Annotated in this window: 21 protein-coding genes (1 of these 21 running past the window's edge); 8 read left to right on the top strand and 13 right to left on the bottom strand. The window is 62.0% G+C overall.

All coding sequences use genetic code 11. The features are described from left to right. The 8 genes from ACQ4MY_RS26900 to ACQ4MY_RS26865 all read right to left on the bottom strand — a co-directional run. Positions 1–830: the start of a transporter substrate-binding domain-containing protein gene (locus ACQ4MY_RS26900; RefSeq protein WP_440097028.1), read on the bottom strand. It extends 2,389 nt beyond the left edge of the window; only the first 830 of its 3,219 coding nucleotides appear in the window; its start codon is at positions 828–830; its stop codon lies off the left edge, out of view. A 9-nt stretch (positions 831–839) separates the two neighbouring features. Beyond that, positions 840–1,466 (bottom strand): response regulator, encoded by a 627-nt coding sequence (locus ACQ4MY_RS26895; protein WP_440097027.1) that lies wholly within the window; start codon positions 1,464–1,466, stop codon positions 840–842. Between the two features lie 134 nt (positions 1,467–1,600). Next, positions 1,601–2,041 carry a chemotaxis protein CheY gene (locus ACQ4MY_RS26890; protein ID WP_440097026.1) on the bottom strand — a complete coding sequence of 147 codons (441 nt, stop codon included), beginning with the start codon at positions 2,039–2,041 and terminating at the stop codon, positions 1,601–1,603. 178 nt (positions 2,042–2,219) lie between these two features. Beyond that, positions 2,220–2,609 (bottom strand): hypothetical protein, encoded by a 390-nt coding sequence (locus tag ACQ4MY_RS26885; protein ID WP_008084041.1) that lies wholly within the window; start codon positions 2,607–2,609, stop codon positions 2,220–2,222. Positions 2,610–2,819: 210 nt separating this feature from the next. After that, on the bottom strand, positions 2,820–3,536 hold the full coding sequence (locus tag ACQ4MY_RS26880) for an MgtC/SapB family protein (protein WP_008084043.1): 717 nt from the start codon (positions 3,534–3,536) through the stop codon (positions 2,820–2,822). Positions 3,537–3,687: 151 nt separating this feature from the next. Beyond that, positions 3,688–6,387 carry a magnesium-translocating P-type ATPase gene (gene mgtA, locus ACQ4MY_RS26875; protein WP_440097025.1) on the bottom strand — a complete coding sequence of 900 codons (2,700 nt, stop codon included), beginning with the start codon at positions 6,385–6,387 and terminating at the stop codon, positions 3,688–3,690. 588 nt (positions 6,388–6,975) lie between these two features. Further along, positions 6,976–8,310 carry a lysine N(6)-hydroxylase/L-ornithine N(5)-oxygenase family protein gene (locus tag ACQ4MY_RS26870; RefSeq protein WP_440097024.1) on the bottom strand — a complete coding sequence of 445 codons (1,335 nt, stop codon included), beginning with the start codon at positions 8,308–8,310 and terminating at the stop codon, positions 6,976–6,978. Between the two features lie 134 nt (positions 8,311–8,444). Beyond that, entirely contained in the window at positions 8,445–8,927 is a 483-nt protein-coding gene (locus ACQ4MY_RS26865; protein ID WP_129391655.1) for a sigma-70 family RNA polymerase sigma factor, read from the bottom strand. A gap of 324 nt (positions 8,928–9,251) precedes the next feature. On the opposite strand from ACQ4MY_RS26865, the gene ACQ4MY_RS26860 reads away from it, so the two are divergent. Genes ACQ4MY_RS26860 through ACQ4MY_RS26850 form a run of 3 tightly spaced genes read left to right on the top strand, consistent with a single transcriptional unit; the run spans position 9,252 to position 13,803 of the window. Continuing rightward, positions 9,252–10,427 (top strand): efflux RND transporter periplasmic adaptor subunit, encoded by a 1,176-nt coding sequence (locus ACQ4MY_RS26860; RefSeq protein WP_440097022.1) that lies wholly within the window; start codon positions 9,252–9,254, stop codon positions 10,425–10,427. Next, positions 10,428–12,401, top strand: coding sequence for a MacB family efflux pump subunit (locus ACQ4MY_RS26855; protein ID WP_440097021.1), 1,974 nt, complete (start codon positions 10,428–10,430; stop codon positions 12,399–12,401). A 7-nt stretch (positions 12,402–12,408) separates the two neighbouring features. After that, positions 12,409–13,803 carry an efflux transporter outer membrane subunit gene (locus ACQ4MY_RS26850; protein WP_440097020.1) on the top strand — a complete coding sequence of 465 codons (1,395 nt, stop codon included), beginning with the start codon at positions 12,409–12,411 and terminating at the stop codon, positions 13,801–13,803. Between the two features lie 139 nt (positions 13,804–13,942). On the opposite strand, the gene pvdP is transcribed toward ACQ4MY_RS26850, so the two are convergent. Continuing rightward, positions 13,943–15,571 carry a pyoverdine maturation tyrosinase PvdP gene (pvdP, locus tag ACQ4MY_RS26845; RefSeq protein ID WP_440097019.1) on the bottom strand — a complete coding sequence of 543 codons (1,629 nt, stop codon included), beginning with the start codon at positions 15,569–15,571 and terminating at the stop codon, positions 13,943–13,945. A 252-nt stretch (positions 15,572–15,823) separates the two neighbouring features. On the opposite strand from pvdP, the gene pvdM reads away from it, so the two are divergent. The 5 genes from pvdM (at position 15,824) to ACQ4MY_RS26820 (ending at position 24,285) form a co-directional block, all read left to right on the top strand. Then, complete coding sequence (gene pvdM / locus ACQ4MY_RS26840) at positions 15,824–17,173, top strand: pyoverdine-tailoring dipeptidase-like protein PvdM (protein WP_400771090.1); 1,350 nt, start codon at positions 15,824–15,826, stop codon at positions 17,171–17,173. A 34-nt stretch (positions 17,174–17,207) separates the two neighbouring features. Then, positions 17,208–18,500 carry a pyoverdine-tailoring periplasmic protein PvdN gene (gene pvdN / locus ACQ4MY_RS26835; RefSeq protein WP_440097018.1) on the top strand — a complete coding sequence of 431 codons (1,293 nt, stop codon included), beginning with the start codon at positions 17,208–17,210 and terminating at the stop codon, positions 18,498–18,500. A 39-nt stretch (positions 18,501–18,539) separates the two neighbouring features. Next, positions 18,540–19,442 carry a dihydropyoverdine dehydrogenase gene (pvdO, locus tag ACQ4MY_RS26830; protein ID WP_440097017.1) on the top strand — a complete coding sequence of 301 codons (903 nt, stop codon included), beginning with the start codon at positions 18,540–18,542 and terminating at the stop codon, positions 19,440–19,442. A gap of 629 nt (positions 19,443–20,071) precedes the next feature. Continuing rightward, positions 20,072–21,721, top strand: a complete 1,650-nt coding sequence (locus tag ACQ4MY_RS26825) for a cyclic peptide export ABC transporter (RefSeq protein WP_129391632.1) — start codon at positions 20,072–20,074, stop codon at positions 21,719–21,721. Positions 21,722–21,873: 152 nt separating this feature from the next. Continuing rightward, positions 21,874–24,285, top strand: a complete 2,412-nt coding sequence (locus ACQ4MY_RS26820) for a TonB-dependent siderophore receptor (protein ID WP_440097016.1) — start codon at positions 21,874–21,876, stop codon at positions 24,283–24,285. A 477-nt stretch (positions 24,286–24,762) separates the two neighbouring features. Here the strand turns inward: ACQ4MY_RS26820 and ACQ4MY_RS26815 are convergent, their stop codons facing one another. Genes ACQ4MY_RS26815 through ACQ4MY_RS26800 form a run of 4 tightly spaced genes read right to left on the bottom strand, consistent with a single transcriptional unit; the run spans position 24,763 to position 57,014 of the window. After that, complete coding sequence (locus ACQ4MY_RS26815) at positions 24,763–25,722, bottom strand: alpha/beta hydrolase fold domain-containing protein (RefSeq protein ID WP_440097015.1); 960 nt, start codon at positions 25,720–25,722, stop codon at positions 24,763–24,765. A gap of 56 nt (positions 25,723–25,778) precedes the next feature. Beyond that, on the bottom strand, positions 25,779–34,907 hold the full coding sequence (locus tag ACQ4MY_RS26810) for an amino acid adenylation domain-containing protein (protein WP_440097014.1): 9,129 nt from the start codon (positions 34,905–34,907) through the stop codon (positions 25,779–25,781). After that, positions 34,908–41,429 (bottom strand): amino acid adenylation domain-containing protein, encoded by a 6,522-nt coding sequence (locus tag ACQ4MY_RS26805; protein WP_440097056.1) that lies wholly within the window; start codon positions 41,427–41,429, stop codon positions 34,908–34,910. It lies immediately after the preceding gene. A 21-nt stretch (positions 41,430–41,450) separates the two neighbouring features. Beyond that, on the bottom strand, positions 41,451–57,014 hold the full coding sequence (locus ACQ4MY_RS26800) for a non-ribosomal peptide synthetase (protein ID WP_440097012.1): 15,564 nt from the start codon (positions 57,012–57,014) through the stop codon (positions 41,451–41,453). Between the last annotated feature and the right edge of the window lie 657 nt (positions 57,015–57,671).

Genomic DNA, 57,671 nt, shown 5'->3' with positions numbered 1-57,671 from the left:
ATCTCGGCCCGGCCGGCACTCCAGCGCTGCTCGATGAGCTGGCGTTGGTCCATCGGGATGCTGGCCAAGGCTTTGTCGATGATCCGTTTCAAGCGCCCATCGGTACGGCGCAAGGCAAACCCGAACGGATTGGCATCAAGCCCTGAAGGGCCGACCAGTTGCACATCGTTACGGTAGTTGGTGTTGATCAGGTAATTGGCGCTGATGAAGTCGCCCAGGTAGACATCATCCACCCCGAACGCCACGGCCCCGAGTGCATCCATGGCCGAGTGGTAGCGTTGAATATTGCTTTCGGGATAGAAGGCCTGCACCACCGACAGAGGCAAATAATCTTCGGCCATCGCCAGGCGCTTGCCGGCCAGATCGGACAGCGCCTGCTCACCGATGCGGGCCACCAACACCGGCTGGTCTTCGGCGTAGGCGCGGGACAGCATCAGTTCAGGGTCGGCGAGTTCAAAGTTGTTCGAGGTGCCGAGTACGTCAATCTCGCCACGTTTGAGCGCAGCAATCGCCGCCGTTCGGTCGGCGTAACGCCGCACCTCGATCCTGACATTCAGCAGTTGCGCGAGCAGATCAGCGTAATCGGCGCTGAGGCCTTCCAGTTGATGCTGGTTACGTGTCAGTTCAAAAGGCGGGTAATCCGGCCCGGAGACTCCCATGTACAGCACCGGATGTTTGCGCAACCAGTAGCGATCGGTGCCGTCCAGCCGCAGTTGGACATTTTCCAGGCGGGTGCGGGTGAGAATCTCCAGCGATTTTGGTACAGCATCAGCCCAGGCCGTCAGCACGCTCGCCGACAACAGCATGAGACACCAGCGCCACCAGCCCATGCCGACCTCTCAGATCAAGTGATTGCGTCTGGCGAAATCACGCAGATGAACCGCCGAATTGACCCCCAGTTTGGCCATCAGGCGCGATTTATAGGTACTGACGGTCTTGTGACTGAGGTGCATGTCTTCGGCAATGGTTTTGTTCGGCTTGCCGGAAGCCAGTTGCACAAAGATATTCAGCTCTCGGTTGGATAGCTGGTCGATCAGTTGCGTTTCTGAGCCTTGCAGTGTGTTCGAGGCATTCGCGTTGTCGGACAGTGCGGTGAAGTAGGTGTAACCGGACATCAGCGCCTGAATGGCTTTGTGCAATTGCTGCAAATGATTGGTCTTGGGCACGAAAGCCATGGCGCCGGCGCGCAGGCAACGTTCCTGGTAGAACGTGGCTTCGTACGAAGTGAAGATCAGAATCAGGCAGGTCAGGTCATTGGCTCTGATGCGCTCCATGACATCGAGTCCGTCGAGCATCGGCAGATTCAGATCCAGCACGACCAGTGTTGGCTGATGCTCGCGCAGCAGTTGCACCACTTCGTTGCCGCTGGATGCCTCATGAATGACTTTGAAACCTTCCGCTTGCAGCACGATTCTGACCGCGGCGCGCACCACCGGATGATCGTCGACGATCAGCGCTGACTTCATGAACACTCCCTGTGAAAAGCATGACGATGACGATCTGATCCGTTGGTGTCGGATAGTGGGGTTACGCAGAGACTGTTGCACGGGCATCAAAGCGAATCTACCTGTCAGGTCTGACAGTTGTGGCTTGCGTGAATCTATGCTTGAGCGCGCCGCGACGGCACTGATTCCGCTGCCCAGGCCCGCTGCGCTGTCGCGGTGTGAGCGTCGACCGCTGCCATCAGCGCTTTGATTGTCTGCAGGCCAGGCAATGCGGCGTGAGTGATTTGCAGGTTTTCCTGGGCAAACCCCGGATCGGCCTGCAATGGCGCCGAAGGTTCGTTGTAGATCAGGGCGTGGCGAACGTGCGGGTTATCAAGGAAGAAGGCCAAAAGATCCAGCGAACCGGCGGCCAGTTCGGCATTGATGACCACCACGTCGAACGGTTCGCAGCCGTACTCGACGAGGGTCAATAACTCGAGAAGATTCTGTACCGGTGCAACCCGGTAGTAGCCGAGGCCATTGAACACACGTTCGATTTTCATCCGGTGAAAATGCTGCGAGTCGGCAATCAGGATGCGCAGGGTTTTATTGATCATGGTCGATCTCCCGGTAGTAGCAGTTTCTGGGTGCGGCAAGACTACGCAACGCTCGCGGATCTTTATGTAGGACGTTTCTGAAGAAACCGGTCATTCATCCGGGGCCAGAACACGCAACGGCGGGACAGGCATTGTCATTGACTTGCTGATTGCGGAACTGCAACACGAAGGAAAACGCCTAGACATCCAACTGCTCCAGAAGGGAACCCAGCGATGAGCGATCCGCCGTCCGGATCAGATTCAACTGGCGTCGTTGACTCGCATAGATCGTCTCAGCGTGCGGCTGCCCGCGCCGCGCATCGTGGATCACACCATGACGAATCTGCGCGTTGCTCTGGAAAAAACGTATCGGATCAACCCCCACGGCGGCCAGCAACTCACCATTGATGATCAGCAAATCAAACTGATCGAACGGCTCGTACGAGTACTGGGTCACGCTGAGCAGTTCCCGGAAGGAACACACTGCCGTGAGCGCTCGATAACCGAGTTCGTTCAGCGATTTACCGATTCTGTCTTGCAGAGACGGTTGCTCTTCGGCAATCAGGATTCGCCAACACTTGTAGGACATTTTCTTTCACGGCTATGGGAAAAGTTACGGTGCATCACACTAAGCAAAAGCAAGCGCGAGTCATGTAGGACGATTCTGATAAACAGACAGAAAGGTCTCAAAACCCCAAAAGAAAAAAACCACGCCGGACAACCCGACGTGGCTTTTTGATGGACCCGCGACGGCGTTAACCCAAGGTCTCGCCGAACGTTTGCTCTGCTTTGCGCAGGCTTATTCCGTGGTACTCGGACTCCAGAACGCCTGCACCACCAACGCCGAAGTGGAAATGCGCGCGACCAATGCATCCAGTTCATCACCGTCGACCGAGGTGGTGGCCAGTGTCGCTTCAATCTCGATTTCATCCGCGCCAAACGCATGCACATCGACATCGCTGGCCGGGTAGTTGCTGCGTTCCAGTTCGGCTTCCAGCAGAGCGAACACCGCTTTCTGCTGCGAGCGTCGAGCGATGACGTAGACGATGTTGGTGACCTCCGCCGAAACCACGTCCAATGGCTGGCGGTTGATGTTGTTGACGATCGGCCGCAGCAAGGTATTGGCGGCGAGAATGAACAGCGTGCCGAGTACCGCTTCGGCGAGCAGGTCGGCGCCGGCACAGGCGCCGACCGCAGCAGACGTCCACAGGGTCGCGGCGGTGTTGAGGCCGCGCACATTGCCCTCTTCGCGCATGATCACCCCGGCGCCGAGAAAACCGATGCCGGAGACCACGTAGGCAACCACGCGCACCGCGCCTTCTGCACCGGCGAGACGGTTGGCCATGTCGACGAAAATCGCTGCGCCGACCGCCACCAGCACGTTGGTGCGCAGGCCGGCGGTGCGTTGCCGGTATTGGCGCTCGAAACCGATCAGGCCACCGAGGATGAAGGCGGCGCTGAGGCTGACAAGGGTGTCGAGCAGCGAATCGAGGTTGAGGTTGTTGATGGCTTGCATCGTCATCTCCCTGAAAAAACACAAACCCCCTTGTGGGGCCTGCTTGAAACGAGCCCCTGTAGGAGCTGCCGAAGGCTGCGATCTTTTGCTGTTGCCTTTTAAAAACAAGATCAAAAGATCGCAGCCTGCGGCAGCTCCTACAGGGGCAGCATTATTGCCAGCCGAAGCGGCGGATGTAGAAGCCTTTCACCGCCTGGGTCAGCGCCATGTACGCCAGCAGGATCACCGGCAGGAACACGAAGTACAGCGACGGCAGCGCCTGCAATTTGAAGTAGTGCGCCAGCGGCCCCATCGGCAGGAAAATGCCGACCGCCATGATGATCCCGGTCATCACCAGCAGCGGCATCGCTGCGCGGCTTTGCAGGAATGGAATCTTCGGCGTGCGGATCATGTGCACGATCAGCGTCTGGGTCAGCAACCCGACCACGAACCAGCCGGACTGGAACAGGGTCTGGTGATCCGGTGTGTTGGCATCGAAGACGTACCACATCAAGGCGAACGTGGTGATGTCAAAGATCGAACTGATCGGGCCGAAGAACAGCATGAAGCGCCCGACGTCGCCCGGTTGCCAGCGTTGTGGTTTTTTCAGCATTTCCTCGTCGACGTTATCGAACGGAATGGCGATCTGCGAAATGTCGTAGAGCAGGTTCTGCACCAGCAAATGCATCGGCAGCATTGGCAGGAACGGAATAAACGCGCTCGCCACCAGCACCGAGAACACGTTGCCGAAGTTGGAGCTGGCGGTCATCTTGATGTACTTGAGCATGTTGGCGAAGGTGCGCCGCCCTTCGAGCACGCCCTCCTCCAGCACCATCAGGCTCTTTTCCAGAAGAATGATGTCAGCCGCTTCCTTGGCGATATCCACTGCGCTGTCCACCGAAATACCAATGTCGGCGGTGCGCAGTGCTGGCGCATCGTTGATGCCGTCGCCCATGAACCCGACGACGTGGCCATTGCCTTTGAGGATGCGCACGATGCGCTCCTTGTGCGACGGCGTCAGTTTGGCGAAGACATTGGTGGTCTCTACGGCCACCGCCAGTTCGGCATCGCTCATGCGCTCGACGTCGTTGCCCAGCAGCAAGCCTTGTTGCGCGAGGCCGACTTCGCGGCAGATCTTCGCGGTCACCAGTTCGTTGTCGCCGGTCAGCACCTTCACTGCCACACCGTGTTCGGCCAAGGCTTTCAGCGCGGGTGCAGTGCTTTCTTTCGGTGGATCGAGGAACGCCACGTAACCAATCAGCGTCAGTTCCTGTTCATCCGCCAGGCTGTAAATCTCACGACCTTCGGGCATCGAGCGAGCGGCCACGGCCACCACGCGCAAGCCTTCAGCGTTGAATGCTGCGGTGACCTGACGAATCCGGGTCAGCAATTCATCGCTCAAGGCTTCATCGACCTCACCGTGACGCACGCGGCTGCACACCGCCAACACTTCTTCCACCGCACCTTTGCAGATCAATTGGTGGGGCTGGCCACGGCCTTCGACCACCACCGACATGCGCCGACGATTGAAGTCGAACGGGATCTCATCGACCTTGCGAAACGCCGTGCCGACTTTCAGTTCACGGTGGATTTCCACGTGCTCCAGCACCGCGACATCCAGCAGGTTTTTCAGGCCGGTCTGGTAGTAGCTGTTGAGATAGGCCATTTCCAGCACGTCATCGGAATCGGCGCCCCACACGTCGACATTGCGCGCAAGGAAGATCTTGTCCTGAGTCAGGGTGCCGGTCTTGTCGGTGCACAGCACGTCCATGGCGCCGAAGTTCTGGATCGCATCAAGACGTTTGACGATGACTTTTTTCCGTGACAGAAACACCGCGCCTTTGGCCAGCGTCGAGGTGACGATCATCGGCAGCATTTCTGGGGTCAGGCCGACGGCAATCGACAGCGCAAACAGCAGTGCTTCGGTCCAGTCACCCTTGGTGAAGCCGTTGATGAACAGCACCAGCGGCGCCATGACGAACATGAAACGGATCAACAGCCAGCTGACTTTGTTGACGCCTTGCTGGAACGAAGTCACTGCGCGATCGGTTGCGCCGACACGCTGGGCCAGCGCGCCGAAATAGGTGCTATTGCCGGTGGTCAGGATCACCGCCACCGCTGTTCCCGACACCACGTTGGTGCCCATGAACAGGATGTTTTCCAGCTCCAGCGGATTGCGCGTGTCGCGATCAGCCTGACGCGGGAATTTTTCCACCGGCATCGATTCGCCAGTCATCGCTGCCTGACTGACGAACAGATCCTTGGCGCTGAGCACGCGGCAATCGGCCGGAATCATGTCACCGGCCGAGAGCACGATCAGATCGCCCGGCACCAATTGTTTGATCGGCAGCTCGCTGCGCGGCGCGTCACGGCGCATCACCGTCGCGGTGTTGCTGACCATGGCTTTCAGCGCATCGGCGGCCTGGTTGGATTTGCTCTCCTGCCAGAAACGCAGCAGCGTCGACAGTACCACCATGGAGAAAATCACCACGGCAGCCTTGAGGTCTTCGGTCAGCCACGAGATCACCGCCAACAACGTCAGCAGCAAGTTGAACGGGTTTTTGTAGCAGTGCCACAGGTGAGTCCACCATGGCAGCGGCTGCTCGTGTTCGACTTCGTTGAGGCCGTATTGCGCACGCAGCGCATCGACTTCGAAATCGGTCAGGCCATCGGAATGCGTGCCCAGCGACGACAGCAATACACCGCTGTCGCAATGCGCAGCATCGACCAAAGTGTTGGCCAGAGTCGGCGGGACTTCACGGCTGACCGTGGTGTCGTTGATCGATTCCAGCAGCGCCAGGCGACGGAAGTGCCGGGCGATGTGGCGGGTCCGCAGAAAACCTGCGAAAAATTCCTTGAGCGTAAGTTTCATGGCTGTTGCCCCTATGGTCAGCCGGGAAACCGTCAAGCAGGTACAGCCGCGCCTCGTCCACCGGAAAAACCGGCACGGCAAGGCCTGGCGCGCCGGTCAGGAAAGACAGGCGTGTCGATAGGGCTGCGATCACGACTGTGCAGTCGAAATCACGCTCTGTTCAGCGTCGATGAGAAGGAACGTCCAGACATGACCCAGAACGGGACATGCACGGGATGCCGCTGCTCGCTTTTACGGCGAGACAACGACAGAGAAAGTCTGCGTTATCTTGCCGAGAATCTGCCGGTTACCGAGACCGGCCGACAACTGTCACTCGAACAAGTACCCACTGTGGGTCTCCGCTATTGATGAAAACGCGCGAAGCTTACGCCCCGATGTCTGGAGAGTAAACCCGCAAAAGGAGGTGTGTCGGGGAATGTGGCGGGTGTTCAGGAAGGGTTCAGAAATCAGATTTTTGTTAGCCATAAGGACCCCATCGCTGGCAAGCCAGCTCCCACAGGGATCTCCAGTGAACAAAAATCTCGTGTCCAACACAGATCCTGTGGGAGCTGGCTTGCCAGCGATGGCGGTGTATCAGGAAATACTGAGTTAGCTGGCGGTTGCTAACAACAGATCTGCCATCGAACGATGCCCACGGTTCTTGCCATGCTCATACAGCGAGCCGGCAATCTCGTCCGCGCGGATTGGCAATACCGACAGCAACGTATCGCTCAAACCATGGCTGGCCTGGCAGAAGCCCTGCATGTAGATGCCGGCCTTGCAGCGTTCGTCGGTGATCACTTTGTAGTTGCGATCAACCTCGAAATCGCCCAGATACTCTTCCAGCGGCGCCAGCAGTTTGCGGTGCATCTGCCGCTCGTAACCGGTGGCCAGCACAACGGCATCGTAGTTGCGCACGGTGACTTCGCCGGTGGCGTTGTTGCGCACCGCCAGTTCGATACCGTTTTCGGTCGCGGTAGCACTCTCGACAGTGGTCAATGTGCGGAACGCGTGACGGGCAATCCCGGAAACTTTCTGACGGTAGAAGATGCCGTAGATGCGTTCGATCAGATCGATGTCGACCACCGAGTAGTTGGTGTTGTGGTACTCGTTGACCAGCCGCTCACGCTCGGCGCTGTTCTGCTGGAACACCAGGTCGGTGAACTCCGGCGAGAACACTTCGTTGACGAACGGGCTGTCGTCCGCAGGTTTGAGTGCCGAACCGCGCAGGATCATGTCGACCTGCACCGACGGGAACGAATCGTTCAGGTCGATGAACGCTTCCGCCGCGCTCTGCCCGCCACCGATGATCGCAATGCTCATCGGCTGATTGTTCACGCATGGTTGCTTGGCCATTTGCGACAAATATTGCGAGTGGTGGAACACCCGGGTGTCGCCCTTCAGCGCCTTGAACGCCTCTGGAATACGCGGCGTGCCCCCAGCGCTGACCACCACCGAACGAGTGGTGCGTACATGTTGCAGGCCGTGGCTGTCGCGCGAGATGACGCGCAATGCTTCAACCTGATGATTGTGCAGCACCGGCTCGATGGTCAGCACTTCTTCGCCGTAGCGGCTCTGCGCGGTGAACTGCCCGGCGACCCAGCGCAGGTAGTCGTTGTACTCCATGCGGCACGGATAGAAGGTGCCGAGGTTGATGAAGTCGACCAGACGGCCGTGGTACTTCAGGTAATTGACGAACGAATACGGGCTGGTCGGATTGCGCAGGGTTACCAGATCCTTGAGGAAGGAAATCTGCAACTCGCTCTGCGTCGACAGGGTGTTGCCGTGCCAGCTGTAGTCAGCCTGCTTGTCGAGGAACAGCACATCCAGCTCACCCTGGGTCGGCCCGCGCTCTTGCAGAGCGATGGCCAGCGCCAGGTTCGAAGGGCCGAAACCGACGCCGATCAGGTCGTGAACGATGGGCGATGCAATTGCCTGTGTCATTTCCAGTGTCCTCTGGATGAACCCCTCAACAAGGGGCAAGGAGAGCCTAAGTAACCTGACTGGCCTTGAGCAGGACAGCAGGTCGTCTGTTGAGTAGGAACGAGGACAGTGAAATAAAATTTAACGACGACGGCTCAATGGGCGTCCCATTGTTTGATGCGCAGCCGGCAATGTTTCATGGCGTTGACGATGTGTTTTTCCACCAGCGCCTTGGAGATACCAAGGTGTTCGGCGATCTCCAGATGCGACAAACCTTCGATTTTGCGCAGCAAAAAACTTTCGCGACAGGCTGCAGACAATTCGGCCAATGCCCGCTGGAGCATCTCCAGGCGCTGGCCATGATCGAGGGTATTGTGCGGTGACGGGGTGAAATAGCGTTCTTCGCTGTCGAGCACTTCCAGCGATTCGACCTGACGCAGGGCATTGCGCCGATGATCGTCGATCACCAGATTGAGTGCCGTGCGATAAAGAAAGGCCCGGGGCTGCTCGATGGGCGTGTCGCTGGAACGTTCCAGCACACGCAAATAGGCGTCATGCACCACATCTTCGGCAATCTGGCGATTGCCGAGTTTGGCGTTAAGGAAACACACCAACTCGCGATAGTAGTTTTCCAACATGACTCCCGGCCGCAAGACTGCTGCGGTTTATGTCCTTTTTAACCCGATCCGCGATGGCGATTTGGGCAGTAGCACGATAGTGGCAACTTGAGGCGCGTAATTTATAGTAATTCTCATATAGATTTAAAGTGGCGTTTGTCTTTGCCCGATAAATAATGCCGCTCTATACCTGTAACATCCTGTGTCTCCGCTTAAATTCCCCGCGACTTTCATCGTTTACAGGACAGCTCCCCGTGTCTGTCGCTTGCCGCGACAGCGTTCAGCCGCCCCTTTTATTGCGTGCCACTTGAACGACGGGCCGAATTTCACTGGCCGGAACCCTGCATGAAACGTCCCCGCCCCGCCCGACGCGCGCTGCTCGTAGCCCTTTGTCTGATTCCTGTTGTTGCCTACGCCGCCTGGCAGATCATGCCGCCGGGCCGGGATAAATTCACCACCGTGCAAGTCAGTCGCGGCGACATCGAAAGCAGCGTGACCGCGCTGGGCACCCTGCAACCACGGCGTTACGTGGATGTCGGCGCGCAGGCGTCGGGGCAGATCCAGAAGATCCATGTGGAAGTCGGCGACGTGGTCAAGGAAGGCCAACTGTTGGTGGAAATCGATCCGTCGACGCAGAAGGCCAAGCTCGACGCCGGGCAATTTTCCATCGAAAACCTCAAGGCTCAGTTGCAGGAACAACGCGCTCAGCACGAACTGGCGCAACAGAAATATCAGCGCCAGCAGAACCTGGCAGCCGGCGGCGCGACCCGCGAAGAAGACGTGCAGACCGCCCGAGCCGAACTGAAAGCCACCCAAGCACGCATCGACATGTTCCAGGCGCAGATCCGCCAGGCCCAGGCCAGCCTGCGCAGCGATCAGGCCGAACTCGGTTACACCCGAATCTACGCGCCGATGTCCGGCACCGTGGTCAACATCGATGCCCGTGAAGGCCAGACCCTCAACGCCCAGCAGCAGACCCCGCTGATCCTGCGCATCGCCAAACTGTCGCCAATGACCGTCTGGGCGGAAGTGTCCGAAGCCGACATCGGCCACGTCAAACCCGGTATGAACGCCTACTTCACCACCCTCAGCGGTGGCAGTCGGCGCTGGGCCAGCACCGTGCGGCAGATCCTCCCGGTGCCTCCAAAACCACTGGACCAGACCAGCCAGGGCGGTGGCAGCCCGAACAGTACGAACAAGAGCGGCAGCGGCCGCGTGGTCCTTTACACCGTCCTCCTTGACGTCGAAAACAGCGACAACGCGCTGATGGCCGAAATGACCACCCAGGTATTTTTTGTCGCTGGCAGCGCCAAAGACGTACTCACCGCACCGGTCGCCGCACTGCACAACGAAGGTCAGGTGGCCGGCAATCAGATCGCGCGGGTCGTGGCGAAGAACGGCGACATCGAGCATCGCCAGGTGCGCACCGGTCTCAGCGACCGCTTGCAAGTGCAGATTCTCGACGGCTTGAAGGAAGGCGATCACCTGTTGATCGGTTCGGCAGAGGGAAGCGGAGGCTAAATGCAAACGCCGCTGATCGACCTCAAAGACATCCGCAAATCCTACGGCGGACAGGACACCCCCAAAGTTGACGTGTTGCGCGGCATCGACCTGTCGATCCACGCCGGGGAATTCGTCGCGATCGTCGGCGCCTCCGGTTCCGGCAAGTCGACGCTGATGAACATCCTCGGCTGCCTCGACCGACCGACCTCGGGCGAATACCTGTTTGCCGGCGAAAACGTTGCGCACCTGAGCAGCGACGAACTGGCCTGGCTGCGCCGCGAAGCCTTTGGCTTTGTTTTCCAGGGCTATCACCTGATTCCGTCCAGCTCGGCCCAGGAAAACGTCGAGATGCCGGCGATCTATGCCGGCACTCCGGCGGCGGCGCGTCATGCTCATGCGGCCGCGCTGTTGCAACGCCTCGGTCTGGGCGAGCGCACCGGCAACCGCCCGCACCAATTGTCCGGTGGTCAGCAGCAGCGGGTGTCGATCGCCCGGGCGCTGATGAACGGCGGGCACATCATTCTGGCCGACGAACCGACCGGCGCCCTCGACAGCCACAGCGGCAAAGAAGTCATGACCCTGCTCGATGAGCTGGCGAGCCAGGGCCACGTGGTCATTCTTATTACCCACGACCGCGAAGTCGCCGCCCGCGCCAAGCGCATCATCGAAATTCGCGACGGGCTGATCACCAGCGACAGCGCCCGCGACAATCCCGACGCACAGAACTCGGCCAATCCCGGCGCCTTGCAGGCGGTCGATCTGCGCAAACGCCTCAGCGAAGGCGCCGAAGCCAGTGGCGCCTGGAAGGGCGAACTGGTCGACGCCGTGCAAGCCGCGTGGCGGGTGATGTGGATCAACCGTTTCCGCACGGCGCTGACGCTGCTTGGCATCGTCATCGGCGTGGCGTCGGTGGTGGTGATGCTCGCCGTCGGCGAAGGCAGCAAACGCCAGGTCATGGCGCAGATGGGCGCGTTTGGCTCGAACCTGCTCTACCTCAGCGGCGCTTCGCCCAACCCGCGCACGCCACTCGGGGTGATCACCCTTGATGACGTCGCCGCGCTGAAGACCCTGCCGCAGGTCAAACGGATCATGCCGGTGGCCGGTGCCGAGGTGGCGGTGCGTTTTGGCAACGTCGACCAGAGCGCCTACGTCGGCGGCAACGACACCAATTTCCCGAGCATTTTCAACTGGCCGGTGATTCAGGGCAGCTACTTCACCGACGCCGATGAGCGCAACGCCGCTGCGGTGGCGGTGATCGGCACGAAGATTCGCGACAAGTTGCTCAAGGGCGTCAGCAACCCGATCGGCCAGTACATCCTGATCGAGAACGTGCCATTTCAGGTGGTCGGCGTACTCGCCGAAAAAGGCTCCAGCTCCGGCGATCAAGACAGCGACAACCGCATCGCCGTGCCCTACTCCGCTGCCGCCATTCGCCTGCTCGGAGGGCACAATCCGGAATATGTGGTGATCGCTGCGAGCGACGCACGCAAGGTCAAAGAGGCCGAACTGGCCATCGATGAGCTGATGCGCCGCCTGCACAACGGCAAACACGATTACGAGCTGACCAACAACGCGGCGATGATCCAGGCCGAAGCGCGCACGCAAAACACCCTGTCGCTGATGCTCGGCTCGATTGCCGCCATCTCGCTGCTGGTCGGCGGCATCGGCGTGATGAACATCATGCTGATGACCGTACGCGAACGCACCCGCGAGATTGGTATTCGCATGGCCACCGGTGCGCGGCAACGCGACATCCTGCGCCAGTTCCTCACCGAAGCGGTGATGCTGTCGGTGGTCGGCGGGCTGGCCGGTATCGCTCTGGCGCTGTTGGTCGGCGGTGTGCTGATTCTCAGCGAAGTCGCCGTCGCTTTCTCCCTGATGGCTGTGCTCGGCGCTTTCGGCTGTGCATTGGTCACCGGTGTTGTTTTCGGCTTCATGCCCGCTCGCAAAGCTGCCCGGCTCGACCCGGTCACGGCCCTTACCAGTGAATGATCGATCTATGAAACCGCGTCTCAGCCTCTTGACCGTGTGCCTGCTCCTCAGCGCTTGCGGCAGTCCCGCCCAGCGCCCGGAAAGCGGCCTGCTGCCTCCCGCCACCTGGCAAACAGCACACAGCGACAATGCCAGCCGCAACGACGTGCGCTGGTGGACGCAGTTCGCCAGCCCAGAACTCGATAGCTTGATCGAACAGGCTCGGGCCGGCAGTTTTGACCTCGCGGCGGCCGTCGCGCGGGTTCGTCAGGCGCAGGCCACGACAGTGATTGCCGGCGGCTCGCTGCTGCCGGAGGTCAAGGCCGGAATGAACGCCAACCGCCAGAAGTTAATGCGCGGCAGCGGCTATAGCCAACTGGACGCTGACAGCAGCAACAAGGCGGTGGATTACTTCGACGCCAACCTTAATGCCAGTTACGAAATCGACTTCTGGGGTGGCCAGCGCGCCAGCCGCGACAGCGCACAATCGAATTTGCGCGCCAGTCAATTCGATCAGGCCACGGTGGAGCTGACGCTGCTCAGCAGTGTCGCCAACAGCTATGCACAAACGCTGTCGCTGAACGAGCAAAGCCGAATCGCCGAACTCAACCTGACCAACGCACTGAGTGTTTTGAAGTTGGTGCAGACGCGCTTTGATTCCGGTTCCGCCACCGCGCTGGAACTGGCGCAACAAAAGAGTCTGGTGGCGGCGCAGCAACGGCAATTGCCGCTGGTTCAGCAACAGGCGCGCGACGCCAGAATCTCCCTCGCCGCCCTCCTCGGCCGCCCCGTACAGGAACTGCCGGTCAGCGTCGAAAACTTTGCCCAACTGCAATGGCCGGTGATCGGTGCCGGAGTGCCCAGCGAGTTGCTCAACCGGCGCCCGGATATCGCCCGCGCCGAAGCGCAACTCGCCGCCGCCCGCGCTGACGTCACCGTGGCCCGGGCAAAGATGCTGCCCAGCGTCACCCTCAGCGCCGAACTGGGTTCCGGCTCCGACCGTTTCAGCGACATGCTGCGCAGCCCTTTCTATAACCTCACGGCCGGGCTGGTGGCGCCGATCTTCGACAACGGTCGCCTGAGCGCCGAACGCGACAAGGCCAGCGCGCGTCAGGAGGAACTGCTGCAAGATTATCGGGGCGCGATCATCAACGGCTTCGCCGACGTCGAAAAAGCCCTCAGCAGCATTCGTGGTCTCGACGAACAACGGCAGTGGCAGACCGAAGAACTCAATCAGGCGCAGACCGCTTTCGACATCGCCCAGAGCCGCTATCAGGCCGGCGCCGAAGATTTGCTGACAGTGCTGGAAACCCAGCGCACGCTGTATGCCGCGCAGGACCTCAACGTGCAACTGCGGCTGTCACGCCTGCAAGCGAGCATTGCCCTGTACAAAGCCCTAGGCGGCGGCTGGCAAACCCTCTAGGTACTACAAACCCACAAACCCCTGTAGGAGCTGCCGAGTGCAACGAGGCTGCGATCTTTTGATGTTGGCAGTTAAGTCAAAATCAAAAGATCGCAGCCTCGTTGCACTCGACAGCTCCTACATTTCATACAGGGATGTCTCAGGTCTGGCGGGTTTTTACTTTGAGGTGACGCGCATACCATGGCCGTTTCGGCACCCGGCGGAATAACCCGGCGAGGACTTTTTCGTCTTCACTGAAGGTGATGCGCAGTGCCAGCTTCATGGTTTCCGGGTCCATTTCCATCGACTTGCCGACCTGCAATCCCGGCACTGTGCTGCAGCCGTGCGTGACCGGCCCCAGCCACGGATCATCGACCTCGACCCAACGCCCCGGCGCAAACCAGGCCACGCCGTTGACTTCCTGCCGGCTGACTTCACCCGGATGAAAGCGCTCATGCGCCTTGAACCAGTCTTCGAGACGGTCATCGATCCAACCATGGAAATGCCAGAATACCGGGTTCACATGGGAGGAAAACGGATCGCCGAGAAAGTCGTTTTCAGCCGCGTACCAACGTGCGGAAAAGTCCGCCGGATCACGCGCGAATGGCACCGGCTGGCCGTTCGACGGATCACGCGGCACCGACGCCCAGCGCATGTGCAGCCAGTCGTGCAGGCCCAGTTCCATCTCCGAGCCCAACTGGCCGAGGGTCAGTTTCGCCAGATAACGCGGGTCGCGATATTGCGATTCCCAGACCTCGAAATTGCTGTGATAGGTCTCGGCGGTCTTGATGTCGCTGACCCACTGGGTGTAGTCGGCGTCATCGCTGGCCAGCCAGGTCGGCGGCAAGGCGTAGCCGTCGTGATTATCGAAATAACGCGCGAAGCCCTGGCGATCGCGCTCAAGCGCAGGCTGTGGCATCGGGAATTGCGACCATGACGGCAGCGCCTGCATCGAACGCGCCGTCCCGAGCATGTGCCGGTGCATGAAGAAAAAGTCGATGCCCGAGCCATTGCGATCCTTGCGCGGTCCGCGCGCATCACGCTCCTGATCGCGCGGCCCGGGCTGCCAACCGATACCGCGCAGGGCATCGCGTTTGTCTTCGGGCAAGGTGTGCCATTTGTCTCGCGAGGCATGCCAGAGCTGGTGAAACAGACGATGTTCGGGGGAGATCAGCCAGGCCAGCAAGGTCGGATTGAGACCGATACGCTGTCGCGCTTCGGGGAACATTTGCTTGTGCGCGACAAAGCGGTTGTTCTGCTCCGGCAGGCCGAGCGGCCGATCAAGGCGCAAAATACGCCCGCTGAGGGTGCCACTGCCGGCATTGCCGAAATCGGCCCAGACTTCATCGAGGACCACGGCCAACTCGTACGTCGGCGCACCGTCGGCCGCCTGCGAGTCGATCAGCCGCCAATACAATTCAGACGGTTTGGCCTGCACCAGGTCGCCGATGATCCGGTAACGCGGTTCGGCTTCGCCACGCAGGGTTTGCGCGGTATCCACGTAGCCGCGCAGACCGCGCCCGCGCTGGGCAATATCCAGAAACAGTTCCAGCCCTTGCAGCGGCAAATCGTCGAAGCCGATTTGTGCCCCTTCAAAGCGAATGCTCCAGACCCCGCGCAAGGCGTTGGCCAATTGTTGCCCGGCCGTGTCCGCCAGATCGACCGTGGCTTCGCCGGGAGTGATCGTCGGATCCGGTCTGGTCCATTCGCGATGCCCGTAAATAGCGGCCGGCACGGCAGCGCCGGTCAGCGCCAGGCCTGCCATGAACCATCGTCGAGAAATCTTCATTGCCCTACCTGTGTCAGCCATGAAGCAGGCTTTATCCAAGCTAGAACGTTTGTTGCACGGGCAAATTTACGTTGGTGTCTTGAAAAGATCGCAGCCTGCGGCAGCTCCTACAGGAAGCCGCACGCCAATGGAGGAGTTGCCGCAGGCGGCGATCTTTTCGGCGCACCTAAATTCCCTGGCCAATCACTCGTTCTTTCCAGATAGCGAAGGCCCCTGTGCCTGTACCTCGACGGCGAACTGACTGAGATGGCAATGACAAAACCACGTTCGAAGAAGGCTCTATTCATCGGCCTGCCGCTGGCCCTGGCGATCAGCGCCGGCGCAGGCTTTGCGGCCTGGGATTATTGGTACAGGGACAATCCCGGCTACCCGGCGAAGGTGCTCAAACAGGCCGATGAGTTGCAGGATCGCCTGCTCTCGTTCGACAGCCACATCACCGTGCCGCTGGACTTCGGCACCGCTGGCAATGAAGTCGACAAGGACGGCAGCGGCCAGTTCGACCTGGCCAAGGCCAATCGCGGTCGCCTCTCCGGCGCGGCGCTGACAATTTTCGGCTGGCCGGAAATGTGGAACGGCCCGAACGCGCCGCACAAGCCCACCGACGGTTTTGTCGAGGAAGCGCGCAACCAGCAGGAAGTGCGTTACAAAATCATCTCGGGGATGGTCCGCGACTTCCCCAATCAGGTCGCGATTGCTTACACCCCCGATGACTTCCGCCGTCTGCATGGCGAAGGCAAGTTCGCCATTTTCATCAGCATGCTCAACGCCTATCCGCTGGGCAACGACCTGAACCTGCTCGACACCTGGGCTGCGCGCGGCATGCGCATGTTCGGTTTCAGCTACATCGGCAACAACCAGTGGAGCGACTCGTCGCGCCCGCTGCCGTTTTTCAATGATTCGCCGGACGCCCTCAACGGTTTGTCCGATGTCGGCAAGCAAGCCGTGCACCGCCTCAACGATCTGGGAGTGATCATTGACGTCTCGCAGATGTCGACCAAGGCGCTGGAGCAAGTCGCGCAACTGAGCCGCACACCGATGGTCGCGTCGCACTCGGCGCCACGTGCCTCGGTGGATATCCCGCGCAACCTCAGCGACAAGGAAATGCAACTGATCAAACAAAGCGGCGGCGTGGTGCAAGTGGTCGGTTTCTCCGCTTACCTGCGCCCGCTGACTCAGGCCACGCAGGACAAACTCAACGCCCTGCGCGCGCGTTTTGATCTGCCGCCGCTGCCGAACCTGGCCATGGCATTGATGCCGGGCGACCCGATCATTGCGGCGTGGCCGGAACAGAAGTTCGGTCAGTACGCCGGCCAGCTGTACGGCATTCTCGACGAAGAACCGAAAGCCTCGCTCAAGGATCTCGGCGATGCGATCGACTACACCGTGCGCAAGATCGGTATCGACCACGTCGGTATCGCTTCGGACTTCAACGAAGGCGGCGGCGTCAAGGGCTGGGAGAACGTCGGCGAGATCCGCAACGTCACCGCCGAACTGCTGCAACGCGGCTACTCCGAAGCCGATATTGCCAAGCTCTGGGGCGGCAACTTTCTGCGGGTCTGGGATCAGGTACAGAAATCCGCCAAACCGGTGGCGAGCCGATGAATTCTTCCCTTCTGATCACAAGTGAACCGCGCCCATGACTGACCGCCGTACCTTCCTCAAACAGGCCGGCATTCTCGCTGCCAGCCTGCCGCTGGGCGCCGCCGTGCATGCTCAGGCCCAGACCGCGCCGAGCGCAACAGCCGCGCAACCGCTGGCGAAGGACAAATGGGCGCAGCTGCGACAGCTGTTCAATCAGGATCCGGATTACCTGCATTTTTCCAACTTCCTGATCACTTCGCATCCACGCCCGGTGCAGGCAGCCATCGACCGCCACCGCGCCACGCTCGACCGCAATCCCGGACTGATGATGGATTGGGATCTGGAAGAAACCTGGAAGCATGAAGCCGATGTGCGTGAATGGGCCGGTCGCTACCTGCAAGCCAAACCGGCGCAGATCGCCCTGACCGGCAGCACCACCGAGGGCCTTGCGGCCATTTACGGCGGCATCCATGTGCGCCCCGATCAGGAAATCCTCACCACGGTCCATGAGCATTATTCGACCGAGTTCACCCTCGATTTCCGGGTGAAGAAGGAAGGCACGCAGGTGCGCAAGATCAGCCTGTTCAAGGACGCCAACAGTGTCTCGGTGAACGAAGTGCTCAACTCTGTTCGCCAGGCCATTCGTCCCAACACCCGCGTGTTGGGCATGACCTGGGTGCAGTCGGGCAGCGGCGTCAAACTGCCGATCGGCGAGATCGGCAAACTGGTCGAAGAGATCAACCGCCAGCGTGACGACAAGGAGCGCATTCTCTATGTGGTCGATGGCGTGCACGGCTTCGGCGTCGAAGACCTGAGCTTCCCGGACATGCACTGCGACTTCTTTATCGCCGGCACCCACAAATGGATGTTCGGCCCGCGTGGCACCGGGATCATCTGCGCCCGTTCCGAGCAACTCAAAGACGTTACGCCGAGCACGCCGACGTTCTCCCAGGACACCGATTTCGCCACGAGCATGTCGCCTGGCGGCTACCACGCCTTCGAACATCGCTGGGCCTTGAGTGAAGCGTTCAAGTTGCACCTGCAACTGGGCAAGGCCGAGGTGCAGGCGCGTATCCACCAGCTCAACAGCTACCTCAAGCAACGCTTGCAGGAGCACCCGCAGATCGAACTGGTCACGCCGCTGAGCCCGGCAGTGTCGGCCGGTTTCACCTTCTTTCGGGTCAAGGATCGCGACTGCGACAAGATCGCTGCCTACCTGATGAAGAACCGTGTGGTGGTCGACGCTGTTGAACGCGACGTCGGGCCGGTGGTACGTACCGCGCCGGGGCTGCTCAACAGCGAGGCCGAAATTGACCGGTTCATGGCGTTGCTTGTTACGCAGCTGTGACCTTCACGACTTTTGCTTTCCCTTTGATCGAGATAACTCATGAACAGTGACATGCTCAAACGACCGCGCCATCTGCCGACCTTGAAAGTCCTCGCCGGGCTGGCCCTGACTGCCTTGCTCGCGGGCCTGCTGCCGGGTACCGCCGCCGCAGCCCAACCATTGCCGGCGGGCAAGGTCTTCAAGGACTGCAAGGACTGCCCGGAAATGGTGGTCTTGCCGGCCGGTAAATTCACCATGGGCACGCCGGACGATGAAGTCGGTCGCGAGCCTGACGAAGGCCCGATGCACGAAGTGACTTTCGCCAAGGCGTTTGCCATGAGCCGCTTCCAGGTCACGGCTGGCGAATGGGACAGCTACGTCAAGGCAACCGGGGTGAAGATTGCCAACGGCGATACCCGCCCGGGTCGCGAGTGCGTGGCGAGCAAACCGCGCTACAAACAGGAACCGCGCCAACCGGCGGTGTGCATGGACTTCGCCGACGTTCAGGCCTATGTGGCGTGGCTGTCGAAAAAGACCGGGCAGAACTACCGCATGGTCAGTGAGGCGCAACGCGAATACGCCGCCCGCGCCGGCTCGACCGGGCCATTCCCGTTCCCGTTCGATGCAGAAGGCGAATACAGCATCGCCAAGCACGCCAACACCTATGGCCCGACCGACGGCTACAGCTTCACCTCACCGGTGGGCAGCTACCCGGCGAACGCCTTCGGCATGTACGACATGCACGGCAACGTCTACGAATGGATCGCCGATTGCGAGCACACCAACTACATCGGCGCCCCGACTGACGGCAGTGCATGGGTCGAGCCTGGCTGCGAGTCCTACAACATTCGTGGCAACGACTGGGGCGAAGCACCAGTGTTTTCCCGCTCCGGCAACCGCAACAACATCTACCCGTCGACCCGCGGCGACTGGATCGGCTTCCGCGTAGTGCGCGACCTCTGAACCACAACCCGATGATTCCTGTGGGAACCGGGCTTGCTCGCGAAGGCGCAGTGTCAGTCAACATCAGTGTTGCCTGATCCACCGCCATCGCGGGCAAGCCCGCTCCCACACTGGTTCTGCGCCAACCCCAATCCTCCGTACACCACCATTCCCCTGTAGGAGTGAGCCTGCTCGCGATAGCGTCGTGTCAGGCAACATCGTCGCTGAATGACACTCCGCTATCGCGAGCAGGCCCGCTCCCACACTGGTTCTGCGCCAACCCCCAATCCTCCGTACACCACCATTCCCTGTGGGAGCTGGCTTGCCAGCGATGAGGCCCGGCCTGACACATTTGCATCGTCCGCCCCACCGCCATCGCGGGCAAGCCCGCTCCCACACTGGTTCTGCGCCAACCCCCGATCCTCCGTACACCACCATTCCCCTGTAGGAGTGAGCCTGCTCGCGATGACGTTGTGTCAGGCAACATCGTCGCTGAATGACACTTCGCTATCGCGAGCAGGCTCACTCCTACAGGGTTGGCGCAGGTTCCTGCCGGCATCTGCGCCGCCAGTCGGCGGCGGTGTAAATTAACCGCCTGACCAGACGTTCTATTGGGTATCTGCCTTTACGACCCAAGGAACTGTTCCCCCATGTCCCAGCCCTCACGCGGTGCCATCCACGAATTGTTCACGCTGCTCAAGCCGTTCAGGCTTGTGGTGACACTGTCGATCCTGCTGGGCATGGTCGGCGGTCTCAGCGTGACGGTGCTGCTGGCGACGATCAACTCGGCGCTGCACTCCGAAGCCGGCCTGACCCAAGGCGTGGTCGCCCTGTTCGCCGGTCTGTGCCTCTTGGCACTGCTCAGTTCGATCTGCTCGGACATCGGCACCAACTTCGTCGGTCAACACATCATCGCCACCCTGCGCAAACAACTCGGCGAGAAAGTGCTGTCGGCGCCAATCGAACAGATCGAGCGCTATCGCAGCCATCGGCTGATCCCGGTGCTGACCCACGACGTCGACACCATCAGCGACTTCGCCTTCGCCTTCGCGCCGCTGGCGATCTCGCTGACCGTGACCCTCGGTTGCATGGGCTACCTGGCGATGTTGTCGTGGCCGATGTTCCTGATCATGGTCGTCGCGATCATCATCGGCACGGGCATTCAGTACTTCGCCCAGGGTCGCGGCATTCAGGGTTTCATGGCCGCACGTGACGCCGAGGACGAACTGCAAAAGCACTACAACGCCATCGCTGAAGGCGCCAAGGAACTGCGTATCCACCGGCCACGTCGCCAGCGCATGTTCGTTTCGGGCATCAAGGCCACTGCCGAATTCATTTGCCGCACGCAGATCCGCTCGATCAATACCTTCGTGATCGCCAAGACCTTTGGCTCGATGCTGTTCTTCGTGGTCATCGGCCTCGCGCTGGCCCTGCAAACCTATTGGCCGAGCGCCGACAAAACCGTCATGAGCGGCTTCGTCCTGGTGCTGCTGTACATGAAAGGGCCGCTGGAACATCTGGTCGGCACCCTGCCGATTGTCAGTCGCGCGCAAATTGCCTTCCGCCGGATTGCCGAGTTGTCCGAGCAGTTCTCTTCACCGGAAGCGCATCTGCTGCTCGACGATCAGGGCCAGAAAGCCCCGGCCGTCAGCCGTCTGGAACTCAAGGACGTCAGCTACGCCTTCCCTGCCGTACCCGGCAGCGAGCCGTTCCGTCTCGGCCCGGTGAACCTGACGATCGAACAGGGCGAGATCATTTTCATCGTCGGTGAAAACGGCTGCGGCAAGACCACCCTGATCAAATTGCTGCTGGGCCTGTACCCGCCGCAACAAGGTGAAATTCGCCTCAACGGCGCGAGCGTGAACGCCGAGACGCGCGACGACTACCGCCAGTTGTTCACGACGATTTTCGCCGACTACTACCTGTTCGACGATGTCGTGCAAGGCGATACGCACATTCCCGAAGACGCCAACAAGTACCTGCAACGCCTGGAGATCGCGCACAAGGTCAGCGTGCAGGACGGCAATTTCACCACCACCGATCTCTCCACCGGACAGCGCAAACGCCTGGCGCTGGTCAACGCCTGGCTCGAAGAGCGTCCGGTGCTGGTGTTCGATGAATGGGCGGCGGATCAGGACCCGACCTTCCGCCGGATTTTCTACACCGAGCTGCTGCCTGACCTCAAGCGTCTGGGCAAAACCATCATCGTGATCTCCCACGATGACCGCTACTTCGACGTTGCCGACCAGTTGGTGCGCATGGAAGCCGGCCGCGTCATGACGGAACTGGCACCCGCCTGACGGAGAAATACCGCAGCAAAAACAATCCCGCCTCTCGCGATAGACGTTTTTTTCGCAGAGTGCGGGATTTATTTTTCCGGTTTTTACGGGTTGTTGCGTCTAATTATCATTAACTACAAAACTGCACACGCATCTCAGGAGCATTTGAAGTAATGCACAGCCCATCTTTGTCCCGCGCCCCCCTGGCAACGGCGATCCAGAAGCAGACCCAGCGTCAGGCCGTCCTGCCTCGCGCCCTGCTGACGACCTTGCTGCTGTTGGGCGCTGGTGAAGTGCTCGCCGCACCGACCAACGTCAATATCCCGGCTCAGCCGCTGTCCAGCGCCTTGCAGCAATTGGGTCAGCAAGCCAACTTGCAGATGATCTACAGCCCGGAAATGCTCCAGGGTCTGAAATCCAACGCGGTGTCGGGCAATCTCGAGCCTGAACAAGCGTTGCACGACTTGCTGCTGGGGAGCGGCCTGACGTATCAGATCACCGGGAACACCGTGTCCTTGACGCCAATCACCGGCGCTGCCGGCGATGCCATGCAGTTGGGCGCGATCTCGATCTCCGGCAAGGCGCCGGGTTCGCAGACCGAAGGCACCGGGCTGTACACCACTTATTCTTCCAGTAGCTCGACGCGGCTGAACCTGACGCCGCGTGAAACCCCGCAGTCGGTGACCGTCATCACCCGTCAGCGCCTGGACGACCAGAAGCTGACCAACCTGACCGACGTGCTCGACGCCACCGCCGGCATTACCGTGACCCGCAACGGCATGGGCACCGAGAACGACAGCTACTGGTCGCGCGGCTCGCAGATCCAGAACTTCGAAGTGGACGGCGTACCGACGTCGACCCGTCTGGACAACTACACCCAAAGCACCGCGATGTACGACCGCGTGGAAGTCGTTCGCGGCGCCACCGGTCTGATCAGCGGCCTGGGTAACCCGTCGGCGACGATCAACCTGATCCGTAAACGCCCGACCGCCGAAGCGCAGGCCAGCGTCACCGCTGAAGCCGGCAACTGGGATCGCTACGGCACCGGCATGGACGTGTCCGGCCCGCTGACCGAATCCGGCAACGTGCGCGGTCGTCTGGTGGTGGACTACAAGACCCAGGGCTCGTGGGTCGATCGCTTCAAGCAGGATTCGCAACTGATCTACGGCATCACCGAATTCGACCTCAGCGAAGCCACCTTGCTGACCGTCGGCTTCAGCTACCAGAAAACCCAGGTCGACTCGCCAATGCGCGGCGGCTACTCGTCGTACTTCACCAACGGCGACAAGTCGCACATCCGTCGCTCGCTGAATACCTCGCCGGACTGGTCGTACAACGACCACGATCAAACCAACTTCTTCACCTCGGTCGAACACCAGTTCGATAACGGCTGGAGCGGCAAGATCGAATACGGTCACACCGAAAACAAGTTTGACCAACTCTATGCGGTCGCCACCGGCACCGTCGACCAGGCCAACGGTTCCGGCACCGGCCTGCTGCCAGTGCGCTGGTCGGGTACGCCACGTCAGGACAACATCGACGCCTACTTCACCGGTCCGTTCTCGCTGTTCGGTCGCGAGCACGAGCTGATCCTCGGTGTCACCGCGACCAACTACAAGGAAGCCACGCCAAGCTACGGCGACTGGCTGCGCGACTACAGCTTCAACGTTCCGGACATCAACACCTGGAATGGCAACTCGCCAAAACCGGACACCCCGGTGGTCAGCAAAGGCCACATGGAAGAGAAGCAGTTCGGCACTTACATGACCTCGCGCTTCCACGTCACCGACGACCTGACCTTCATCCTCGGCGGTCGTCTGACCGACTGGAAACGTGACACCGACACCAAGCCGTACGTGGGTGATGCGAGCACGGTGAAGGAACGCGAAACCGGGATCTTCACGCCGTACACCGGAGTGGTGTATGACCTCGATGACAACTGGTCGCTGTACGCCAGCTATACCAAGATCTTCAACCCGCAGGCGTCCTACGTTCGCGACATCAATAACAAGTCCCTGGCGCCGACCGAAGGCAAGGGCTACGAAGTGGGAGTCAAGGGCACCTTCTTCGACGAGAAACTCAACACCAGCCTGGCCCTGTTCAAGCTTGAACAAGACAACCTGGCCGTGTGGATGTCGGACACCCAGGCTTATCGCCTGGAACAAAGCACCGAGACCAAGGGCGTCGAGTTCGAGATGAACGGCGAACTGGCTGAAGGCTGGCAGGCATCCGCCGGTTACGCCTACAGCGTCACCACCAACGCCGAAGACGCACGCATTGTCACCAACGCGCCACGTCACATGCTCAAGACCTTCACCTCGTATCGCCTGCCTGGCGTGCTAGACAAGATCACCGTCGGCGGTGGCGTGAACTGGCAGTCGAAGATCGGCGAAGACCTGCACTACTACGAGCAGGGCAGCTACGCGATCACCAACCTGATGGCGCGTTACGACATCAACAAGAACCTGAGTGCCTCGATCAACGTCAACAACCTGTTCGATCGCGAGTACTACTCGATGGTCTACTACGACGGCATCTACGGCGCACCACGCAACTTCATGACCAGCCTCAAGTACAGCTTCTGATACCTGTACCCGGCCGAAAAAAACGCACCGTCTGACGGTGCGTTTTTTTATGCCCAAAATTAATGCCCTCCCCCACTCCTGTAGGAGCTGTCGAGTGAAACGAGGCTGCGATCTTTTGATCTTGATACTTAGAATCACAAGATCGCAGCGTGCCGCAGCTCCTACATGAGCCACCCACAATGCATGCCCTCTCCCACCCCTGTAGGAGCTGTCGAGTGAAACGAGGCTGCGATCTTTTGATCTTGATACTTAGAATCAAAAGATCGCAGCGTGCCGCAGCTCCTACATGAGCCCCACATTGCATGCCCTCTCCCACCCCCTGTAGGAGCTGTCGAGTGAAACGAGGCTGCGATCTTTTGATCCACCCGCTAAAAATCAAAAGATCGCAGCGTGCCGCAGCTCCTACAGGATTTTGTCAGGCCGAAAAAAAGCCGGAACGGCTTGCCCCGTTCCGGCTTTGTGCATTGCCATGGTCGATCAGCTTGCCGGGTACAACGCCTGGCGCAGCACTTCGCTGAGTTCCTGATAGACACTTTCAATCTCGCCGGTGACCATCGGCATCCGCAGGAAGTCGTGCACCAGTCCGGTGTATTCCTTGCACTGCACGACCACACCACTGGCTTCCAGACGTTGCGCGTAGGCATGACCTTCGTCGATCAACGGATCAAACCCAGCCAGTGCCAGATGCACCGGGGCAATGCCGCGCAAGTCCGGCGCCAGCAGCGGCGAGAAACGCCAGTCGTAACGATCCTGCGGGGTACGCGCGTAATGCTCGTAGAACCACTCCAGCGTCGGACTTTCCAGCAGATAACCTTCGCTGAGCAGCTCGCGCGATTCACTGCTGCGCGACGCATCGGTGACCGGGTAGCAGAGCAATTGCAGGCACGGTTGCAGCATCTGCGGATCCGCCGCAGCCTCGATCGCCAGCACGGTGGCCAACGTCGCGCCAACGCTGTCGCCGGCCAGCGCCAGCCGCGTGGTGTCGAGGTTCAATGCCGCTGCCTGCATGGCCAGCCAGGCCAGTGCATCGGCCGCATCGTGCAGGGCGGTAGGAAACTTGTATTCCGGCGCGCGACGATACTCCACCGCCACCACTGCACACGGCGTGCGCTGGCAAAATTCGCGGCAAATGCCATCGTGGGAATCGAGACTGCCGACAACGAAACCGCCGCCGTGGAGGAACACCATTACCGGCAGCGGTTCAGTACTTGCGGTGCTCGGGGTATAGATGCGCACGGCCAGCGACTCACCGTCGCGCGTCGGGTAACTGAGGTCACGGGAGGCAACGCCCGGCACTTGCCAGCGCATACGCGTCGACGACTGCTCGAAGGCTTGTCGCGCCTGCTCCGGCGTCTGCTGGTGAAAGGCCTGGGCATCGCCTGTCTGGTTGGCCTCGACCAAGTCGAGAAACGCACCGATTTCCGGATTCAAAGACATGAAGGACATCCTGGTGCGGCCCATGGGCCGCACCTCTATCGAAGGTTGAAAAAGGCTCAGACCGGCTGCGCCAGGCAGTGGTCGATCAAGGCTTGCAACTCGTTCTGGTAATCCGCCATCAAGCGTTCGACGGTGCTGGTGCGGTAACGGCGGGTGCTGTAGATGCAGCGGAACGCCAACCGTCCGTTGTACACCTGCCCGACCAGCTCCAGCCAATTGGCCATCCCGGCGTCCATGTCGTAGCTGTCGCCGATGTTGTCATCGGCAGGCACCAGCAACGCCTGCTCGTCGAAACTCTGGTCGAACTGCCCGAGGTAGTTGAACGTCACCCGCGCCTGCGGCAATGCCGCCAGACGCTGCCCCAGCGGTGCACCGGCCATGTGTCGCAAGGCACCGTAGCCGACGCCCTTGTTCGGCAGGCTCTGCAACTGATCGCGCACCGTGACGATCGCCTCGCCCATGTCAGTGTCGTGGCCAGGCGCCAGGCGCACCGGGAACATCGTGGTGAACCAGCCCATGGTGCGGCTCAGGTCGAGGTCTTCGAAGAGGTCTTCACGACCATGCCCTTCGAGTTGCACCAGCACCGACGGATCATCGTTCCAGCGGCACAGCACGCGACCCAATGCAGTCAGCAACAGATCGTTGATCTGCGTTTGATACACCGCCGGCGCCTGTTTGAGCAGGCTGGCGGTGAACGTCTCGTCAAGGTTCATCACCGCTTCGGCACGATGGCGTACCAGATTCTTGCCGCGCGGGTTGTCGCAGCGCATTTCCTTGCCCGGTTGATCGAGCGTTTGCAGCCAGTAATCCAGCTCTTCGTCGATCAACGTGCGAGTGTGTGCACTGAGGTGTTCCGCCCAGTCGCGGAAGCTGCTGGTGCGCACCGGCAATTGCGGCTCCTCGCCGAGGCAATACGCGTCGTAAGCGGTTTGCAGATCCTGCAACAGCACCCGCCACGACACACCGTCGATGACCAAGTGATGGATCACCAGCAACAGCCGCGCCTCGCCGTCCGGCAAGGTCGCCAGCAAACCGCGCACCAACGGCCCCTCGCCCAGATTCAGACTGCGTTGCGCCTGGTTGGCGAGCACTTCCAGTTCATCCTTGTCGGCGACTTGATGCACCCACAACAATGGCGCTTGCTGCGCCTGCTGACGGCAATCGTCCAGGCTCTGGTAATGCTGGGTCCAGACCCCGCCCTCACGGACAAAACGCAGGCGCAAGGCATCGTGCTGCATCAGCATGGCCATCAGGGTCTTTTCCAGCGCGACCGCATCGAGGGCCTGCCGCGAGCGCAGAATCAGCGCCTGGTTGAAGTGGTGCGGCGCGTTCATTTCTTCGTCGAAGAACCACTGCTGGATCGGGATCAGCGGGAACGCACCTTCGCGCACCACTTGCGTCTGTTCCTCGGCCGCACGGTTGACCACCTGCTGATCGAACAGATTGCCGATGGTCTGGTAACGCATCAGATCACGCAGTTTCAGATCGAGCTTGAGTTGCGGATGGTTACGCGCCCGCGAGATCACTTGCAGGCTGAGAATCGAGTCGCCCCCCAGTTCGAAGAAGTTATCGCTCAAACCAACTAGCTCGACCTGCAACACCTCGGCCCAGATCTGCGCGAGCAAGGCTTCTTCTTCGGTGCGTGGTGCCACGTATTGTTCGACCTGGAACTGCGGCTCCGGCAAGGCCTTGCGGTCGAGCTTGCCGTTGGGCGAAATCGGCATGCGCGTCAGGCACATGATCTGCGCCGGCACCATGTAGTCCGGCAACCGCGCACGCAGCTCGGTCTTCAGGCGTTCGATCAAGCGCGCTTCGTCAGCGCAGTCAGCAACCACATAACCGATCAGTTGCTTGCCGGACACGCCGTCGCGGGCAATGACCACCGCGTCCGTGACGTCTTCCTGCAAACGCAGGCAGGCTTCGATTTCGCCGAGTTCGATACGGAACCCACGTACCTTGACCTGATGGTCGGCGCGGCCGACGTAATCCATCACCCCGCTTTCGCGCAGGCGCACCAGATCGCCGCTGCGATACAAGCGACTGCCCGGCGCACCGAACGGGTCCGGCACGAAGCGTTCCGCCGTTACCGCCGGCCGACCGTGATAACCACGGGCAACCCCGTAACCGCCGATGTGCAATTGCCCGGACAAACCGGCCGGCAGCGGATTCAGATCATCGTCCAGCACCCACAGCGAGCGCTGACCGACCACCCGGCCGATCGGCGCATACGCCGCCGCGCACGGTTCGTCGTTGGCGGCTTTCCACAGCATCGGCGTGACCACGGTTTCGGTCGGCCCATAGCCGTTGGTGATGAATTGCGGCTGGAGAATGCTGCGCACCTGTTGCAGGGTCTGCTCCGGCACCGCATCGCCACCCAGGCAATAAATGCGCACCTTGGGCGCGGTCAAACCGCTGGCCTGCACGTACTCGGCCACTTGCTTGAGGTAGGCCGGCGGGAAACAGGCGATGTCGATCGACCGCGTCTGCAAGGCGTGACAAGTCTGCTCTGGTGTCCACAACTCGTTGTCGCGCAGCACCAGCGTGCCGCCGAACGCCAGAGTCGTCAGCCAGCGTTCATGAGCGCCGTCAAAAGCAAACGACATGAAGTGCAATTCACGGCTGCTGTGATCCATTTCATACAGTTGGCAGATCGCCTGGCAATGCATGCTCAGCGGGCCATGGGTGACCGCGACACCTTTGGGCAAACCGGTGGAACCCGAGGTGTATATCAGATATGCGAGGGTATCTTCGTTGACCTGCACCTGTGGCGCCGTGGCCGCGTAGGCACCGGCGTCGAAGTTGTCGAGGTCAACCAGTGGCAAGTCTTGCGGCAACGGCAGGCGCGCGGACAACTCGCCACGACTGATCATCAGGCTCATGCCCGAGTCTTCGATCATGAACGCGAGGCGATCGCGCGGGTAATCGATGTCCAGCGGCACATAGGCAGCACCGCTCTTGAACACCGCCAGCAACGCCACCAGCATGTCCAGCGAACGCTCCAGCGCGACGCCGATCAACACTTCCGGGCCGGCGCCGTTGGCGATCAAATGGTGCGCCAGACGATTGGCTTGCGCGTCCAGTTCGGCGTAGCTCAAGTGCTCGCCCGCGCACTCCACGGCGTTGGCTTGCGGACGAATTCGCGCGTGTTCGGCAATCATCAGCGGCAGCCATTCACGCTGGTCGCTTGGCGCCGGTTCCGCGCCCCACTGCTGCAAGACTTGCCATTGCTGCGGCGCCAGGCGTTGCAGGTTACCGAGGTATTCGTGCGGCGTGTCGAGCATCGCTTGCAGGGTGATTTCCATGGTTTCGCGAATCCGCTCCACCGCTTCGACACTGAAGCAATCGCGCAGGAACAGATACTCGATGGACAGCTCTTCGTTGAGATGCACCGCCAGGTCCATCGGGAAGTTGGTCACGTCATGGCTGGCCGAACTGCCGAAACGCAAGCCGCCCTTGGCCTCTTCCAGACGACGGTCGATCGGGTAGTTCTCGAAGACGATGATGCTGTCGAACAGCATCTGTCCGCCCTGCCCCGACCAACGCTGGATATCAGCCAGCGGTGCGTGGGCGTGGTCACGCAAATCGAGGTTGTAGGCCTGCAACTGGGCGAGCCAGTCGCTGAGGCGCTGCGCCGGTTGCAGGGTCTGGATCACCGGCAAGGTGTTGATGAACAGGCCGAGCATGCTGTCGGCATTTGCCAGGCCTTCCGGGCGCCCCGCCACCGTGGCGCCAAAGGCCACACTGCTTTGTCCGGTGTAGCGTTGCAGCACCAACAGCCATGCGCCCTGGATCAGCGTGTTCGCGGTCATCCCGTGGGCGCGGCAATGTTGTTGCAGACGGCGGGTCTGCTGTTCATCCCATTTGGTGTACAGCGCTGCGTGGCCCGCCGTCGTGGCGACGTGGCGCGGGTGCATCGCCTGACTCAGCGCCGTCGGCTCGGCGAGGGTTTGCAGATGGCCGCGCCAGAATTGCTCGAGGCGATCCTGATCCTGGCTTTGCAGCCATTCGATGAAGTCACGATAGCGGCCGCTGTCACCGACCACCTCACCACTGGCGTAATGCTGCAGCACTTCGCCGAACAACTGCGAACTGCTCCAGCCGTCCATGAGGATGTGGTGGCTGGTCCAGATCAGTTGATGGCTGTCTTCCCCGGTGCGGATCAACAGCAAACGCTGCAACGGCACGCGGTGCAGTTCGAAACCACGCGCACGTTCTTCGCGGGCACGCTCGGCCAGACGCTGCTCGCCGATGTCCTGGCCGCGCCAGTCGAGCACCTGCAGATCGACCTCGGCGTAATGCTGAACGACCTGGATCGGCGACGTCTGGCCGCCCTGCCAGTGGAACGACGTGCGCAGAATCGCATGGCGACCGATCACATGTTGCCAGGCACGACGGAAGCGCTCCGGGTCCATGCCCTCGACCGGCAGGTTGATCTGGTTGATGTACAGGTCATCGCCGTCATCGGACAGGGTGTGGAACAACATGCCCTGCTGCATCGGCGACAGTGGATAGATGTCCTCGATCTCGGCCACCGCCAGCGGCAGTCCGTCGAGTTGCGCCTGGGTCAGGGTTGCCAGCGGGAAGTCCGACGGCGTGATGCCGTGGTTGCCCGGCGCACAGCAATGCTCGACCAGCGCTGCCAGCTCGATGGCGTAGTCATCGGCCAACTGCTGGATAGTCGCTTCGTTGAACATTTCGCGGCTGAAGGTCCAGCTCAGCTTCAACTCGGCACCGTACACCTGACCGCTGACTTCCAGCCAGTTGCTCAGTGGCGCCAGCGGACTTTGCTCGCGACCGGCGCTTTCCGCTGCCGGGACGAACAGCGCCGCTTCGTCGAACTGGCTGTCGAACTGGCCGAGGTAGTTGAACGTGATGCGCGCCTGCGGCACCGCCGCCAATGCAGCGCGGCTGGCGTCATCGCCGAGATAGCGCAAGGCACCGAAACCCAGGCCTTTGTTGGGGATGGCGCGCAGTTGCTCCTTGACCTGTTTGATCGCGTCGGCCAGCGCCGTTTGTGGCGTCAGGCGTACCGGATAGAGGCTGGTGAACCAACCCACGGTGCGGCTCAGATCGATGCCGTCGATCAACTCTTCACGGCCATGCCCTTCAAGCTGGATCAGCGCCGAAGTGTCGCCGGTCCAGCGGCAGATGACCCGCGCCAAAGCGGTCAGCAGCAAGTCATTGACCTGGGTGCGATAGGCCGCCGGGGCCTGTTGCAGCAGTTTGCGCGTCAGCGCCTTGTCGAGCTGCGTGCGCACGCTCAAGGCCTGATTGTTGGCGAGACGGCCATCGGCATTGTCGCGAGGCAAATCCTGCGGTGCGTCGAGCAATTGTCCGCGCCAGAAATCCAGCTCGCCGGCAAGGTTGGCGGTGTGCGCCTGCAAGCCTTCGGCCCAGTGCTTGAAGGCGCTGGTCTTGGCCGGCAATTTCAGCGGCTGGCCGTCCTGCAACTGCCGGTAGGCGTCTTGCAGGTCTTCAAGCAGGACGCGCCACGACACACCGTCGACGGCCAAGTGATGGATCACCAGCAACAGACGCTGGCTGCCATCGGCGAGGCTCAACAACATGCCGCGCAACAGCGGGCCGTTGTGCAGATCGAGGCTGCGCTGCGCCTCTTCGCACGCGGCTTCGACTTCATCGGCGCTGTTCAGCGCGGTCTGCCACAACAGCGTCTGCTGCGGCTCGACGGTGCGGTGTGCGGCGCTCCAGCCATCGGCGTTCTGCGTGAACGTCAGGCGCAACGCGTCATGGTGGCGGACCAGCGCTTGCAACGCCTGCTCCAGCGTAGCGCCGTGCAAGGCTTGCGCAGGTTTGAGCAGCAACGACTGATTCCAGTGCTGACGCTGGGGAATGTCGGTCTCAAAAAACAGCTGCTGGAACGGTAACAGCGGCGTGCTGCCGGTCACCGGGTTCTGGTCGATGCGCACACCGCCGTCACCCACGGTCGCCACGCTGGCCAGACCGCGAATGGTCTGGTGCTGGAACAAGTCCTTGGGAGTGAAGTGCAGCCCGGCCTGACGGGCACGGCTGACCACTTGGATCGAGATGATCGAATCGCCGCCGAGGGCGAAGAAGTTATCGCTGACACCGATTTGTTCCAGGCCCAGCACCGACTGCCAGATGTCCGCCAGTTGCTGTTCGATGGCATTGCCCGGCGCCTGATATTGCTCCTGCGCCACGCTGGCGTCGGGTTTCGGCAAGGCCTTGCGGTCGAGTTTGCCATTGGGGCTGAGCGGCATTTGCGCCAGCGCCAGCCATTGCGTCGGCACCATGTATTCGGGCAATTGCTGCTGCACATGCGCAGCGAGGTTCTGACGCCATTCGGCGCTTTCTTCGGTAAGGACGACATAAGCCACCAACTGCTTGCCGTCGATCACCAGCACCACCGCTTCACGCACGGCCGGGTGTTCGAGCAGGCGCGCTTCGATCTCACCCATTTCGATACGCAAGCCGCGCAGCTTGACCTGATGGTCGATGCGCCCGGCGTATTCGATCACGCCGTTGTCGCGGTAGCGTGCCAGATCGCCGGTGCGATAGATGCGCTCGCCATGGCCATACGGGCTGACGGCAAAACGTTCGGCGGTCAGCGCCGGACGCTGGTGATAACCCCGGGCCAGGCCGACACCGGCGAGGTACAGCTCGCCGAGCACACCGACCGGCACCGGTTGCAGTTCGTCGTCAAGGATGTAGCAGGCCAGATTGGCAATCGGTTCACCGATCGGCACGCTGTCGCGGCCCTCTTCGACACAGGTCCAGTGGGTCACGTCGATGGCCGCTTCCGTCGGGCCATAGAGGTTGAACAGCCCGGCCTGCGGCAGCTTGGCGAACACCTGCAACTGCGCGTCGGCGGGCAACGCTTCACCGCTGCAAACGATGCGTTTGAGGCTGCCGCAGGTCGAAACCTGATCATCCTGCAGGAAGGCCTGCAACATCGATGGGACAAAGTGCAGCGTGGTGACCTGCTCGCGATTGATCAGCGCCACCAGCGTCGCCGGATCACGGTGATCGCCGGGAGCGGCAACCACCAGACGCGCACCGGTCATCAGCGGCCAGAAGAATTCCCAGACCGATACGTCAAAGCTGAACGGGGTCTTTTGCAGCACCGTGTCACCGGCGCCCAATTGATAGGCCTGCTGCATCCAGCACAAACGGTTGGTCAGCGCCGCATGTCGGTTGCCGGCACCCTTGGGTTTGCCGGTCGAGCCCGAGGTGTAAATCACGTAGGCGAGGTTTTCCGCATCCACGGCAACCTGCGGATCGGTCGCTGCATAGTTTTCCAGCTCGCCAAGGCTATCCAGCGCCAGGGTTTGTACGTTTTCATTCAGCGGCAAACTGTCGAGCAGCGCCGCTTGGGTCAGCAGCAACTTCACGCCGCTGTCTTCGAGCATGTAGCGCAGGCGCTCCGGCGGATATTCCGGGTCCAGCGGTACGTAGGCGCCACCGGCCTTGAGCACGGCCAGCAGGCCGACGACCATTTCGATCGAACGCTCCACCGCGATGCCGACCAGCGACTCCGGGCCGACGCCGCTCTCGATCAAGCGATGCGCGAGGCGATTGGCGCGGGCGTTGAGTTGCGCGTAGCTCAGGCGTGTTTCACCGAAGGCCAGCGCCGGTGCATCCGGCGTTTTCGCCACTTGGGCTTCGATCAACTGCTGCAAACTGGTGGTCAGCGGGTAATCCACCGCCGTGTCATTCCAGCCGAGCAGGATCGCCTGGCGCTCTTGCGCGGTGAGCATCGGCAGTTCGCCAATGGCTTGCTGCGGCTGCGCGACGATGGCCTGCAACAGCGCCACCAGATGTTCACCCATGCGCGCGATGGTCGCGGCGTCGAACAGGTCGGTGGCGTAGATCAGCGACGCACCGAGGCCGTCCGCCGACTCGTGGGTTTCCAGGGTCAGGTCAAGTTGCGCCTGATGGGTGTCCCAGCGCATCGGTTCGACCTGCAACTGTGCCAGCGAAGCGTTGGCGCCTTGCTGACGAGTGGCGGTCTGGTGGTTGAACATCACCTGGAACAACGGGCTGCGGCTCAGGCTGCGTTCTGGCGCCAGGGCTTCCACCAATTGCTCGAAAGGCAGTTCCTGATGAGCTTGCGCGCCCATCGCCGCCTGTTTGACCTGCTGCAACAACGCATTGAACGGCAGGCGCGGATCAAGTTGCGCACGCATCACCTGGGTGTTGACGAAGTAGCCGATCAAGCCTTCGGTTTCGGTGCGGTTACGGTTGGCATTGGGCACGCCGACGCGAATATCGGCCTGGCCGCTGTAGCGGTGCAGAAAGGTCTGGAACGCCGCCAGCAACACCATGAACAGGGTCACCCCTTCACGCCGGGCGATGGCTTGCAAACCCTGGTTCAACGCCTCATCGAACTCCAGGTCGAGACGCGCGCCGCGATAACTTTGCAGCGCCGGCCGCGCGCGGTCCTGAGGCAGTTCCAGCACCGGTTGTTCGCCACCCAGTTGCTCGAGCCAGTAAGCCAGTTGCCGCTCCCGCTCACCCGCTTCCATCCAGCTGCGTTGCCACAAGGCGTAGTCGGCGTACTGGATCGGCAAGGCTGCCAATTCGGTAGCAGTGCCACTGCTGAAACCGGCGTACAGCGCGATCAGCTCATCGACCATCACGCGCATCGACCAGCCATCGGAAACAATGTGGTGCTGGATCAGGATCAGCACATGGTCATCGGCGCCCAGGTGCAGCAATTTCACCCGCAACAATGGCCCTTCGGCGAGATCGAACGGCTGCTGGATCTCGCTTTCGATCAGCTGTTGCAGCACGCCATCCGCGGTGTCGGCGGCAAGGCTTTGCTCAACGATGGTCAGTGCCGCGTTGGCGCGGATTTCCTGCTGCGGGCGCTGGCCGTCATGCACGAACACCGTGCGCAGCGTCTGGTGCCGCTCGATCAGGCTGTCGAAGCTGCGTTGCAGCGCGGCGACATCGAGTTGGCCGCGCAGGCGCAGGGCCATGGGAATGTGATAGGCGGCGCTGCTCGGCTCCAGTTGCCAGAGAAACCACTGGCGCTCCTGAGCGTACGACAAACCGAGGCTATCGAATGCCGACTGCACTTCGGGAATCGGCAGATTGGCCGGGGACACACCCTCGGCGAGCATTTTGCCGAGGTATTCCTTGCGCTTTTCCAGCGGCAGAGTGATGAAGCGGCGGGCAATCCGCGTGGCGACGTTAATGTCCATTCACGCGTCCTCCATTTCGTCGAGCAGGTCTTCGAGCAAGCTCAGTTTCGAGGCCGTGACCTGTTCACCATTACCTTGCAATTGCGCCACCAGATCCGCCAGTACCGGGTACTGGAAAATGGTTTGCGGGAGCAGCGTCATACCGAGTTCAAGTTGAATGCGCGACACAATGTTTATCACCAGCAGGGAGTGACCTCCCAGTTCAAAGAAGTTGTCGGTCAAGCCGACCTGATCGAGTTTGAGCACATCGCCCCAGATCGCCGCGACCTGTTTTTCGAGGTCACTGACCGGCGCCACATAGGCGTGTTGCAACAGGTTGGCATCGGCCGTCGGCAGTGCCTTGCGGTCGAGCTTGCCGTTGGCGGTCAGCGGTAATTGCTCGAGTAGCAACAGATGCGCCGGGACCATGTAGTCCGGCAGATCCTGGCGCAGCCGCAGCCGCACCTGCTCGCGCCAGGCAGCCTGTTCCAATGGATCGAGCGCTTGCGCAGCGACGATGTACGCCACCAGTTGCACGCCGCCGACGCCGGGCTGATCGAGCACCACCGCCTGACGCACTCCGGGCAATGCCAGCAGGCGTGCTTCGATTTCACCGAGTTCGATACGGAAACCACGAATCTTCACTTGATGGTCGATACGCCCGACGTATTCGATGCGGCCATCGGTGCAGTAGCGCGCCAGGTCGCCGGTGCGATACAGGCGCGCACCCTCGGCGCTGAACGGGTTAGGGACAAAACGCAGGGCACTGAGGTCGCTGCGGTTCAGGTAACCACGGGCCAGACCGGCGCCGGCAACGTGCAGTTCACCGATGCAGCCGCGTGCGACCGGGTTGAGGTCGGCATCCAGCACGTACCACGCCAGGTCGGCAATCGGCGCGCCCAACGGGCTACCGGCGGCATTATCGAGGTCGGCCAGCGACAGCGGCCGGTAACTGACGTGCACGGTGGTTTCGGTAATACCGTACATGTTGACCAGTTGCGGCGCGCGGTCGCCGAAGCGCTCGAACCATGGGCGCAGGCTCTTCACTTCCAGCGCTTCGCCACCGAACACCACGTAGCGCAGCGACGGTTGCAGCGCGGGCGCGGCCGCGCACGCCACCTGCATCAGCTGCTTGAACGCCGACGGCGTCTGGTTCAGTACCGTGACGCGCTCGGCGCAGAGCAAGGCAAAGAACTCTTGCGGCGAACGGCTGACGTCCTGCGGCACGATGACCAGACGGCCGCCATGCAGCAGCGCGCCGAAGATTTCCCAGACCGAGAAATCGAACGCGTAGGAATGGAACAGCGTCCAGCAATCATCGGCGCCGAAGTTGAACCAGCCCTCGGTGGCCTCGAACAGGCGCAACGCGTTGGCGTGGCTGAGCAGCGTGCCCTTGGGCTTGCCGGTCGAGCCGGAGGTGTAGATCACGTAAGCCAGATTGGCGGTGTCGAGCGCAATCTGCGGATCGCTCTGCGCTTGCGCAGCATAGTCATCGCCGAGCGGCAGATGGCTGACCTGCGCGTCGATGGCGACGTGATCGAGCACCCCGGCACCGCTCAACAACAGGCGAATGCCACTGTCCTCGATCATGTATTGCAAACGGTCGGCCGGGTACTGCGGATCCAGCGGCAGATAGGCGCCACCGGCCTTGAGGATCGCCAGCAGGCCGACAATCATCTCCAGTGAACGCTCGGCGGCGAGGCCGACCAGCACGTCGGCGCCAACGCCTCGGCCAATCAGTTCATGGGCCAGGCGATTGGCGCGGCGATTGAGTTCGCCGTAGCTCAGATGCTGCTCGCCGAACGTCACGGCAACCGCCTCGGGCGTGCGCTGCGCCTGCGCTTCGATCAAGCGGTGCAGGGGTTGTTGTGGGTTCCAGGTCTGCGGCGCCGGGTTCCAGTCTTCGATACTGTGCTGACGCTCGTCAGCCGCGAGCATCGACAGTTCACCGATCAATTGCTGCGGTTGCGCGCTGATGCTGCGCAACAGCGCCTGCCAATGTTCGGCCATCCGCGCAATGGTCGAGGCGTCGAACAGGTCGGCGGCATAGACCAGCGAGGCGAAGATGCCCTCGGCGGATTCTTCGGTATTGAGGGTCAAGTCGAACTGCGCCATCAGGCTGTCCCAGTCGACCTCGCGGATCTGCAACCCATCCAGCTCGGCCAATGCCGTGCTGCGACGGGCCTTGGCCTGGTGGTTGAACATCACCTGGAACAGCGGGCTGCGGCTGAGGCTGCGTTCCGGTTGCAGCACTTCCACCAGTTGCTCGAACGGCAGATCCTGATGATCCTGCGCACCGAGCGCGGTCTGGCGAACCTGTTGCAGCAGCTCGCTGAAACGCAGGCCGCCGTGGATATCGGCGCGCAGCACTTGGGTGTTGACGAAGAAGCCGATCAGCCCTTCGGTCTCGACCCGCGTGCGGTTGGCCACCGGCACGCCGACACGAATGTCGTCCTGCGCGCTGTAGCGGTGCAGCAAGGTCTGGAACGATGCCAGCAACAGCATGAACAGTGTCACGCCTTCACGACGGGCGACGTTGTTCAGCGCCTCACTCAACGCAGCATCCAGCGCCAGTTCGAAACGTGCACCACGCAGACTCTGGGTGGCCGGGCGCGGACGATCCAGCGGCAGTTCCAGCACCGGTTGCTCGCCGCCCAACTGGGTCAGCCAGTAATCGAGCTGGCGTTCGCGCTCGCCCGCCTCCATCCAGCGCCGCTGCCACACGGCATAGTCGGCGTACTGGATTGGCAGCGCCGGCAGGCTTAGCTGTTCGCCACGGCTGAAGGCGGCGTACAGGCGAATCAATTCATCGACCATCAACTGCATCGACCAGCCATCGGAAACGATGTGGTGCTGGATCAGCACCAGCACATGATCCTCGGCGCTCAGTTGCAGCAGGGTCGCGCGCAGCAGCGGCTCTTCCTGCAAGTCGAACGGTCGGCGGATTTCGGCTTCGACCTGCGCCTTGAGCGCGGCGTCATCGCTGTCGGCGGCGAGGGTGCGCGATTCGATCGGCAGGCTGAACGGCGCCAGAATCAACTGACGGGTGCCGTCGGCCTCTTGCAGGAAGCGTGTACGCAGGCTCTCGTGGCGGGCGATCAGCGTGTCGAAACTGCATTGCAGCGCTTGCCGGTCGAGCGGCCCGTGCAGGCGCAGCGCGCTCGGAATGTGGTAGGCCGAACTGTGCCGATCCATGTGCCAGAGGAACCACTGACGCTCCTGCGCGTACGACAGCGCCAGCGGCGCGCCACGTTCCAGCGCGACCAATGGCGGTTGCTGCGCGGCATTCGCAGCCTGCGCCAGATGGCCACAGAAACCACCCAGCGTGCTGTGTTCGAACAGCGCCTTGAGTGGCACGTCGAGTTGCAACGTCTGGCGCACCCGCGACAGCACTTGGGTCACCAGCAGCGAATGGCCGCCGAGTTCGAAAAAGTTGTCGGTCATGCCAACACGATCAAGCTTGAGCACTTCAGCCCATATCTGCGCGGTTTGCTGCTCAAGGCCGGTGACCGGCGCGACATAGTCTTGCTGCATCAGGCTGGCATCGGGTTTCGGCAAGCCCTTGCGGTCGACCTTGCCGTTCGGCGTCAGCGGAATGTGTTCCAGCACCATCAGGTACGCAGGAACCATGTAGTCCGGCAGGCTGTGTTTGAGGCTGGCACGAATCTGCTCGCGCCAGACGCCGTGTTGCGCCGCCTCGACCGGTTGCGCGGCAACGATGTAGCCGACCAGTTGCGCGCCGTTCGCACCGTCCTGAGCCAGCACCACCGCTTCGCGCACCGAGTCGAGCGCCATCAGCCGCGCTTCGATTTCACCCAGCTCGATACGGAAACCACGCACCTTGACCTGATTGTCGACGCGACCTTGATAATCGAATACGCCATCGGCGCGCAGGCGCACCTGATCGCCACTGCGGTACAGGCGCGCACCGGGCGCGCCGAACGGATCGGGAACGAAGCGCTCGGCGGTCAGCGCCGGACGATCCAGATACCCGCGTGCCACGCCGTAGCCACCGAGGTACAACTCGCCGGCCACGCCTTGCGGCAGCGGGTTGAGTTCGGCGCTGAGCACCCAAGTGCTGCGCTCGCCGACACGTTCACCGATCGGCGCATAGGCCGCGCCGCAACGGGTGTCTCGGTCAGCCTTCCACAGCAGCGGCGTGACCACGGTTTCGGTCGGGCCGTAGCCGTTGATGATGTGTTGCGGTGCCAGGGCGCGACGCACCCGTTCAAAGCTGTCATTGGGCACCGCATCGCCGCCGAAGCAGTAGATGCGCACCTTGGGCGGGTTGCCTGCGATTTCGGCGAACTCGGCCAACTGTTGCAGATAGGCCGGCGGAAACGCCACCACGGTAACGCCGTGACGCTGCATGGCGCGGTAGGTCTGCTCGGCCGTCCACAGGCTGTCGTCACGCAGCAACAGGCTGGAACCGTGAGTCAGGGGGGTCAGCCAGCGCTCATGCGCGCCGTCGAAAGCGAACGACATGAAATGCAGTTCGCAGTCATCCGCGGTCATGGCGTAGCGCTGACCGATCGCCTGGCAATGCATCGCCAGCGGGCCATGGGCTACGCAAACGCCTTTCGGCTGACCGGTCGAACCCGAGGTGTAAATCACGTAGGCGAGACTGTGTTCGTGCACTGCAACGGCAGGCGCGGTGTCCGCGAATTCAGCGGTGTCGAGCGTATCGAGGCACAGGCTCGGCAAACCCTGCGGCAGCGGCAATTGGCCGATCAGCGTCGAATCGCTCAGCAACAGGGCGATGCCTGAATCCGCCATCAGGTAGGCCAGACGCTCGCGCGGATAACTGGCGTCCAGCGGCACGTAAGCGCCACCGGCCTTGAGCACCGCGAGCATTGCTACAAGCATTTGCGGGCTGCGCGGCAAGGCGATGCCGATGCGCACTTCCGGCCCCACGCCGTCCAGTTGCAGGCGCTGGGCGAGGCGATTGGCCTCGGCGTCGAGTTCGGCGAAGGTCAGTTGCTGATCTGCGCACCGCACGGCCAGCGCTTGCGGTTGTGCCTGCGCCATGCGCGCAAAACGTTCGTGCACCGGCAGCCGATCCAGCGCCACCAGTGCATTGCTCTGTTGCAGTCGGGCAAATTCATCGCGGCCGAGCATCGCCAATTCACCGATGCGCTGATCGCTGCGAGCGACGATAGCGGCCAGCAGGCTTTGCCAGTGATCGGCCATGCGGGTGATGGTCGCCGTATCGAACAGATCGGTGGCGTAGACCAGCGAAGCGCTGAGGCCAGCGGCGGACTCGTAGGTGTCCAGCGTCAGGTCGAACGGTGCGGTGTGACTGTCCCAGCTCACCGGCTCGACACTCAGGCCAGGCATCTGCACCGATTGCTGCTCGGCCGGTGCGGCGGTCTGATGGTTGAACATCACCTGGAACAGCGAGCTGCGGCTGAGGCTGCGGGTCGGCGCGAGCGCTTCGACCAGTTGCTCGAACGGCAAGTCCTGATGCGCCTGCGCGCCAAGGGCATGCTGTTTGACCTGTTGCAGCAATTGGTTGAAAGGCATTTGCTCGTCGAGTTCGGCGCGCAACACCTGCGTGTTGACGAAGAAGCCGATCAGGCCTTCGGTCTCTTTGCGGTTGCGGTTGGCAATCGGCACGCCGACGCGAATGTCATTCTGGCCGCTGTAGCGATGCAGCAAGGTCTGGAACGACGCCAGCAACAGCATGAACAAAGTCACGCCTTCGCGCCGCGCGACGTCCTGCAAACCTTTGCTGATGGCAACGGGCAGGCTGATGTCGAGGCTCGCGCCACGGAAACTCTGGCTCGCCGGACGCGGATGATCCAGCGGCAATTCCAGCACCGAGGCCTCGCCGCCGAGACGTTCGGTCCAGTAAGCCACTTGCCGTTCGCGCTCGCCCGCCTCCATCCAGCTGCGTTGCCACAGTGCGTAGTCGGCGTACTGAATCGGCAACGGCGCCAGCGCTGTCGCCTGACCGCGACGGCGGCCGGCGTACAACTGAATCAGCTCATCGATCATCACCTGCATCGACACGCCGTCGGAAACGATATGGTGCTGCACCGCCACCAGCACATGTTCTTCGGCGCCCAGACGCAGCACCCGAACCCGCAGCAGCGGGCCCTGGAGCAAGTCGAACGGCTCGGCGATTTCCGTCTGGATCAGCGCTTTCAACGCCGTCTCATCAATCCCCTGGACATCCTGCACCGGCAAAGCCAGTGCGAAAGGTGCGTGGATAACCTGCAACGCCTTGCCCTGCTCATCGAGGGCGAAGCCGGTGCGCAGGCTTTCGTGACGCTCGATCAGCGCCGCGAAGCTGGCCTGCAACGCCGGCAGATCCAGCGCCCCGCGCAAACGCAGGGCGGTGGGGATGTGATAAGCCGCGCTGTGCGGCTCCATTTGCCAGAGGAACCACTGCCGCTCCTGAGCATAGGAAAGCAACAGGGGCTCTGCGTCACCACGCCGGAAAACCGGGGCGATGCCGTAGAGATTGACCCCCTGTTTGCCCAGTAGAATCGCCAGCGCCTTGCGTTTCTCGGGAGAAAGCGCGCCTACCGATTCAATCAACTGCTGCATGCCGTGGTCCTCTTAGGAAATCAGTTTTTCAAGTTCATCTGCTGATAAACGATTGAGAGCCTCCAAGGATTTAGCCAAAACATCATGAACGGGCTGCAAATCGGGTTGCAGGGCTTGTACGGCATCGCTGAACGCGGCCAGATCGGCACTGCCGAACAGGCTCGCCAGCGGGATTTCAAAGCCCAGCACTTCGCGCAAACGCAGCACCACCTGGGTCGCCAGCAACGAATGGCCGCCGAGTTCGAAGAAGTTGTCAGTCAGGCTCACCCGCTCGAGTTTCAGCACGTCGCCCCAGACTTCGGCGATCTGCTGTTGCAACGCGCTGACCGGTGCCACGTAGGCGCCCTGCAACAGGTGCGCGTCCGGCTGCGGCAAGGCCCGCCGGTCGAGCTTGCCGTTGGCCGTCAGTGGCAGGCTGTCGAGCAGCAGCAAGTGCGCCGGCACCATGTAATCCGGCAGATTGCCTTTCAGCGCCTGACGCACCTGATCGCGCCATGCCCCCTGCTCCGCTGGCTCTACCGCCTGCGTCGCCACGATGTAGGCGACCAGTTGCACGCCACCGACGCCCGGCTGATCGAGCACCACCGCCTGACGGATGCCCGGCACCGCCAGCAGTTGTGCTTCGATTTCGCCCAGCTCGATGCGGAAACCACGAATCTTCACCTGATGGTCGATGCGTCCGGCGTACTCGATCCGGCCATCGGCGCAATAACGCGCGAGGTCGCCGGTGCGGTACAAGCGCTGGCCATTGCCGTTGAACGGGTTCGGCACAAAGCGCAAGGCACTCAGGTCGGCGCGGTTGAGATAACCGCGCGCCAGCCCGGCACCGCTGACGTGCAGCTCGCCGATGCAACCCTTGGCCACCGGGCTGAGATCGCTGTCCAGCACGTACCAGGACAAGTCCGGGATCGGCTCGCCCAACGGGCTGCCCGCCTCGTTGTGCAAGTCCGCCAGCGACAACGGCCGATAGGTCACGTGCACGGTGGTTTCGGTGATGCCGTACATGTTGATCAGTTGCGGCGCGCTGTCGCCGAAGCGCTCGAACCATGGTCGCAGGCTCTTCACTTCCAGCGCCTCTCCGCCGAACACCACATAGCGCAGCGACGGTTGCACGGTCTGCCGCGCATCCGTGGCCACCTGCATCAGTTGCTTGAACGCCGAAGGCGTCTGGTTCAACACCGTGACCTGCTCGCGGCAGAGCAAGGCATAGAACTCTTCCGGCGAACGGCTGACCGCGTGCGGCACGATCACCAGACGCCCGCCGTGCAGCAGCGCCCCGAAAATTTCCCAGACCGAGAAGTCGAACGCGTAGGAATGGAACAACGTCCAGCTGTCCTGCGGGCCGAAATTGAACCAGTGCTCACTGGCGGCGAACAGGCGCAACACCTGTTGATGCGCCAACAGCGTGCCCTTCGGTTTACCGGTGGAACCAGAGGTGTAAATCACATAGGCGAGGTTGTCGCTGTCGACCGCTACCTGCGGATCGGTGGTCGGGTAATCCGCCGGTTCCTCGCCCAGCAGCAAGGTCTCGACCGCTGCCGGCAGATCCACGTGCGCCAGCACCCCAGACTGCATCAACAACAGGCTGATGCCGCTGTCTTCGACCATGTACTGCAAACGCTCGGCCGGGTATTGCGGATCCAGTGGCAGGTAAGCGCCGCCCGCCTTGAGGATCGCCAGCAAGCCGATAATCATCTGCAGCGAACGCTCGGCTGCCAGACCGACCAGCACGTCCGGGCCAACGCCACGCGCGATCAACGCATGGGCGAGGCGATTGGCGCGGCCGTTCAGCTCGGCGTAGGTCAATTGCTGCTCGTCGAGGGTCACGGCAATCGCTTGCGGTGAGCGCTGCACCTGCGCTTCGATCAACTGATGCAGGCTGGCGGTTTGCGCGAAGGCTGCACTGTGGCGATTCCAGTCCTGCAAGACCGCTTGCTGCTGCGCGGCATCCATCAGTTGCACGCGGCTGATCGATGTCTCTGTCGACGCCTGGCTGAATTGCAGCAACAGGTGCTGCATCTGCTCGGCCATCTGCGCGATCAGCGTCTCGCTGAAGTGCTGGCGCGCATAGGCAAACTGCAACGACAGCGTATCGCCCAGATCCACCAGCACGGTCAGCGGCAGGTTGGTCTGCTCGTGGCTCGACACCTGACCGAAGCGCATGCCTTGCGGCGCGCCCTTGTCCAGAGCCTCGGAGACCGGATAGTTTTCGAACACCAACAGGCTGTCGAACAGGCCTTCACCGCCCTGCCCGGCCCAGCGCTGAATATCGAACAACGGCGTGTGTTCAAACTCGCGCAGTGCCAGGTTCTGCGTCTGCAAGGCTTGCAGCCACTCGCCCAACGCCTGCTCCGGACGCGGTGCAGCGATGACCGGCAAGGTGTTGATGAACAGACCGACCTGTTGCTCGACACCCGGCAAATCCGCCGGACGCCCCGACACCGTTGCACCGAAGGCGACGGCGGCTTGCCCGGTGTAGCGCTGCAACAGCAACAGCCACGCGCCCTGCACCAAGGTGTTGACGGTGACCTTCTGGCGCCGGGCGAATTCGCTCAGGCCACGGGTCTGCTGGCTGTCGAGCAACTGGGTGTGGTTGGCATGCCCGTGACTGTCGAGCGGCGTGTGATCTGCCGAGACGCGGGCCAGCAAGGTTGGCTCGTCAAGCAGGCTCAGTTGGCCTTTCCAGAAGGTTTCAGCCGCAGCGCCGTCCTGGCGTTGCAGCCAGCCGATGTAATCGCGATAGCTGCCGACACGCCCTGGCAAGGCCTGGCCGCTGTAGCGTTGCAACACTTCACCGAGCAGCTGCGAATTACTCCAGCCGTCCATCAGGATGTGATGGCTGGTGTAGATCAGCTCATGGCAATCATCGGCCGTCTGCACCAGCACCAGACGCAGCAACGGCGCCGCGCTCAAGACAAAACCCTGCTCGCGTTCGGCCGTTGCCAGATCTTCCAGTGCCTGCATCTGTGCGGCGTGGCCGCGCCAATCGTGCACGCTGAATGGCAGCACGGCATGGCGCTGCACCACTTGCACCGGTTGTTCTTGCTCGCTGGTCCAGAGGAAACCGCTGCGTAGCACCGCATGCGCCTGCACCGTGGCTTGCCAAGCGTCGCGGAAACGCTCGATATCCAGGCCCTGCACGCTGACGCGCATCTGGTTGATGTAGTCGCCGCTGCCTTGCGCGAACAGGCTGTGGAAGAGCATGCCCTGCTGCATTGGCGACAGCGGATAGATGTCCTCGATGTCACGGGCGCTGAGGCCCAGACCGTCCAGTTGCGCCTGCTGTAGCGCGGCCAGCGGGAAGTCCGACGGCGTCAAGCCACCGTGTTCGCCGCGCAGGCAATGCTCGATCAGCAAGGTCAGTTCGCTGGTGTAGTCATCCGCCAGGCGTTGCATGCTCGCCTCGTCGAACATCTCGCGACTGAAGCTCCAGTCCAGGCTCAACTCGCCGCCATACACCTGACCGTTGAGCGACAGCCAGTTGCTCAGCGGTGCGCTGTCGCTTTGTTCGGCGCCGGATTTTTCCGTGGCCGGGACAAACAGCGACCGCTCGTCGAACTGGCTGTCGAACTGACCGAGGTAGTTGAAGGTGATGCGCGGCATCGCCACTGCAGCGAGTGCCGCTTGCGCTGCGCTGTCGCCCAAATGGCGCAGGGCACCGAAGCCCAGGCCTTTGTTCGGCACGGCGCGCAATTGCTCCTTGATCGCCTTGATCGAGGCGCCGAGATCGCTTTGCGGGGTCAGGCGCAACGGGAACAGACTGGTGAACCAGCCGACGGTACGGGTCAGGTCAACGTCGTCGAACAGCTCTTCGCGGCCATGGCCTTCGAGCTGAATCGAGGTTGCCGGTTGCCCGCTCCAGCGGCAGATCACCCGCGCCAACGCGGTCAGCAGCAGGTCGTTGACCTGGGTGCGATAGGCGCTCGGCGCGTCTTGCAGCAGTTGCCGGGTCAGCGTCGTGTCGAGACGGCTCCGGACAATCACCGCGTGACGGTTTTCCAGGCTGCCGGCGGGGTTGTCACACGGCAACTCGGCCAGTGCGCCCTGCTCTTTCCAATAACCGAGTTCGGCCTGCAACGGCGCGGTCACGGCGTAGGCTTGGATGCGCTCGGCGAACACTTTGAAAGCGCTGGTCTTCAGCGGCAATTGCACGGTTTGCCCGGCCACGGACTGGCCGTAGGCGCTTTGCAGGTCTTCCAGCAGGATGCGCCACGAAACACCGTCGACCGCCAAGTGATGGATCACCAGCAACAGACGTTGCGAGCCATCCGCCAGACGCGCCAGTACCGCGCGCAGCAATGGCCCGTTTTCGATGTCCAGCGAGCGCTGGGCTTTTTCGCACAAGGCCTCCAGCGCAGCCGCGTCGGCGACATCGGCTTGCCAGAGCACACTGGCTTGCGGGTCCAGCGGCAAGTGCAAGGCATCCCAGCCGTGCGCCGAAGCTTCGAAACCCAAACGCAAGGCATCGTGATGTCCGAGCAATGCCTGCAAGGCCTGCTCCAGCGCTAGTGCATTCAATGCCTGCGCCGGACGCAACAACAGCGACTGGTTCCAGTGCGAACGCTCGACAATCGCCTGGGCGAAGAAGTCATGCTGGATCGGCAGCAGCGGCGTCGCGCCACGCACCGGGCCTTGATCGATGACGGCCAGCGCTTCCAACTGCCGCGCGACCCGCGCCAGATCCTCGACAGTCTGGTGCTGGAACAGCTCTTTGGCGCTGAAGTGAATGCCCGCCGCACGTGCGCGGCTGACCACCTGAATCGACACGATGGAATCGCCGCCGAGTTCGAAGAAGTTGTCGCCGATGCCCACTTGCGTAAGTTTGAGGACGTCTTGCCAGATCACCACCAGCGCCTGCTCCACAGCATTGCGCGGCGCCACATAGCTGGCTTGCGCAGTGTTGAAATCAGGTTCCGGCAGCGCCTTGCGGTCGAGTTTGCCGTTGGGTGTCAGCGGCAGTTGCTCCAGGAACATCAACTGCGCCGGCAGCATGTATTCCGGCAGGGTTTCCTTGAGCCATGCACGCAGCTCCTGATCCAGCGCTGCTGCCTGCGGTTGGCTGGCGCTGACCACGTAACCGACCAGTTGCGTGCCATGGCCGCTGTCGCGCGCCACGACCACCGCTTCGTGTACGGCGTGGTGCGCCAGCAGGCGTTTTTCGATCTCACCCAACTCGATACGGAAACCGCGCACCTTGATCTGATGGTCGACCCGACCGAGGTACTCGATCTGGCCATCGGCCTGGTAACGCACCAGGTCACCGGTGCGGTACATCCGCTCACCGCTGGTGCTGAACGGGTTCGGCACATAGCGCTCGCAGGTCAATTCCGGGCGCAACAGATAACCCCGGGAAAGCCCGGCACCGGCCAGGTACAACTCACCGACCACGCCCAGCGGCACCGGCTGCAGACGCGCATCGAGAACAAAACTGTCGGTGCCCGCCAATGGCCGGCCGATCGTCGCCTGACCACCGGCCTCACGGCGCACATAAGTCGAGTACGTGGTGTCTTCGGACGGGCCATACAAATCATAGACATGCAACAGCGTCGGCTGACTGTACAGAGCATCGACCAGCGACTGTTTCAGCGGTTCGCCGGCGAGGTTGATGATGCGCACGCTCGACGGAATCTGCCCGGCCTGCTGCAACGCGGCAATCGCCGACGGCACGGTGTTGATCAGGCTGACCCGATCGCGCGCCGGCAGGTCCGGCAGCTCCAGCGCGTTTTGCGCGAGGACGAAGAAACCGCCGCCGGCCAGGGTGACAAACAGTTCCCACACCGACAGGTCGAAGCAGATCGACGTCGAGGCCAACACGCCTTGCAAATCGGCCTGGCTGTAGACGCCATGCGCCCACTGGATCAGCGCCGCAGCATTGCGATGGGTGATCGCCACGCCCTTGGGTTTGCCGGTGGAACCGGAGGTGTAAATCACATAGGCAAGGTTGTCCGCGCGGCTCACTGGCGGCAGGTTGCCGACATCTGGCAGATCATCCGCCTCCGGCGCTACCGCCAGCACGCGCAGGCCCGGCGTCGCCAGCGACGACAATTCACCATCGACACCCACCAGCAACAACGCGGCGCGGCTGTCTTCGAGCATGTAGCTCAGACGCTCGGCCGGGTAGCTCGGATCGAGCGGCACGTAAGCACCGCCGGCCTTGAGCACGGCGAGCAAGGCGACAATCATCTCCGTCGAACGTGGCAGCGCCACGCCGACGCGCACTTCGGCGCCCACGCCATAGTCGCGCAATTGCAGCGCGAGGCGATTGGCGCGGTTGTTCAACTGCCGATAGCTCAACTGTTGTTCGCCGAAGATCATCGCCAACGCATCCGGCGTGGCCGCAACTTGCGCCTCGACCAGCGCCTGCAGGGTGTGATCGGTCGATTCTGGCAGTTCATGGCTGTTCCAGTCGGCCATGATCAGTTGCTGCTCGGCGTTGTCGAGCAGCGGCAGATCGCCGATGCACTGCGATGGCTGGCGGCTGACCGCGCGCAACACATTGAGCCAGTGCCGCGACAGCTGCTCGACGGTCTCGCGCTTGAACAGATCGGTGGCGTAAGTCAGCGATGCGGCCAACCCGCCCTGCACTTCTGCGGTGTCCAGCGTCAGGTCGAACTGCGCCGCCGCACTGTCCCAGGCGATACCTTCGATGTGCAAATCCGCAAGCAAGCTCGGCTGACGCTCAAGGTTCTGGTGATTGAACAGCACCTGGAACAATGGGCTATGGCTGAGGCTGCGTTGCGGTTGTACCGCGTCCACCAGTTGTTCGAACGGCAGGTCCTGATAAGCCTGGGCGTCCAGCACCGACTGGCGAACCTGTTGCAGCAATTGGTCGAAACCGTGCTGCGGTTCGATCTCGGCGCGCAGCACTTGGGTGTTGACGAAGAAGCCGATCAAGCCTTCGGTTTCCAGGCGATTGCGGTTGGCCACCGGCACGCCGACACGAATGTCACGCTGCCCGCTGTAGCGTTGCAGCAAAGTCTGGAACGACGCCAGCAAGAGCATGAACAAGGTCACGCCTTCGCGTTGCGCCAGAGCATTGAGCTCCTGCGCCAGATCGGTCGGCAGAGCAAAGTCGAAACGCGCGCCACGGAAACTCTGCTGAGCCGGACGCGGGAAGTCGAACGGCAACTCCAGCACCGGCTGCTCGCCACCCAGGCGCTCGCGCCAGTAGGCCAGTTGGCGGGCGCTTTCGCCGTCGTTCATCCATTGACGCTGCCACACGGCATAGTCGGCGTACTGCAACGGCAACGCCGGCAGTTGTGCATCGCGGGCCTCGCTGAACGCGCCGTACAGGCGCACCAGTTCATCGACCATGACCTGCATCGACCAGCCATCGGAAATGATGTGGTGCGCAGTGATGACCAGGACGTGATGGCTGCTGCTCAGTTCCAGCAACAACACCCGCAGCAACGGCCCGTTGAGCAGATCGAACGGGCGCTGGATTTCCGCTTCCACCCGCGCCTTGAGTTGCGCCCCGCTGGCCTGCGGGTCGAAGCTTGCGCGCTCGATCAGCAGGTGTTCGGCCGGGCGAATCACTTGCAGGGTTTGCGTCGACTCTTCGACAAACACCGTGCGCAGCGATTCGTGACGCGCCACCAGCGCCTGGAAGGCCTGATCCAGCGCGGCGCTGTTCAGCGTCCCGCGCAGATGCAGCGCGGTCGGCACGTGATACGCCGCACTGTCCGGCTCCAGCTGCCAGAGGAACCACTGGCGTTCCTGAGCGAAGGACAACGCCATCGGCTCACCACGCGGCAGTGCAACCATTGGCAGCGTGTGGCTGGTTTGCAGTTCGGCGCAAGCCTTGGCGAAACCGTCGAGGCTTGGCTGTTCGAACAACACGCGCAGGGGCACGTCGAGTTTCAGTTCATGGCGCACCCGCGAAATCACTTGGGTCGCCAGCAACGAGTGGCCGCCGCGCTCGAAGAACTGATCAGCGAGACCGATCGGCGCCACTTGCAGCACCGCTTCCCAGATCGCCGCCAAGTCTTGTTGCAGCGCAGTCTGCGGCGCCACGTAGGCGTATTGGCTTTGATGCAGATCGACCTTCGGCAATGCCTTGCGATCGAGCTTGCCGTTGTTGTTCAGCGGCAGCGCCGCCAGCAACAACAGATGCGCCGGCACCATGTATTCCGGCAGCGCCTGGCGCAGCACGTTTTTCAGCTGCTCCAGCCACGCCGCTTGCAGCGTTGCTGCGGCCTTGAACAATGCCGCGTCCGTGGCAACCAGATACGCCACCAGTTGCGCGCCGCCCGGGCCGTCCTGTGCAATCACCGCTGCCTCGCGCACCTGTTCAAGGGCTTGCAGGCAGGCTTCGATTTCGCCCATTTCGATGCGGAAACCGCGAATCTTCACTTGATGGTCGATACGCCCGACGTACTCCAGCGCACCGGCCGCGTTGTACCGCGCGAGGTCGCCGCTGCGATACAGGCGAGCGCCCGGTTGCGTGGCAAACGGATCCGGCAGGAAGCGTTCGGCAGTCAGCGCCGGACGATCGAAGTAGCTTTGCGCCAGGCATGCCTGTGCACCAATGCACAATTCGCCGACGCCGCCGGCCGGCAACAGTTCACCGGCCGCGTCCAGCACGTACAACGCGCGGCCGGCCGTGGCCTGACCGATCGGAATGCCGAAGGTGTCGCTGGCATCTTCCAGGCGGCAAGTGTGCACGCTGGAAACCACGGTCGCTTCTGTCGGGCCGTAGGTGTTGATCAGGCGCACATGGCCCTGACCGGCTTCGTGCCACAGGCGCAAGCCTTCCACCGACATTGCCTCGCCACCGACGTGGACCTGACGCAACTGGCCGAGACTGGTCACCGTGCGATTGGCGCATTCGCGCGCCAGCAAGTACCAGTAAGCCGCCGGCAAGTCCGCCAGAGTGACGTTGTGCGCGACGATTTCCGCGGCCATTTGCCCGGCGTCCCATGGATCGTCGCCGCGCATGATCAGCGCCGCGCCGACACACAGCGGCGGGTAGCACTGCTCGACAAAACCGTCGAAGCTGAAGGTCGCGAATTGCAACACGCGGTCTTCGGCGGTCAGCGCCGAATATTCGGCGGCGGTCTGGCAGAACTCGCGCAAGGCGCCATGATCGATCGCCACGCCTTTCGGCTGGCCGGTGGAACCGGAGGTGTAGATCACATACGCGAGGTCGGCGGGCACCGCTGTGTTGTGCGGATCACTGTCGCAATAGCCAGCCAGTTCAGCGTCCAGATCAACCATGTTCAGGCGCGCCAGGCTATCCGGCAACGGCAGATCCGTGAGCAGACCGGCTTCGCACAGCAACAGGTCGAGACGGCTGTCGTCGATCATGTAGGCGAGACGTTCGGCCGGGTATTTCGGGTCGAGCGGCACGTACGCCGCGCCACTCTTGAGCACCGCCAGCAGGCTGATGATCAGTTGCGGGCCACGGCGCATCGCCAGACCGACACGCTGCCCCGCCGTCACGCCCTGCGCCAGCAGACGATGGGCCAGACGGTTGGCCTGGGCGTTCAGCTCAGCGTAACTCAGTTGCTGCGCACCGACCTGCAAGGCCAACGCATGCGGGGTGGCGGCGGCCTGCGCGGCGAAGCGCTGATGCACCAGCGCGTCGCTGCGCAGATGCAGGTTCAGCGGCTGACTGGCCGCCAACACGGCGGCGCGACCAGCGTCATCGAGCAGTTGCAAGGCACCCAGACGGATGTCCGGCGTCGCGACCATTTGCGCCAGCAGGTGTTGCAGATTGCCGCTCAGCTGGGCGATTTGTGCAGCGCTGAAGCGCGCGGCGTCGTAGCTGAATTCCAGGCTCAGGCCCGCCGCCAGTTCGATGCCGAGGGTCAGCGGATAGTTGGTGCGTTCGTGGTTGTGCATCTCGCCGAACGACAAACCGGCCGGGGCTCCACGCTTGAGCGCTTCTGCCACCGGGAAGTTTTCGAACACCAGCAAGCTGTCGAATAGCGCCGTGCCCTGTTGACCGGCCCAACCCTGAATATCGTAGAGCGGCACGTGTTCGAACTCGCGCATGCTCAGGTTCAAGGCTTGCAGTTCACCCAGCCACTGGCCCAACGACTGCTCCGGCGAAGCGCCGCAGACCATCGGCAAGGTGTTGATGAACAGGCCCAATTGCTGCTCGATGCCCGGCAATGCCGCCGAACGCCCGGCGACCGTGGCGCCGAACGCCACGCAATCCTGACCGGTGTAACGCTGCAGCATCAGCCCCCACGCCGCTTGCATCACGGTGTTGAGGGTGACTTTCTGCTGGCGGGCGAAATCCGCCAGAGCACGGGTGGTCTGTTCGTCGAGTGATACTCGCAGCTCATCACTGCCGTGGCCGTTGACCGGCGGACGCAGCGCTTCGGCGAGCAGGGTCGGCGTGTCCAGCGGCGCCAGCGCAGCCTTCCAGAACTGCTCGCCGGCACTCGCCGATTGCTGTTGCAGCCAGCCGAGGTAGTCGCGGTATTGGCCCTGCGGTTTGCCCGGCGCGTGGCCGGCGTAATGCTGGATCACTTCGGCGAGCAATTGCGCGTTGCTCCAGCCGTCCATGAGGATGTGATGGCTGGTGTAAATCAGGTGCCAGGCATCCGCATCGGTGCGCACCAGTTGCAGACGGAACAGTGGCGCTGCGCTCAACTCAAAACCGCGCTCACGCTCGGCGTCGGCCAGCGCAACGAGGTCGGCGTCGGCCTGCTCGAGCACCTGCAATTGCAGCTCGACCTGACGATGGATCGCCTGATGCGCGCTGTGCAAACCCAGCCAGTGGAAACTGCTGCGCAGAATGTCGTGCCGCGCCAGCGCCGCTTGCCATGCCTGGGTGAAGCGCGTCAGGTCGAGGCCGTGGATATCCAGGCGCAACTGGTTGATATACGCGCCGACCTGCGGCTCGTACAAGGTGTGGAACAACATGCCCTGCTGCATCGGCGACAGCGGGTAGAGATCCTCGACAGCCGCCAGGCTCAGCGGCAGTTCATCGAGCTGCTGCTGGCTGACCTGCGCCAACGGGAAGTCGGACGGCGTGGCCTGGCCGGCCGGCGTCGCGCAGCAATGTTCGATCAACGACTTCAGTTCAGCGGTGTAGGCCGCGGCCAACTGCGCAATCGTCGCCGCATCGAACATCTGCTCGCTGAAGCCCCATTGCAGCGCCAGTTCGCCGCCATACACCTGGCCTTCCACGGTCAGCCAGTTGGCCAGCGGCGCGCGCTCATCCTGCGCCGTGCCGCTGCGCTCGCGGGCCGGCTCCCAGAGGGCGGCCTCATCGAACTGGCGATCGAACTGTCCGAGGTAGTTGAAGGTAATGCGTGGCGGTGTCAGCGCTGCCAGCGCCTGTTGCGCCGCCGGTTCACCGAGATAACGCAACAAGCCGTAACCGAGGCCTTTGCCCGGTACCCCGCGCAGTTGTTCCTTGATCGCCTTGATCGACGCCGCCAGCGATTCGGCCGGTTGCAGGCTGACCGGGAACAGGCTGGTGAACCAGCCCACCGTGCGGGTCAGGTCGAGGTCATCAAACAGGTCTTCGCGACCGTGGCCTTCCAGCTGAATCAAGGTCGAAGGCTGTCCGCTCCAGCGGCAGATCACCCGCGCCAGTGCGGTCAGGAGCAAATCGTTGACCTGCGTGCGATACGCCGCCGGGGCGCTTTGCAGCAACTGCCGCGTCGACTCGCTGTCGAGGCGCACTTCGATTTTCCGTCCGAAACGATTTTCCAGACTGCCTTGCGGACGCTCGCACGGCAGTTCGGCGCGCGCCGCTTGTTGCTGCCAGTACGGCAATTCTGCATTCAGTTGCGGCGCGTACTCGTGCAAGCGTTCGGCCCAGGCTTGATAGGCGCTGGTGCGCGCCGGCAGCACCACACCGCCGCCACTTTCCAGTTGCGTGTAAGCCTGTTGCAGATCTTCCAGCAACAACCGCCACGACACGCCGTCCACCGCCAGGTGATGAATCACCAGCAACAGGCGTTGAGTGTTGTCGGCCATCTCCACCAGCATTGCCCGCAACAATGGGCCGTTGTGCAAATCGAGGCTGCGCTGGGCTTCATCGCACAGCGCGGCGAGCGCCTCCTCACCATCAGCCTGACGCAGCCACAAACCGGACTCGCTGACGACGTCGGCATAGGTTTGTTGCCAGCCTTGTGCGTCCTGGTGGAAACGCAGACGCAAGGCATCGTGCTGATTGAGCAATTGGCTCAGCGCACGCTCGAGCAATGGCGCCTGCAACGTCTGCCGTGGCGTCAGCAACAGCGACTGGTTCCAGTGCCCACGCACGGCCATCGGCTGTTCGAAGAAATAATGCTGCACCGGCGTCAGCAATACCGCACCCGTGGCCGGCGCCTGATCCTGCGTGGTCTGCTGTTCGAAGCTGGCGACCAGGGCTAGGCTGCGCACGGTCTGGTACTGGAACAGATCCCGTGGGCTGAGACGAATCCCCGCCTGACGGGCACGGCTGACCACTTGAATCGAGATGATCGAATCGCCGCCCAACTCGAAGAAGTTGTCTTCCACGCCGATCCGCTCAGCGCCCAGCACCTGCTGCCAGATCGCCGCGAGGGCGGCCTGCATCGCGTCCTGCGGTTCGACGAACGCTTGTTGCACCGCCGCTTCCGGCTCGGGCAAGGCGCGGCGGTCGAGTTTGCCGTTGGCGGTCACCGGCAATTTGGCCAGTGGCATCAGGTAGGTTGGCACCATGAATTCCGGCAGGCTGCCGAGCAGCCAGGCCTTGAGGGTCTGCTGCCATTGCGCCTCGGGCTCGGTACCTTCCAACACCAGATACGCCACCAGATGCTTGGCGCCCTGCACCAGCACCACCGCTTCACGGACCAGCGGATGCTGGATCAGGCGGGTTTCGATTTCACCGAGTTCGATGCGCAGGCCGCGCAGCTTGACCTGATGATCGAGACGGCCAAGGTATTCGATCACGCCGTCGGCACGCTGGCGCACACGGTCACCGGTGCGATAGAGGCGCGCGCCGTCGTGGAACGGACACGGCACAAAACGCTCGGCGGTCAGCGCCGGGCGACGGTGGTAACTGCGCGCCAGACCGGCACCGCCGAGGTACAACTCACCGGCAACACCGGCCGGCACCGGGCGCAATTGCGCGTCCAGCACGTGGGTGCGCAGGTTGCCGATCGGTTCGCCGATCGGCACGCTGTCGGCACCTTCATCGACGCACGTCCAGTGGGTGACGTCGATGGCCGCTTCGGTCGGCCCGTAGAGGTTGTACAAGCCGGCGTTCGGCAGTTTGGCGAACACCTGCAACTGCGCGTCGAGCGGCAACGCTTCACCACTGCAAACGATGCGCGTGAGGCTACTGCACGCCTCGACGCCCGGCTCATGAATGAACGCCTGGAGCATCGACGGCACAAAGTGCAGCGTAGTGATTTGATGACGGCCGATGGTCTCGATCAGGCGCGCCGGTTCACGGTGTTCGCCCGGCGCCGCTACCACCAGACGGGCACCGCTCATCAGCGGCCAGAAGAACTCCCAGACCGACACGTCGAAACTGAACGGAGTCTTTTGCAGCACCGCATCGCGGTGATCCAGGCCATACGCTTGCTGCATCCAGCACAAGCGGTTGACCAGCGCCGCATGGCTGTTGCCGGCGCCTTTCGGTTTGCCGGTAGAGCCGGAGGTGTAAATCACATAAGCAAGGTTGAGGCTGTCCATCGCTACCGCTGGACGCGCATCGCTGTAGCGCTCCAGCCAGTCGCCGTCCTGATCGAGTGTGATGACGCTTACGCCTTGGGTCGGCAAGCGTTCGAGCAGACTGCTCTGGGTCAACAGCAAGGCAATCGCGCTGTCTTCGATCATGTAGGCCAGGCGTTCTTGCGGGTATTCCGGGTCGAGCGGCACGTAGGCGCCACCGGCCTTGTGGATCGCCAGCAGGCCGACGACCATTTCAATCGAGCGCTCGAGCGCAATGCCCACCAACACATCCGGGCCGACGCCTTGCTCGCGCAACAGATTGGCCAATTGGTTGGCCCGCGCCTCCAGTTGCGCGTAACTCAATTCGACGTTGCCGAACACCAGCGCCGTGGCGTCCGGCGTGCGCTGTGCCTGCGCCTCGATCAATTGGTGCATGCAGTGTTCGGTCGGGTAGTGTTGCGCGGTGTTGTTCCAGTCGTGGACCAGCACTCGCACTTCGTCGGCATCGAGCAGCGGCAGTTCGCCGATACGCTGAGAAGCATCGCCAACCATCGCCTGCAACAGGCGCGTCCAGTGCCGCGCCATGCGCTCGATGGTCGCGGCGTCGAACAGGTCGCTGGCGTAGGTCAATGCCGCACGCAGCTTGCCGCCCTGCTCATAGGTATCGAGTGTGAGGTCGAACTGGGTGGTGCGGCTCTGCCAGTCCAGCGCACTCAGCTGCAGGCCGGAGGCGGTGGTCAGCGCAGACATATCGGCGACTTGCGGCTGATGGTTGTACATCACCTGGAACAGCGGCGTGTGGCTGAGGCTGCGCTCAAGTTTGAGCGCTTCGACCAGACGCTCGAACGGCAGATCCTGATGCGCCTGCGCCCCCAGCGCAGTGTCTTTGATAGCGCGTAGCAATTCATCGACGCGGGTCTGGCCATCCAGTTCGGTGCGCAGCACTTGGGTGTTGACGAAGAAGCCGATCAGGCCTTCGACTTCCGCGCGGTTACGGTTGGCGATGGGCACGCCGACGCGGATATCGTTTTGCCCGGTATAGCGATGCAGCAACACATTGAAGGCGCCGAGCAGCAACATGAACAAGGTGATGTTGTGTTGGCGCGCGGTGCTGCGCAGTTGCTCTGCCAGTTCAGGGTCGAGGGCGAAGTCATGGCGGGTGCCGCGATAGCTTGGCATGGCCGGGCGCGAGTGATCGGTCGGCAGTTCGAGCACCGGATGCTCATCACCCAGACGCGCCTGCCAGTATTCCAGTTGCCGCGCTTGCTCGCCCGCTTCCAGCCAGCGGCGCTGCCACAGGGCATAGTCGCTGTACTGGATCGGCAGCGCCGGCAGTTGCGGCTCGACGCCGGCATCATGGGCGTCGTAGCAACGGGTGAACTCGTCGATCAGGACGTTCATCGACCAGCCGTCGGAGACGATGTGGTGCAGCGTCAGCAGGAGGACGTGTTCCTGCTCGGCGAGTTGCAGCAACTTGACCCGCAGCAACGGCCCTTGCGCCAGATCGAACGGCAACACGGATTGCGCCTCGACCTCGCGCAGCACCGCCTGCTCACGTGCTGCTTGCGGCAGATCGCGAAGATCAATCTGCTCGACGCGCAATGGCACGCTGCCCGGCACTTGTTGCAAGCGATCATCGGCCTGGCGCTCGAACACGGTGCGCAGGGTTTCGTGGCGCGCCACCAGGCTTTCGAACGCCTGCTCCACCGCTGCCTTGTTCAAACGCCCCTTGAGCCGCACCGCGCCGGGCAGGTTGTACGCGCCGCTGTGCTGATCCAGCTGCCAGAGAAACCACATGCGTTGCTGGGCGTAGGACAACGCCTGACGGTCCTCGACCTCGACACCGGCGGGTATCGGGAACCGGGAAAAATCCACCCCTTCCTTACTCAGGGCGGCCAGAAACATCTGGCGCTTTTCCAGGGGCAACCCGATAAACCGGCGAGCGAGTTTCAAGGAGTCTTCAGCATTCATTTCTTAGCATCCGGATCAGTAGGCAGGAAGCACAAAGGCACGTCGTCCCTATAAAACGAATCCAGACCGGAAAAATTAGCGAATGAGAACAACTGTCAGGCGGGAGGCAAAACGCGGATTTCCCCATCGCCCAGCACAGCCCCTGTAGGAGCTGTCGAGTGCAACGAGGCTGCGATCTTTTGATCTTCAAGATCACAGGCAAAAGATCGCAGCGTGCTGCAGCTCCTACAGGAGACCGTGCCGCCTGCCCGACACCCAACCCGGTAGGAGCTGTCGAGTGCAACGAGGCTGCGATCTTTTGATCTCCAAGTTCACAAGCAAAAGATCGCAGCGTGCCGCAGCTCCTACAGGACACCGTGCCGCCTGCCCGACACACACCCCGGTAGGAGCTGTCGAGTGCAACGAGGCTGCGATCTTTTGATCTTCAAGATCACAGGCAAAAGATCGCAGCGTGCCGCAGCTCCTACAGGAGATCGTGCCGACTGCCCGATACCCAACCCGGTAGGAGCTGTCGAGTGCAACGAGGCTGCGATCTTTTGATCTTCAAAGATCACAAGCAAAAGATCGCAGCGTGCCGCAACTCCTATGTATGGACTCGCCCCATCATTCAACCGGCTTTTGAACACTGTTACCCGATTGCATCTATGTATAAGGCCT

This window comes from Pseudomonas sp. SM4, assembly GCF_051913165.1.
Lineage (GTDB): Bacteria > Pseudomonadota > Gammaproteobacteria > Pseudomonadales > Pseudomonadaceae > Aquipseudomonas.
This window is presented reverse-complemented; position numbering and strand designations above follow the sequence as displayed.

Bases quoted from the DNA above. Each gene is read 5' to 3' on its own strand.
- ACQ4MY_RS26825 (WP_129391632.1), top strand. From the start codon at position 20,072: ATGTCCCAGCCCTCACGCGGTGCCATCCACGAATTGTTCACGCTGCTC.
- ACQ4MY_RS26815 (WP_440097015.1), bottom strand. From the start codon at position 25,722: ATGTCTTTGAATCCGGAAATCGGTGCGTTTCTCGACTTGGTCGAGGCC.
- pvdP (WP_440097019.1), bottom strand. From the start codon at position 15,571: ATGAAGATTTCTCGACGATGGTTCATGGCAGGCCTGGCGCTGACCGGC.
- ACQ4MY_RS26850 (WP_440097020.1), top strand. From the start codon at position 12,409: ATGAAACCGCGTCTCAGCCTCTTGACCGTGTGCCTGCTCCTCAGCGCT.
- ACQ4MY_RS26865 (WP_129391655.1), bottom strand. From the start codon at position 8,927: ATGTTGGAAAACTACTATCGCGAGTTGGTGTGTTTCCTTAACGCCAAA.
- ACQ4MY_RS26885 (WP_008084041.1), bottom strand. From the start codon at position 2,609: ATGTCCTACAAGTGTTGGCGAATCCTGATTGCCGAAGAGCAACCGTCT.
- ACQ4MY_RS26810 (WP_440097014.1), bottom strand. From the start codon at position 34,907: ATGGACATTAACGTCGCCACGCGGATTGCCCGCCGCTTCATCACTCTG.
- pvdN (WP_440097018.1), top strand. From the start codon at position 17,208: ATGACTGACCGCCGTACCTTCCTCAAACAGGCCGGCATTCTCGCTGCC.
- ACQ4MY_RS26870 (WP_440097024.1), bottom strand. From the start codon at position 8,310: ATGACACAGGCAATTGCATCGCCCATCGTTCACGACCTGATCGGCGTC.
- ACQ4MY_RS26800 (WP_440097012.1), bottom strand. From the start codon at position 57,014: ATGAATGCTGAAGACTCCTTGAAACTCGCTCGCCGGTTTATCGGGTTG.
- pvdM (WP_400771090.1), top strand. From the start codon at position 15,824: ATGACAAAACCACGTTCGAAGAAGGCTCTATTCATCGGCCTGCCGCTG.
- ACQ4MY_RS26820 (WP_440097016.1), top strand. From the start codon at position 21,874: ATGCACAGCCCATCTTTGTCCCGCGCCCCCCTGGCAACGGCGATCCAG.
- pvdO (WP_440097017.1), top strand. From the start codon at position 18,540: ATGAACAGTGACATGCTCAAACGACCGCGCCATCTGCCGACCTTGAAA.
- mgtA (WP_440097025.1), bottom strand. From the start codon at position 6,387: ATGAAACTTACGCTCAAGGAATTTTTCGCAGGTTTTCTGCGGACCCGC.
- ACQ4MY_RS26880 (WP_008084043.1), bottom strand. From the start codon at position 3,536: ATGCAAGCCATCAACAACCTCAACCTCGATTCGCTGCTCGACACCCTT.
- ACQ4MY_RS26860 (WP_440097022.1), top strand. From the start codon at position 9,252: ATGAAACGTCCCCGCCCCGCCCGACGCGCGCTGCTCGTAGCCCTTTGT.
- ACQ4MY_RS26890 (WP_440097026.1), bottom strand. From the start codon at position 2,041: ATGATCAATAAAACCCTGCGCATCCTGATTGCCGACTCGCAGCATTTT.
- ACQ4MY_RS26895 (WP_440097027.1), bottom strand. From the start codon at position 1,466: ATGAAGTCAGCGCTGATCGTCGACGATCATCCGGTGGTGCGCGCCGCG.
- ACQ4MY_RS26855 (WP_440097021.1), top strand. From the start codon at position 10,428: ATGCAAACGCCGCTGATCGACCTCAAAGACATCCGCAAATCCTACGGC.